We start from the raw sequence: 55,372 nt of genomic DNA on the forward strand, positions 1-55,372 counted from the left end.
GTGCTGGGGTGCTGGGGTGCAGGGGGGCAGAGGTGCAGGGGAGATGAGTAACACCTCAAAAATCTCCTTGTCTCCTTGTCCCCTTGTCTCCTTGTCCCCTTGTCCCCTTGTCCCCTTGTCCCCTTGTCCCCTTAAATGAATCTACTCAAACCGCTGTCGCTGAGGCGACCAACGCTTTAAACTGTAGAAACTTTTCCCATCCAAAACTAAAGCCGCAGAACCACCATCTCCCAAATCTGCGATCGCAGTTAAGGAAGTGCTAGCATCCTTAGAAAATTCACTGTAAAGCAAAACCCCCCGCTCGGAGAAAATAAGAGTGCGGGGTTTGTACTGCTTAGAGTCCTGTTCTGGTCGTTTGATATCGAGTTTCCTTTCGCCTCCAGCAAGATTTTCATAGAGAGTCAACACGGCTTCCGGTTGGCTGTTACCCGTCAAATCGATGGGTTGAACTAACCAATGCCCCATCTCTTGCAGCATCACAGGCATACTGGGAAAGGTTTGAGACGATTGCTTGCCGCTTTTGACTAACTCGCTCCAGAGGACTGGCATAATCGCTGTCACCCACTGCGGTTGTAGCTGATTCAGGTCGGATAAGCTAATCGAACCGGGTTCTAACCAGCGCAGGGCGGTTTCCGTGTAAGCCAAAGGGCGGCTTTGTTTTTCCGCAGGTAAGGCATCTCCGGCGGCTAAAAGCTGGATGATACCACCTCGGTAGGAAACAGCTTTGACCATTGCTATGATCGACTCTTGGCGTCCGTCGGCAGTGGAGACGGCTATTTGAATGCGGGGGTCGGTGTCTAAGCCTAGATATTTCCACAACTGCCTGCCTGGGTCAACCGTGGACAGTTGCAAATTGCTAAACGGTGCCTGCCGCCAGCGTTGACCGTCGTTAAATGCAGCAACTTGCACCTGATACCAGATATGCTGGGGTTCTTTCTGCAAAGTGGGTAGCGGATTTTTTAAGGCACTTAATGGGTTAGTGAGGGGTTTGGAGCTGGATTGTGGAGATAGTTCCCCCGCTCCCGGTTGCAACCAATCTTCAGGCTTGACATTTTTAAGAGATTGTGCAGTACCAACAATCTGACTCAAATGAGTGGTGATGGGTGAAGCCTGTACCAATGCTGCATCCAGATAGCCAACGAAGGCGTAAATGTCGGCATAATCGTCGGGTGTGGTAGTTTCAGGTTGGGTAGACGGGAGTTGTTTCAACCAGGCAGTTGCGCGATCGCGTCCTTCTTGAATAGTGAGAATTAATGCTCCCCAGGTTTTCGCACTGCGATCGTCAGAATTTGCCTTGAGTGCTGCTTCCACCCGTTGCCATAAGCCCCCAGAATCACTCTTCAGCAGCGCAGCGATTTTCTGTAGGGCTTCCGCATCACTGCCTGAGGCTTGAACCACTTGCAACGCAGCCACCCAGCGACCATCGATGAGATAGGCTAAAATTTGCTGGCTGGGAGTTGCCCAAATTTGATTGGCTTGAGACTCAGTAAACTGGGCATGGAGTCGAATGACATCCATTTGGGCTTGGGCTGCAACTAACTCATTAATTTTGCTTTCTGGCTGCAACCACCGGAGTGCTGTAGACCACAACCCATTACGAGCCAGCATCAGCGCTTTGCGATAGGTTGGAGTATCTAATGCTGGTTGTGCTAACGAAATTTCTTCGAGAGCAATCGGGTTGGGGACAAATTGGCGGGGTTGAATCTGGTAAACCTTAAACTGGGGTTCTAAATCAACGGTTTGATTGATCACCAGTTCCGGCGTTGATTCCCCCGTTACTTGCTGCCAATAGGGTTGGGACTCGTTAGGGCTAGTCCACTCGACCATGACGCTCAGGTGCGTGTAGTCAGGGTTGTAGTGAATGATCTGCCCGTAATTCATCGGGGAACCGTCTCTCCTTTGCTGCCCCCAGAGATTGAACCACAGCCCCGTAGCTGGGGCGCGGTCGTCCAAGCGATCGAGTTTTTTTAAGGGTAAGGTATGGGAGGCACCCACATTCGTGGCTTCAGTATCGGCGAGGGAAGATAGTACGAAATATTCTTCGGGTGGGGTAATGGTTAGTTGATGAACCAGTTGGTAAGTTGTTTCAGTGCGGCTAGGTAGAGTGGGTTGGTAGACCCGGAGTTCGACGATTTGGAGGCAATTGGTCTGGCAGTTTGGCTGGGATTTCAATAGGGGCAGCAGGATGGGTGATTCCGGAAACGGCTCTCCCGTGTTGAGGGAGATGGACTCTCCGGCAACTAGTCCTTTGTCGCGAACTTCATTTTGAATTGCTCTCAGAGTTTGTGGAGGTGAAGCATCGGCAATAGGGATGCGCGTCCATTCCGGCAAAAATTGATTCAACCAAGAAACAGAATTGGGATCGATTGTCAAGCGAATTGCTAGCCAGATACTCCCTGCGATCGCCGCACTCATTGTCATTAAAGCAGCGATCGCGCCCAGTTTTACCAGACAACCGCTGACGGAAGATTTTTTAGTGATCTGTTGTCTTTTGTACTTACTCGTAACCACTGATGTTGTTACCCCTCTTCCCCGCTTCAAAGGATATTTGCCTATATTACGGCAAACTCTACTTCTCCTTATTAACAGTCAATAATGGGTAAACCTATCCGTTGCTTCAATCAACGCACTGCGAATTCCCGGTTCCGTCATAGAATGTCCAGCATCAGGAACGACAATCAACTCGGCTTCAGACCAAGCACGATGCAACTCCCACGCCGATATCATGGGACAAACCACATCATAACGTCCCTGAACGATAACACCGGGAATATGGCGAATGCGATCGCAATTTTGCAACAACTGGTCTTCTGAGTCAAAAAAGCCCTGGTTAACGAAGTAATGACATTCAATTCGGGCAAAGGCATCGGCAAACTGACTCTGTCCAAACTTCTGCATCAGGTTTGAGTCTTGTAAAAGCTTACTAGTACTGGCTTCCCAGATTGACCAGGCACGCGCCGCTTCTAGGCGAGTTTGTAAGTCGGGACTGGTTAGGCGCTTGTAATAGGCTTGAAGTAGGTCCTGCCGTTCGTCTTCGGGAATGAGTTTCAGATAGTTCTCCCAAGCATCTGGGAAGATATAACTCGTTCCTTCCTGATAAAACCAACGGATTTCCTTTTGCCTCAGCATAAAGATGCCACGCAGGATGAGTCCCCGGCAGCGTTCTGGATGGGTTTGACTGTATGCCAGTGACAGAGTGCTACCCCAACTGCCGCCAAAGACAACCCACTGTTCGATTCCCAGTTTTACCCGCAGTTTTTCAATATCGCTTACCAAGTCCCACGTCGTATTCTGTTCTAGTTCCGCATGGGGAGTACTTTTACCACAACCCCGTTGGTCAAACATCACGATTCGCCATTGAGTGGGGTTAAAGTATTGGCGATAGAAGGGTTGGCTACCGCCTCCAGGTCCGCCATGTAACACTACCACGGGCTTGCCCTTTGGATTCCCGGATTCTTCATAATAGAGGGTGTGTAAGTTAGAAACGTTTAAGGTTCCTTGGTTATAGGGTTTGATGGGAGGATAGAGGTCTCGCATAGTTCTGCTTTAGGTTATAACTACAACGACTGGCGGTTAGCTGTCTCTAGGTGGTAGCATCCTGACATACAACGACTTATAAGGATAGGAGTAGTGAGCCTAGTTCACAGGTTTAACAATAGTGTCAGTATGACGAGGTAGGTAACGTGAACAAGACATTTATAAGAGTAAATGCAAAGGGGAATCATCCCAAAACGGCGAAGACAAACCGTCGAGGTATCCCCTTAAGTAACTTAATGGGAATTTTGGGGATTGTAGGAATAAGTTGCTTGGGCTGCAAAAGTTCCTCACCACCTCCACCCAGTGAAACTCCAGCGTCTCTATTACCTCTACCAGAAATTCCAACTGCCCAAACCACTCCGTTAGAAATTCCAGCAGCTTCACCCACTTTACTAGAAAGTCAAGAGTCTCTTTCCACTGTGCCAGACAGGGGGGCTTTCCAGCCCACTCCACCCCCTATTCCTATCGTGCCAACGATAGCAGAAATGCCCAATTTTGCCTCACCTTCTCCAGAGAGTAAAGCCTTTTCACCTGCTCCGTCTAAACCTGAACCGTTCTCGCCACAACCATCCAAGCCTCAAACGTCTGAGGATAGCGATCGCACCATTAAAAGCTTACCCGATGGGGATTATTTTTATGGTGAATCCACTCAGTTAGACAGTCCTGGTAGTCGTTATTTAGTCTTTAGAAAAACAGGAAATTCACTCATTGGACAAGAGTACGTTTTTCAAACGGATAACAGTCATTGCTTTAAAGGAACAGCGAATGCTAGCACAATCGACAATGTAAAAATTGCCTACTTCGAGCCATCTACAGAAGGAGAGGGGGCTAAATGGTCGTTTGATGAAAGGCAGTCGATTAAAACTAGCGAACTCAATCCCCTCAATTTTGAAAAAGTACCTGAATTTGCAACTAGCAATTTACAAGAATGCATCAAGATTTTTGGCAACCCGACCGGGTAAATGACGTGAAATGGGTTATACAGGCATCTTGTCCGCTGTTATAGTTGAGTTAAAAGCTGCTATAATTATTAGCCCATTGGCTAAAGACACGCCAACTTTTATCAGGCATAATTAAAAAAGGGATACAGTTGCCTTCTCCCGATAAAAGAGGATACCGAACCAGCAGGGTATTTTCGAGAATGGGAGTTATGAATGCTCAAGCTCTATTGAACACAGGCGCTCTTTAAAGCGATGGTTTCAGTTTCCCAGACTCCTTGGGGAGACAAACCCTTAGGCGGACGCTATCAAGTTAGAGAACGACTGGGAGAAGGAGGGTTCGGTCAAACCTTTCTAGCACTGGATTTGCACTTGCCAGGTAATCCTCCCTGCGCGATCAAACAACTCAAGCCTCAGGCAAATGACACCGAAAGCTTGCAAACTGCCAGACGCCTCTTTGATACAGAAGCGCAAGTTCTTTATCAATTGGGCGACCACGACCAAATTCCCCGCCTTTTAGCCCATTTTGAAGAAGATCAGGAGTTTTATTTAGCTCAGGAATTTATCGAAGGCAAGCTTCTGAGTGAAGAACTAGCTTCCCGTCAGTATTGGTCGGAGGTTCAAGTTGTTGCCCTGTTGCAAGATATGTTGCACGTCTTAACATTCGTGCATCAGCAGAATGTTATTCACCGTGATATCAAACCTTCTAACCTAATTCGTCGCAAACACGATGGTAAATTGGTGCTAATTGATTTTGGGGCAGTCAAGCAAGTCAGTACCCAACTTATAGAACCCGAAGCCGAACAATTAGATGTAACGATTTCCATCGGCACCAAAGGCTATATGCCCAATGAACAAGTTGCCGGGAAACCTCGCTTCAGTAGCGATGTTTATGCTGTCGGTATCATTTGTGTCCAAGCCTTGACGGGGATTCACCCCAAACGCATTCAGGAAGACCCCCATACAAGCGAACTCAACTGGCGCAAACACGTTAAGGTTCTCAGACCAGAACTAGGGGATATTATTGATTGCATGGTACGTTATGATTTTCGCGATCGCTACCCGACGGCAGCAGAAGCCCTCTTAGCACTTCAGAACCTACCGACAGAACTGTTGGAATCCGTAACCCTATCCCAACTCCTAGGGACAGACACCTTAGAAAATCCTAGCTCTAAATCGCAACCCTCAGCCAGTCACCCAGACACGGTTGAGTCGGAAACAGAACCATCGTCCACCCAGCCTTGGATACGCGACTCCCATTCAGAAACCTCTCAACCCACTCTTGACGGCACAGATACCACAGTATCCCTGAGTCAACAACAGCAGCCCTCGTCTTCAACCACAATCCCCACAATTGTCATACCCGAGGAATCTCAGAGGCGGTTGATCAAACCCTGGATAGTTATGGGTGTCGGAGTGGCTGTCGGAGCAGTTGCGGCTTTCATGATACTCTATCCCACTCGTCAAACGGATGATCGCAGCGAGGCACCCTCTCCATCCCCAAGTCCTACCGAATCGCCTAAGCCAACAGCCACATCTCTACTCAAAGAAGCCGAACGCCTGCGGGAAGCTGAAGACTATCAGGAAGCCCTCTTATTTTACGATCGCGCGATCGCTCTCAAGCCAGACCTAGCCGAAGCCTATCGGGGGCGCTGCTACAGCTTCAACAAACTGGAACAACCGGCTGAGGCAATTGTCGCCTGCAATGACGCCCTCGATCTCAATCCCGATGACCCACAAGCCCTATTGGGCAAAGCCGATAGTATCAAACAACAGAACCGCCAGATACAAGCACTTCAACTTTACGAGAAAGTCACCCGACTCGATCCCAATTTAGCAGCAGGTTGGATTCGTTTTGGTATAGCACTACAGGATGTAGGACGTTCATCTGAGGCAATTGACGCCTTGGACACAGGAATCAAACTCAACCGTAACTCCGCAGATGCCTGGAGTACTCGCGGTGAGGCACTCTTGAACTTAGGGCGTACTGATGAGGCAATCCCCGCTTTGGACAAAGCCTTGCAAATTCAGCCCAACCATTCTAAAGCGTTAAAGCTGCGTCAGAAGGTGGCGAATGGGGAGTAGGGAATGGGGAGTAGGGAGTAGGGAATTCTAAATTGGCATCAATTCAAGGTTAAAAACTTCTCCAACGCAGCAACCATCAGGGGGGGCCAGCGGCGGACATTTTCTACCCAATCTATGTCCTTATACCGTCTGTCTAAACCCACGGCTGCTGCCCAATGACTTTCGGCTTCTCCCCGTTTGTCATCAACCCATAGTGCTGCGGTTAGTGCTGCTCGCACATCGGGAAACTGGGGATATTTGCGAATGATATTGCGCATCTCGCGGATTGCCTTTTCTTTATCACCAACTTGATAAAGGGCGAGGGCGTAGTTAGCACGGGCAAAGGCAAAGTTAGGGGCTAATTCTGCTGCTTTTTGGTAATTTGCGATCGCTTCCTTCCATTTTCCCTGTCCGGCTTTGGCATTTCCCAGATTGTTATACCCCATGGCGTCGTTGGGGTTGATGTCGAGTACTTTCTGATAATCTGCGATCGCATCCTCCCAACGTCCTTGCCCTTCATAGGCTGTGCCACGATTCAAATAAGGGTCAGCCGCATCGGGTGCTAACTCAATGGATTGATTAAAATCTGCGATCGCTTCTTTTAACTTATTTTGACTGACCCTAGAATTTCCCCGGTTACTCCAACCCACGGGATTGTCGGGCAACAAATCAATAAGCTGAGTCCAGTAGCTTTCAGCAGCAGGAAAGTCACCCAGTTCGGTAGCGGTAAACGCTTGTTGCCTGAGTTCGTTCAGTTGCTCAATCTGAGCCTTCGTCAAGTCAGGTATGGGAACTTGCGCCATTACCGGACTAGCCGAGCAAAAAACTAGCAATACACAAAATAACGTTAGAATCCAGCGAATCATAGATAAAAAGCCAATCGTTTGGAGAGTTGAGTACCAACAGTCGTTACAATGTCAAACGCGATACTGTTTGGGAAAGATTAGACCTCTTGCTTCAATAAATCCTGAAACCCCTCCCCAACCCTCCCCTTAGTAAGGGGAGGTAGCCTCCTTTTTCTTACTTCCCCCCTTAGTAAGGGGGGACTGAGGGGGGTCTTGCTTTGACTTTTGCAAGAAGTTTATTAACGAGCAACACATTTATTTACTTAATTTAATTTATTTTGCGGTTCAGATCCCCAACATCTCTAAGAACTCGGGGATCTACCTTGAAGATGTCTCTAGACCAGGTGAGCAGAAATAAGTGACCAGCTAAAATCCTCCTTGTCTCTCTTGAGGTGGTCAAAAACTTTTGACCAAATGTACTAGTCATACCCCAAATGCTTCCGCGCTGCTACCGTAGCCACACGACCACGGGGCGTGCGGTGTACATAGCCAATCTGCAATAAATACGGCTCATAAACTTCCTCAATGGTTTGAGCATCTTCTCCCGTCGCTGCTGCGACTGCCTCCAACCCCACGGGTCCCCCATTAAACTGTTCAATCATTACCGTTAGCACCAGCCGATCTGTCCAATCTAAACCCATAGGGTCTACATTAAACACTTCCAGGGCTTCTGCTGCCGCATCCTGATTAATGGATTCAACCTTCTTCACCTGTGCGTAGTCCCGCACTCGCTTCAGCAGGCGGTTGGCAATTCGAGGAGTGCCACGGGAACGGCGGGCAATTTCTTCAGCGCCATCTTCAGTAACGGGTGTTTTGAGGAGTTCGGCGGTGCGTTTTACAATTAAAGTCAGTTCATCGGGTTCGTAGAAACGCAGACGCTGGATCAAACCAAAGCGATCGCGCAACGGTGATGTTAAAGACCCGACGCGAGTTGTGGCACCCACTAGCGTAAACTTAGGGAGCGGGATGCTGCGAGTCCGAGCCGTTTGCCCCTTACCAATGGTGATATCTAGGCGATAATCTTCCATTGCTGGATAAAGCAATTCCTCGGTCATCCGTGAGAGGCGGTGGATTTCATCGATAAAGAGGATATCTCCGGGTTTCAGATTCACTAAGATACCCACAATATCTCGCGGACGTTCTAACGCCGGTGCAGCAGTAATTTTGCAGTTGGCTTCCATCTCCGTCGCCAAAATTAGGGACATGGTGGTTTTGCCCAATCCCGGCGGACCATACAAGAGCAGGTGATCTAATGCCTCATTTCTCCCTTTTGCCGCTGCGATCGCAATTTCTAAGACGTTCTTTAACTCTTTCTGCCCAATATAATCTGCCAACCGATGGGGACGGATACCTTCTTCTTGGTTCCCTGCCTCCTCAGCCGTTGCTGTAGCTAGCAAAAGGTCAGTATCGGTTTGCGTTTCGCTGAATTTGCGGCTACCCTTTTTTTTCTTCTTGGACTGGGGTTGGGGGTCTGGCTCTTGGAATTGTTGCCTGAACGAAGTTATTGCCATGACTTAAGCGTATCTTTTCATTTTTAATGAAGACAGCAAGACCGAAAAGGTTTAGATTAAGGAGGGACTCTGTATTATGGCATCACACACCGTAAGACAACTGATATGCTAGCTAAACGAATCTTACCTTGCCTGGATGTTAAGGCTGGGCGCGTAGTTAAGGGCGTCAACTTTGTCAATCTCCAGGATGCGGGCGATCCAGTGGAACTAGCCCAAGCTTATAACGATGCGGGTGCTGATGAGTTGGTATTTCTGGATATAACCGCCACCCATGAAGACCGGGATATTATCGTTGATGTTGTCTATCGCACAGCAGAACAGGTTTTTATCCCCCTAACCGTTGGCGGTGGTATCCAATCCTTAGAGACAATTAAATTATTGTTAAGAGCCGGAGCGGATAAAATCAGCATTAATTCAGCCGCCGTCCGCAATCCCGACTTTATTAATCACGCGAGCGATCGCTTCGGGAAGCAGTGTATCGTTGTTGCTATCGATGCTAGACGCCGTGAGGATATGAGCAATCCTGGTTGGGATGTTTATGTACGCGGTGGGCGGGAAAATACAGGACTAGACGCGATCGCTTGGGCAAAAGAAGTAGAACAACGGGGAGCGGGAGAGCTGCTTGTTACTAGCATGGATGCCGATGGAACCCAGGCAGGTTATGACTTAGAGCTAACTCGCACCATTGCCGATCAAGTGGAAGTTCCCGTTATTGCCTCTGGCGGTGCGGGAAATTGTGAACACATTCATCAGGCACTTACGGAAGGGAAAGCGGAAGCTGCACTGCTAGCTTCTCTCTTACATTATGGGCAACTAACGGTATCCCAGATTAAGGGCTATTTGCAGCAAAACCAAGTTCCAGTGCGGATGATTTAATGCTGGATCTTGCATCCCTGACCAGTTCTTAACGTTTGTTATGTATATCACACAATTGCACTATTTGCAGGTGTTTAGGCGACTGCTAGAATGAATGGGATGTTAAATTTCGTAAATTATGTTGATTGCTATTTTAATATTTGATATCGCTCTGGTTGCTTGGTCGCTGCACCTAATGCAACAAGCCTTTGATACCCGTGAATTTTCCTTTATGCTGGCTGGTACGCTGGTTGCCATGTCAGCGGCTGCCATGTTAGTTGTTTACTTTCTAATGAACAGCTACTTGGGCTATGTGAGTCGCCTCGCTCAATCTCCTAACCTTTTTTATTAAATAGCGAGAATAGCTGCAATTGTAGTTATGAGAGGTAACTTGACGAAATTAACATATCGAGGCATTATGGAGAATGCTGCGGCGCGGGGCTATAGCTCAGTTGGTAGAGCACCTCAATGGCATTGAGGGGGTCAGCGGTTCGAGTCCGCTTAGCTCCATAAGAAAATAGTTCTTGAGAATTACCTATTCCTGTGACTTTACGCCTAACCTTCCATCCCCCAAACACGATCGCACCTTTTCATCAAACAGTTTCTATTCCTGGTGACATAGTGTATCTGGGGAAAGGGAAGACGCTATCGCACCTGGGAGACTGTCACCTTTAATTTTGGTGTAGGGGCGACCCGCACCGCATCAATTAACAACGGTGTCCGCTTAATTTGATCGGGTCGCCCTTTATTCAATTCCCTGTGTCAAACGGTAGTTTTTGAGTGGTTATATGCGTTCCTGGATAGGCTCCCATCGCACTTTGGTGGGGAATCGCTTTTATTCCTGGTGAGAAGGTTACTGTAGAAGAAATCACTCAAGATTTAATCAATTATCTTCAACGGGTTAAGGCTGGAGAAAGTTTTGTGATTTTTCAAGCAGACCAACCGATTGCGAAAATTATTTCGGCTAAATCTGAGGGGATTTCAGATGCTTTTGATGCTTTTCGCTCCAGAATCATTTCAGAAGGAATTGATTTAGATAGCGATGAAATTTTTGCCAATGTCCGGGACTACACCCCGACTCCTGAAAAACCTTGCTGGTGATGAATATAAAATTCCTCCTGGATACCAAAAATAACTTGTTGGATGGGAATTACCTAGGCGACTTGCTAAAATAAAATCTGATCCGGTTTTAGGCTTTACGAATGTCCACTGAAACAACCCACATTGCCCATCAAATTGCTAGCTTGGCGTGGCGCGATCGCCTGATATTACTCTGGCAAATTCTCCAGAGTTTTTTCCCATTCTCTAATCGACTGACCGGTTCACGCAGTGTAAGTCAGCAATCATCAAACACCCATCGAGCCAACTTAACCAAGGCTCTGTCTGAACTGCAACAAATTTGCACAGAAGAAAATTATACTCTAGACGTTCCAAGCCGCTTCAATCGAACCAATCCGTTCAGCGATGACTAAAGATGCAGATTCTCTGCGATACCAATATTATCAGCGAACTCGCTCGTCCCGCCCCCAATCCACAGGTTTTAGCCTGGAGTCAAGAGCTTTCATTAATAATCGTTAGTGTCATCACCCTTGAAGAAATTGCCTACGGACTTAGTGCTAAACCGAATCCCAGAGTCCAAGCTTGGTTAGAAGACTTTTTGGCAACCTACTGCTCCATCTTACCAATTACATCAGAAATTGCACAAATCGCTGGTCAGCTAAGGGGCTATCTCAAAACAAAAGGAAAGCCTCGCGTTCAAGCGGATATGCTAATTGCAGCGACAGCAAAACACTATCAATTACCTCTCGCAACCCGCAATATTCGAGATTTTGAAGATTGTGGAATTTCACTCATCAATCCCTTTCCGGATTAGTTGATAGGAAAGGATGGGGTGATCGCACGCTGAGAATAGAGGGGATGCGATCGCGTGGGAGTCCAGGTATTTGTAGGGGCGGGCGCGAGCCGCTTAATTTCGATGTTTGTGATAACGTTTTAACAAAACCCGCCCTGACTCAAAATGGAGGTGTGTTTTAGACGATCGCTCTTTTGATCAGGAATTAGTGCAAACCGGGAGGGAAAGGGCGATCGCCTCTAGGGAAGAAGGAGTGATCAACGCTGAAAGTCAGGCTCTCAAAAGAATGGTTTATCTCACGGTAGTTTGAGATATAGTTGGACTTTTACGGAATTTGAAGGACTGACGATTGAAAATTGGTTTGTTTAGCAGGCGATCGCTCTGTGCAAATCCGAACATCTCCAAGGCTCTGATTCCATGTCAAAATAGTATTGAAATCAAATGATTCAGGTTTCGCCGATGACTGTGGCTCAAGTGAGTAGCAACTATGAAATTGAGATTCCGGTGACGGTTCGAGAAGCATTAAAGCTGAAACCGGGGGATGCCTTAGAAATCAAAGTCGTGGATGGTGCTGTGGTGATGATGCCCGTTCCTAGTTATACATCGCGCCTGTTTGCCAAGCATCAAAATCTCTGGCGGGGGGTGGATGCTGTTGCCTATATTCGTGGGGAACGGGAGTCATGGCGCGATTAGATGACCTTGATGGGGTTGCGATCGCTCTCGACAGTGTGATTTTCATTTATGCTTTAGAAGGAAATCCAGAGTTTGGCGAACTAGCTCGGAAAGTTTTGGAGATGATTGAGCAAGGGAAATGTCAGGGGGTTGTCTCTGATTTGGTGCTGGCTGAATTAATGGTTAAACCCTTGCGAGATGGATATCCTGACATTGCCGAAGAATATGCTCAGGATTTACCCCGTTTTCCTAATCTGAGGTTTTGCCCGGTGACTCAGGCGGTGGTGATTGCAGCCGCCCGGTTACGAGGAAATAGCAATCTGGGCTTGATTGATGCTCTACATTTGGCGACGGCTGTGGAAGCTGGATGCAGGGTTTTTCTAACCAATGATGCTACACTTCGTTATCCCAACGTGGGTTTAGAGATTTGGATGCTTCGAGATATTGAAGATTGATAGATTGACATCATCAGAAATTAGTGCGGATTCAGGGGGAGGGCGATCGCACGCTGGGAATAGAGGGGATGCGATCGCGTGGGAGCCTAGATATTTGTAGGGGCGGGCGCGAGCCGCTTAATTTCGATGTTTGTGATAACGTTTTAACAAAACCCGCCCTAGCTGAAAATGGAGGTGTGTTTTAGGCGATCGCACCTCAGCGTTGAAGAACTCCCATTCCTTTTGACATAGTATATCTGGGGAAAGGGGAAAGTGCGATCGCAATCCTCTCCCATATCCCGAACGCGATCGCACATTCAATCGATCCCGATCACGCGAATCGCACGCTGGGAATAGAGGGGATGCGATCGCGTCCGCCCTGACTCAAAATGGAGGTGTGTTTTAGGCGATCGCTGTTTTGATCAGGGATTGGCGCTAACCGGGAGGGAGAGGGCGATCGCACTTTCCTGGATAGGCTTCCATCGCACTTTGGTGGGGAACGCTTTTATTCCTGGTGAGATGGTGTATCTGGGGAAAGGGGAGGCGCGATCGCAACTCCTCCATGCTCATTTTTCTAGCTGACTTGGGGTTCCAGGAAACCTTCCTGCCAAACTCCCACATTCGCCGGAAGTTCAACAGCTTGATGGTTGTGGAATTTTGCCACTAACTTTGATATCTTCAGGGCTACTATTGGGTTAAATTTGAATACGTTTAAGAACGAATCATCTCCCTGGGTAACTTGAATTGGGTAATCGGCAATTGGCGTTGTTTTTACAGTCATGGTAAATTGATGGAGGTCTGTGCCAATTTTTACTCTGATATTAAAGTTTCCCCAGTTTTGTGTAGGTTTAATTGATAGTAATTGTACATTCATTGTTGGCTTCTCGAAAAAACGGCTTCAGTTGTCCAGTATTTTAAAAAGTTATCTATTGTCATTCTATATCGGCTTCCTTGCCAAGGGTCACGAATTAAGGCATATCCAGCAGCATCAATACCATCAACTACGACTAAATGTCCTATTCCTGCACCCATTTCCCAAAGGACAGCCGCCCACGATCCGGTTGTGTTTAAAATCTCAAAGAGTTGGGAATGTGTAGCACCTGGTAGCTCCAATGAACCGCCTTCCCACTGGCGGGACGGATCGGGGTCGAGGGTGTTAAGCGCTATTGCCAGTACCTGACAACTTACTGGTATTCCAGTTATTGTCTCAATCGCGCTTTGACTACTATTAATTTTACGGTCTTTTAAGAGCATTGCGCCACAGGCGATTCCACAAGATAAATCCCCTTGCTGTTCTATGACAGATGGATCGAGAATTTCGTCAATGACGGGCCAATTACCTCCAGCACCTGCTTGTTCGGGATACATCCTGTCGTTTTCCTATACCCATTGTATTGCTGGTAAGAGTATAGGTGATGACTGAGATGGTGTGAAAATGATGGCAGACTAAGGAAGACGCGATCGCAATCCCCACCCATCCCCAAATGCGATCGCACTTCGACACCCTCAAGCTTCCATTCCTGGTGATCGGGTGTATCTGGGGAATGGGAAAACGCGATCGCAATTCTCACTCATCCCCAAATGCGATCGCACCTTTTCATCTTTTAGGCGATCGCACATTCAATCGATCCCGATCACGCGATCACACTTGGTCAACTTGCTTTGTTCGCAGCTATTTTTTTGGCTTCTAGGACTTCCATTCGCGCTAGGGTAGTTGCAGCTTCTGCTAGATACAGTGCAGTCATGGCTCGAATTGAGGGGTCATTCTCGCGACGCAGTTCTTGGGAGAGGGTAAAAACTCTCGTTCTATAGGCTTCGATAGATTCTGAATCGATCGCGTATTTCATCGGTTTAACTATCCAGGCTATGTGATGTGACTTGGATTCTCAGAAGTTGACGTTCGGCTTCTGAATAAATATATCGTACTTCTAAAAGTTCTCTAGCTAAGAGTTCCATTTCCTGTTCGGCTTCAGGTGGATTTAGTGCTGGATGTTTGGCAACAGCTATATAGTTGCCTAATGGCAAGTTATAGAAATGAGCATCACCAAACCGAAGATTGACAGACTGTTCGTCGTAAATCAGTCCGTCTTTTTTGACAAGTGCGATAACTGCTACACCGTCAATTGAGGTCATGGCGACTCCTGCCTCATTGCGAATCACAATTAATATATCTGACATATCCCCATTTTACGGGCAGGTAGCGCTCTCAATCCATTTCCCAGGTGATTGCACTTTTACTGAATCTCTATCATGCGATCGCACCTTTTCATCAAACAGCTTTCATTCCTGGTGACATGACGTATCTGGGGAAAGGAAAGACGCGATCGCTCTGTGTAAATCCAAACATCCCCAAGGCTCTGATTCCATGTCAAAATAGTATTGATTTTCTCATTTTTCGGGCAGTTTAATCGATGAACATATCTTTGACACCTGAACTCGAGCAATTTATTGACTCAACCGTCAAAAGGGGTAGGTATTCATCTCCTAGTGAAGTTATTCAGGTGGCTTTACGATTGCTAGAGGAACGCGAGATGGAACGTTTACTACGATTAGAGGAACTCAGAAAGGAAATTGCTATTGGCATTGAACATTCGGATCAAGGAGATATATTTGATGGAGAAGAAGTGATTAGAGAACTCAGACAAGAAATTCGACAGTCAGAACAGGGTGCATAATGGGCAACTATAGTTTTAGTGCGCCGGCTCGGCAAGATTTAAGGCAAATTAAAAACTATATGGCACAGTTTAGTTTAAGTGCGGCTAGTCGTTTTCTTGACGCTTTTGAGGAAAAATGCCGTTTGTTAGCGGATTTTCCGGAAATGGGACGTTCTCGTGAGGAACTCGCTCCTAGTTTACGTAGTTTACCTGTGGATAAATATGTCATTTTTTACCGCCAGATTGAAAATGGCATCCAAGTGGAACGGGTGTTGAGTGGTTACAGAGATTTAGACGAAGTTTTTTCTGAGGATGAGGAGAATTAAAGCGATTGCAAAGGTTGTTTTATGGGCTATCTAGGGAAAAGACGCGATCGCACGCTGGGAATAGAGAAAGTGCGATCGCGTGGAAGCCCAGGTATTTGTAGGGGCGGGTTTAGGTGCTTGATTTTAATGTTTGTGATAACGTTTCAACAAAACCCGCCCTGACTCAAAATGGAGGTGTGTTTTAGGCGATCGCGCTTTTGATCAGGGATTGGCGCTAACCAGGAGAGAGAGGGCGATCGCACGCTGGGAATAGAGAAAGTGCGATCGCTTTGATATCATCCTGGAATTCTATTTAAAGTGGGCCAGGGATTTTCCTGCTTACCATTAGCTACTACAGCAAAGTGAGTATGGCGTCCACGTGGGCCCGAAGGTCTAGTGTAACCGCTATAACCTTCCACGCCAATGAAATCCCCTGCATTGACAGTTTGTCCTTTTTTAAAATTAGGATTAAAACTTTCAAAATGGAGATATCGGAAGGTTTTCTGCAATTGGGCATTCCAGATGTCAATGTACTTGCCACCATACTGATCTGTACCCATGAAGTTAATAACTCCATTGGCTAAAGCATAAACTTTGTAGGGATATGAGCCTTGGTTTACAGAGTCAATTGCTTGGTGAGTTGAATTAGGATACTGGGTGATTTCGCCTTTGCCATGACCATACAGGCGTTGGAGGAATTGTGTGTCACTGGTGATTGGTCCACCGCCATTATTCCCGCCGCCACCATTACTACTCCCTTCACTGACATAATAAGCAGCAACGTAACCAACAGTATCGCCAACTTTAACCTTATACCAATCTGTCCGATTATCCGGCTGGTAAGCACCCCCAGAAACTTTTTCCAGAATGGTTAAATTAGTTCCATTTGGCAACTTACTAATCCTCGCTCCACTCAAAGAAGGACTACGACGGAAATTCAGACCGATACTGGAATTAACATATCCTGGTTTACTTGTCGTTCCACCACCCGGATTTCCCCCAGGTTGAATTGGCGGTTTAGATTTGGGATAGCCAAAAATGTAAGCACTGGGAACCCAATAAGCCTTCCCATTACGCCAGTAACGATACCACAGAGCATCAGATTTACCTGTCCAGATGTCAGTTACAGACTCTCCATACTTCCATCCGTCAAAGTGGAGTGTCTTTTTGTAAGGTTCCGCTAAACCACTCCGATCTGAATGCTTCGGACTATTGCGAAGCGCGACACCAATAGAAGGACCAACCCAGCCAGAGAAAGATTCTGCATGGAACCCTGAAGGTTGACTCGGTGACGAATTGTCAGAAGTTACATCAACATAGTAAGCCGCAACATATCCTTTTTTTCCATTAGCTTCTACCTGATACCAATCATTCCGAGAACTCCCCGTCGGTGTCGTGTAGCTTCCTCCCGTAACCGATTTCAAAATCTTCAGAGATGTTCCCTTGGAGAGTGACCCAATAATCGTTGCACCCACATAAGAATCAGCACGGAAATTCAAGGATATAGAGCCTACCTTAGAATTCACAACACCCGATTTTGTGGGAGATGGATTCGGTTTTGGTGTAGGTGCAGGCTTACTCGGTGGAGGTGTAGAACCTGTGGCATTACCTGTCAAGAATTTCTCAATTCCACGCGCCACAGCATGAGCCGCTTTTTCCACATTGGCACGGCTCATTCCGGCTGCATCGATAAATAAAGATTCAACCAAAACGGCGGGAACATTCGTTGGCGCATTACGCAGAACGGATAAATTCGCTGTCTTCACACCCCGATTAGGAATGATGGTGTCTGGGAAAATTGCATCTAACTCACTATTAATCGCTTTGGCGAGTTCAGCATCTTTAGCTGGCGCATTGGGATGGGAAAATACTTCATGCCCTTGAGCATTATTGTTAAATGCATTTTGGTGTAACGAGACAAAAATATCATGTCCCGCCGCCCGTTGACCAATTTGTGCCAGAGATAAGCGTTCATCTAACACTTTTACTTCGGCACCAAGTTGTCGTAAATGGTCAGCAACAATCTTAGCCTGATGTAAGTTTTCGACAGCTTCTGTTGTTCCATTCCCACTCGCACCAGGATCAAATCCATTGTTGTCGATTCCATGTCCGGGATCTAAGATAATTTTCTTCCCAGCTAGTGTCCTGACATTTTGAGTCGGCGTAGGTTGAGGTTTAGGTATTGAGGAAGTCCCTGTTCCTGATTGCGGTGCTTGAGAATTTAGTGTTTCATCAGGATTCTTATAGAACTTCTCAAATATCTGCTTAAGGAAGTTTTGCCAAGACGTACTCCCTGATGTGCCAAATACCTTCAAGAAATTAGTTAAGGCGGCTTGTTTTACTTGCTCTGGATTGGGTTCAGGTTCAGGTTCGGGTTCAGGTTCGGGTTGCGGTTGAGGTTGAGGTTCGGGTTCAGGTTCGGGTTGCGGATTGGGGTCATTCCCCGGTATATAAACCACTTGACCTACAGGTAATTGTGTTGCTTCCTCACTGGTAAAAGGTACATTTCCGGCTGCATCTTTGGTGATTTCTGTCCAACGATTTCCATTTTCTAACTCCCGTTGAGCAATTCCCCAAAGCGTGTCGTCGGCTTTCATTTCATAACGATAACGAACCGCCCGTTCCATCGGCGTGACTTTTCCTTCACCACTCCAAGTAATCGGAACAACTTGTAAATCGGGATTGTATTCTTCTGGTTTTGTCGCCTTAGCCAGATGAATTGCTGCCACCATATTTAGTAAGCCTGACCCGGTTTCTAAATCGGGATTTGCGGTTTTGAGATCAGTCGCCGTTGATTTGAGAATGTCAATCACTTGACGGTAACTTAACTCAGGGTTCGCCGCCCAAACTTGAGAGACTGATCCTGTAACTTGAGCCGTTGCCACCGAGGTTCCATCCATTGCGCCCAGATGATTTCCTACAGTGGACAAAACTGGATCTTCTAATGTACCGCTATCAGCAACAATATCTAAACCGTTGCCATAACTGGAATAATTAGCACGGTCAAATCCTTTCCAAGCTGAGGTTTCACCATCAATTTGTTCGGCAGAACCAACCGTAATGATGTTATCGAATTGTTGGGAAGCTTGCCCTAAAGCTGACATAACTCCGCCGTCATTTCCAGCAGCAACTGCCACTAAAACATTATTTTGGCGGGCATATTCTAACGCTGCCATTTCTACAGGCGTAAACTCATAACGAGTGGTAATGTTTCCATCCGCATCAATTTGGGTTAAATCCATACTCAGATTCACCACAGCATTGGGTTGACCCGATTCTTGCGCCGCATCGACAAATTCCACTAATGATTCTGCCCACTTGCCGGAACCCACCGCACGCCCAACCCATAAAGGTGCATCGGGATTAATGCCATCAATGCCAATATCATTGTCTTGAGTTGCCCCAATAATACCTAATACATGAGTGCCATGTTCATTCCCCTCACCTGCTGTAAGCAGAGGGTTATCATCGCTATCAATCCGGTCTTGCCCTAAACTAATTCGGCTATAGTCAATATCAGGATTATTTTCACTGAAGCCTGTATCAATAATGCCGATTAACGGCTGATTTTCTTTAGGAAACTTATACCGGACAGATTCAGCAAGTTCAGAAACTGTTGTCGGTTCGGTGACAATTTCACTATTGTTAACGGGTTCATCGATAACAACATCAGTTAACTCATCAGTCGTGGGTTCGGTAATGATTTCACCCTCATCGACTAAAATCTCATCTGTTGGGGATTCTCCGACCAATTCATCCGTTAATAGTCCGCCATCATCAGGCGTATCCGGCGTGATATAAGGTTCGGCATAATCAATCAACGCTTGACCCAAATCAGTCTCCCGCCAATCTTGATTCGGATCAACCACATCATCCATCAACGCGGCTTCCCCAGTAGCCCCGCGCACTTGGAAAATAACATCGTTATAATCCCCATCCGACTGGGTATCCACCCGCAAATCTTCCATCACAAAGGTACTTCCATCCCCGGTGACATCGGCAATTTGCCCCACATGAAACCCATCATCTGGATTCGCTGTCGCCATAGAAAATAGGGGACGCGCCGCCCCTCCCACATCCGGATTATCAAACACCCGTTGCACCGTACTCTTGGGAACCAGCATGAAACCAAACTCATCCCCTGGACGCATTTGGACTGTCTTAACTCCCAGATACTCTCCAGAATTCTTGTCGCTTTCTCCTAATTCACCAAAGAACCGCGCCCCCTCCGTTTGGTCACTAATCACAATATGACCTAATTCTGAATCGCTCAACGCACGAGACGCCGCTTCCTGAATAAACGCCTCCGAACCCGGTTCAAACTCCTCCATCCCCTCTAAACTAAAGATAGCGAGTTCACCTTCATATCCCCCACCATCAAAGAGGAAATCAACACTAACGTCCCCAGTTTCACCTACCGTAAACACCCCGGATTCAAAGATAGGACTAGAAGTATCGAACCCAGTTAACAGCGCCTCCTCAGTCACTTCCCCATCCGTCACCTCATCAAGTGACGTAACAAAGGGAATATCTTCTAACTCCCCTACCTCATCAACCGGAGAAACTAAAGAAATATCCTCTAAATTATCATCCAGACTATCCCAAGCACTCTCCTCAATCTCCGGCATATCAATATCAGCCAAGGAGTCAGCAGATAGATCAATATCCACTAAATCTATCGGATTATCCGTGCCATCCAACAACCCACTCGGCGTTAAAATCGGTTCCAGGATAAAAGCTTGCAGTAAATCCTGACCCTTCGGCGCAAATCCTTTAGCGTCAGGACGCTTCTTTGAGGAAAAACTAAACCAAGACATAGATGAACCTCTTGATAAATAGTGCTGGAAAAATTAAGGAAACACTGGGATATTATTAGTCATTCCAGAAAACGGTCTTCCGGATTAGTCTGGCTTAGACAAGACCGTAAGGAAAAAAAATGACTCTATTGCCAAAAACAGAAAACAAGTATTCGGACAATGACTATTGCCAAATCCAGGAGTTAACGTTTATTAAGTTTTGAAGGGAAAATCACCTGAATAAAAATCTGGATTCCCTAATATCATACTCAAGGATAATAAAGTTTGTCTTCATTTTTTTATGAAGTTTTTATAAGCGGGGAACCTTTTCCTGCATCCTAATGACTTTTTTAATAATTTCCGCAGCATCACTTGACCTAAACTAATTCAAGGCTTCAGGCTTACTTCATACCTCTGATCAGTGTCCTCAGTAAAATTACTGATTTTTTCTGTAGTTGTCTCAGCTATTAATCCTAGACCTAAAAAGGCTGTTTTTTTAAAGATTTGATAAAGCCTTTCCATTCGTATTGATTAGCTATCCCGTTTCGGTCTAACCTGCAAATAGGCATCTACTGAAAAAAAATCATGCAGATTGGACAACAATCCGCTTCAGAGGATCAACACAACTGGATTTGTCCAGACATCAGTCCCTACTGGCAACTCAGCCAACTGGGTTCCACCAAACAATACATTCTGCGATCGCGCCACGACAATCGTCACATCCCTTTATCCCCAGCAGAGGTTTACGCCCTCAGCCACTTCACCGGAATTTTCACCGTTACTCAGATTCAACAGCTATGTCAGCAGAAGTTTGGTTCAGCAATTGCCCCCCATTTTGTGGTGGAATTACTGCAAAAATTAATCAATATTGGCATCCTCACATCCAACGAATCCATTACACCCAAACTCCCCATTTCCGATAGTCAACAGCGAAATCTTCAACACTCCAATTCCCCAAACCTTCAGCTAAAATCATGTATCCAGTGGATTCCCCACGCCGATGGTTATTGGATATTACGCAACCCAGAAGATGTCACCTTTCTGCAAGTCGATTCTCAAAGTAAAGCCGCTATCAACCAACTCGGAAAACATCCCCCCGCAGATATCGCCAAACAAAATAACCTCAGCCTCCACCAACTCCGCTACCTCCTGCAACTCCTCACCGCCACGGGGATGTTAGCAGGAACAAAACCCGCTAAACCTCCCAAGCGCAAGTTCACACCCCTACAACTCCTCTTCTTCAAAGTTCCCCTATTTAATCCCGACTCTTGGCTAACCCAACATATTCATAAACTGCACTGGATTTGGACACGTCCCTTTGCTCTCATCCTGTGCTTTTTTTTAGCCTTTTCCTTAGCAATTAGTCTATCCCAGCGTCCAGAAATTATTCTCACCGGACAACAACTCGTTGCCAATCAAGGGGCATCTTTGATGCTACCCTTTGCCCTACTTGCCATGCTAGTGGTAACTCTACACGAACTCGGACACGCCTTCACCCTGAAACATTACAACGGCATTGTCCCCGAAGTCGGGCTACTCTTCATGTTTTTAATGCCCGCCGCTTACACCAATACCACCGATTCCTATTGCCTATCCCGATTTAAACGCATTTTAGTCGTCGGCGCTGGCGTTCTTTGTCAACTGATTATTGCCGCAACTGCCTTCTGGTTATGGCAATTCTCCGCCCATTGGTTAGCCACCACCAACTACCTCCTCATGGTTGCGGCACTCTTCACCATCGCCCTCAACCTCAACCCCCTCGCCAAATTTGACGGCTATTACCTGGCAGTCGCCCTAACAGGCATTAACAACCTCCGCAGCCGTTCCTTCCAATTCTACGGCAACCTCCTACGCGGACGCCCCAACCCCGAAACCTCCCACAACTCCCTCATCCTAGCCACCTACGCCCCCTTCAGCTTCCTCTACATCCTACTCGTCTTCGGCAGCATCTTCACCCTAGTCACCAACTGGACACTCACCAATATCCCCTTCTGGACAGCCACCCTACTCACAATTTGGGCAATTTACTACTACTTTCCCCAAAAACAAGCAGGGGAGCACAGGAGCGGAGGTGCAGGGGAGCAGGGGAGCAGGGGAGCGGGAGAGCCAGGAAACAAATCCCTCCGCGCACCTCTGCGAAAACCTCTGCGTACCTCTGCGTTTAAAAAAAACCAAACGATAACTCCTCCCAACATCAACCCCCCTCAATCCCAACCTTTAAACTCAAAAATTAACATGAATGCCTCCCAACAAACCCCCTCTCTACAAGTCGTACCCCCATCGACCAAACCAACCCCATCAAACCCTCCAACTCATCGCCTACAACGCTTCGCCCTACTCGGAACCATCGCCACCAGCTTATGCCTAATCAGCTTAATCCCCACCTCCTTTGAAGTGGGGGGTGCCGTCGAACTCCAAACCCGCGAAGGTGCCAGAGAAGTCATCCGCGCCCCCATGCCCGGAGTCGTCACCGAAATTCACGTTCAACCCGGAGAAACCGTCCAACCGGGACAAATTCTGGCACAGTTATCCAGTTTAGACTTAGACCGAGAAATAGCCGCCACTGAACACCAACTCGTTCAGGCAGATCAAATCCTCGACACCACCCGGAAACAACGCATCCGTGCCGAAGCGCAACTCCTAGAAGTCCAAGCTGTAGCCGAGGCGATGCAAGAAAAAACTCGTCGGGAAAGCTTACGCGCTACTGCCATAACTCAAGGTCAACTTACACCCGAAATTCAGGTCTTAGACACCCAACGCCAGCGCCTCCAAGAGCGCATCCCAGAACTCGAAGAAAAATTACAACGCTATCAACAACTCTACGAGCAAGGAGCCATTTCCCGCAACCGCCGTGATGAGATAGAAAGCGAACTGCGAGATATTGAGAGTAGTTTAGCTGCCAAAACCCAAGAAATAAATGCCGCCCAACAAAACCAAACCGATACCGCCAGTGACTTGCAAACTGAAACGGTATCCCAACTCGCCGCCATTGACGCCTCCCAAATGATTGCCACGGCGGAATCAGAAATGATGACACAGCAAAAAGCGATCGCAACTCTAAAAAACCGCCTATCTCAGCTTAAAACCCTCAGAGAAAATCTGACCCTACGTTCTCCCATGGCAGGAGTAGTCCTCACCAGTGATTTAGACTTGCGAAAGAATCAAGAATTGAAACCTGGAGAAGATTTTTTACTCGAAATTGCTGAACTTAACGAACTGACTGCCACGGTAGACGTGAAAGAAGAAGACTTAGAATATGTAGAACTCAATAAACCCGTTACCTTTCGTCCCCGCCAAGCCAAGTTAAGACCCTACAGTGCCACTGTTAAGCGAATTCTACCGAAAATCCAAAACGAACCGTCTCAACCCCAACGTCTAGCACGAGTACAGATTTTTGTCAATAACAGCGACGGGAAACTGTATCCCGGAGCAACAGGTTATGCCAAAATCTGGTCAGAACGGATTCCCCTGTATCAACGTTTGGGTCGAGAATTAATGCGTTTAGTTCCCCTGGAGCGATTCCTGTGGACAGAAACGGAACAGTAGATGCAGATGGGGCAATATTGACTTGCGGAAAGCTTATGCTTCCCAATCTAACTCCCTCTTCTGTCTGTACAATACTGGCAGAAAAGCCAATGATATTTTATGACCAGCTACCAATTCCCGGAGGATTTCTGGTGGGGAACCGCAACGGCATCTTATCAAATTGAAGGGGCAGTAACCGAAGGGGGGCGCAAACCCAGCGTTTGGGATACCTTCAGCGCCACTCCCGGACGAACCGTTAACAGTGATACGGGTGCTATTGCTTGTGATCATTACCACCGCTACGAAAAAGACGTGGAATTAATGGCGCAACTGGGTATCAAACATTATCGCTTTAGTATTGCTTGGTCACGCATTATTCCGGAGGGGCGAGGGGAAGTCAACGAAGAAGGCGTGGATTTTTACAAGCGTCTAGTGGATTGTTTACTGGATCATGGCATTACTCCCCACGCCACATTATTTCACTGGGATTCACCTCAAGCACTGGACGATGCCTATGGATCTTGGCAGAGTCGGCAGATGGCAACGGATTATGCTGACTATGTTACAGCCGTTGTCAGTCGATTGGGCGATCGCATTACCCACTGGATGACAATCAACGAAATCTCCTGCTTTACCCACATCGGTTACGGGATGAACTCCATCCCGCCTCATGCACCAGGAACTCAGGTAAGTTCACCTAAACAGGTGTGGCAAACCTCTCACCATGCGCTGTTAGCACACGGTTTAGGGTGTCAGGCAATTCGCGCCGCTTCTCCTGTTTCTTGTTCGGTGAGTTTAGTGGATAATTTTGCTGTCACCGTGCCGATTAACGAGTCACCCACCCATATAAACGCAGCAAAAAAGGCTTTTCATACTTGCAGGCAGAATGGCGGTATTATCGTTCCTGCCCTCACAGGTGCTTATAGTCCGGTATTACTAGAACAGTTGGGAGACAATGCGCCGGATATTAAGAACGGAGATTTAGAAACCATTCACCAACCCTTAGATTTTATCGGCTTTAATATCTACTCCGGCACCTATGTCCGGGCGGTAGATAATCAATTAGGATATGAGTGTCTCGATTTCCCCCAAGGGTATCCTAAACTAGATATGCCTTGGCTTTACATTTTGCCAGATAGCCTTTATTGGGGCATTCGCCATATTAGTGAAACCCTTGGACGTTCGGATTTGCCTGTCGTTATTACTGAGAATGGCTGTGCTGCTAAGGATGAATTGAATGCTAAGGGTGAGGTTATCGATACCGATCGCATTCTTTACCTACGACAGCATTTACGGTCAGCCCATCGAGCAATTTCTGAAGGATATCCTCTAAAAGGATACTTCCTTTGGAGTTTGATGGATAACTTTGAATGGTCTTATGGGTATGACCGCCGCTTTGGAATTATTTATATAGATTATCCCACTCAAAAGCGCATCCCTAAAGCTAGCTTTGATTGGTATCGAGAATGCATCCGCAGCAATCGAGTTGTCTGAGAGATGATCTCGAATCCCGTTAATTAGCCACACTATAGAATAAACAAAGGCAATATCACAACCCAGTTGCAGTAAGCAGTTACGTTAAAATGAAATTTTCGAGCGAGGAGTGTTTTATGTCTTCTCCATTTCCAGGCATGAACCCTTATCTAGAAAATCCGGCATTTTGGTCAGAAGTACATAATCGGTTAATCGTGAATTTAGCCGACGCTTTAGCACCCCAAATTCCTCCTCAATATCGCGTGGCTATCGAGCAGCGCACTTATTTAAGGGATGAGTCAGATTCTGTGTTGGTGGGAATTCCTGATGTTGCTGTATTCTCTCAAAATCGGGGAGCCAAACTAACCTCATCAACAGCAACTTTTACTTCTACATCTGAAGCTGTAACAGTGAAAATGCACGTGCCAGAAAATGTCAAGGAAATTTATTTAGAAATCCGAGAAGTCACCACGAGTTATGTCGTGACAGTGATTGAAATTTTATCTCCTAAGAATAAACGTGCTGGTGAGGGAAGAAAAGCTTACGAACGGAAGCGAAAACAAGTATTAGCGACGACTACCCACTTAGTAGAAATTGATTTACTTCGAGGGGGAAAGCCGATGCTATTTTTAGGTGAAGTTCCGTCCTCAGATTATCGAATTGTGGTGAGTCGAGGTGATCGCCGTCCCCTAGCCCAATTGTATGGTTTTAGCGTGCGAGAAGCGATTCCCTCGTTTCCTTTACCGTTACAGTCAAAGGATGCCGAACCTTTCGTGGATTTGCAAACTTTGTTAAATGGCGTGTACGAACGTGCCAGATACAACTTAGCCATAGATTATAGTCAAGAGCCAGTCCCACCTCTGAAGGAAGAAGACGCAGTTTTGGCAGATACTCTCTTGCGAGAAAAAGGATTGCGAAATAATTAAAGTTCTATCTCGGCAGAGCGAGGTAGGTTATCTAAACAAGCAGTCAGAACCTTAACTTGTTACAAGAGAGAAAAGAAAATAGGGCAAAGGGCAAAAGGGTAAGAGAGTAAAGGGTAAGAGAGTAAAGGGTTACAGAGTCCTCGGCAACTTGCACACCACCCGAAAACCAATATTGATGAAGACGAGGTCGGGGAAAGAGCTGACGCGAGACGTGGAACGGCAACTTCTTGGAAGGAAGTCCCAAGAACCGCCGCGCAAAAGCCTGCTGCCATTATCATTCCGATTTATCCAAGCACTTCCATCCGTTGGCGCTCCGTTGTAATTTTCATGCCAGGTATCTTCGCACCATTCCCAAACATTGCCGTGCATATCGTATAGCCCAAAGGCGTTGGCTGGAAAACTGCCTACATCTGTTGTTTGCTGTCGATAGATTCCCTTAGAACCGTTACCATAAGACCCCAAGTGTAACGTTCCATTGATTGTCCTGTTCTCCCCGCAGTAATTGGCTAAACCAGTTGAAATTGTCTCGCCAAAGTGAAAGGGAGTTGTGGTTCCAGCACGACAAGCATACTCCCACTCCGCCTCGCTCGGTAGCCGATACTCTCGCCCCGTTGCTTTTGATAGTCGCGCACAAAACTCAAAGGCTTCATACCAAGACACTTGCTCTACTGGGCGATTTGCACCTTTAAAATTGGATGGATCGGGTTTGAGGTCGATGTTGACCTTGGGTAGACTGGCAACGACTTGCCATTGAGCTTGTGTAACCGGAAATTTACCCATGAAAAAGGGTTGAATAGTGACGGTGTGCTGTGGCTCTTCGCTCTTTGCCCGTCCTTGCTCACTCTCTGGAGAACCCATGAGGAATTTGCCACCTAGAATGGTGACCATTTCCAACGTTACTCCATTACCCAAGTCTTCTGTAAAGAACTCTGCCCGCCCACGACTGCGGTTGATTTCGCAAGTAACTTTCTCACCACTAAACCATCCTGATTTCTTCACGACGGAGAGAGTTGCAACCTCAAACTCAAATAGCTGAGTTTTAATCTTCGTGTGCGAGTTGGGAGCTGGGGAAGGGGTTGGCGTTAGTTGTCGTTTGAGTTGCTCCGCCTCCTGTTGTCGTTGCTCTGCTTGCTTGAGGTTACGCTCATACTCTGCCTTTTTAGGGGCGATGACTCGTGCTTCGATTTGAGCGATATCTTCATCTCTAAGATTTAGGATTGTCTGGAAGCGCTTTAATGCATTACGGTCTTTTTGGCGGAGTGGATATTGCAACTTAATTGCTTGAGACAAAGCTTGCTCATAGCGTTGCAATTTCTCTCGGCGCTTTCGATAAGGTTCCAGAACCTCTAACTCAATTTCTTCAGCTTCTGGTGTGGATAACTTCAGGTTATTTCGTAACTCCTCTAAGCAGAAACGGTTAATCGGAGAGATATCACCCTCATCTTCTAAAGCAATTTTGTCAAGTTCCTTGCGATACTTCAGCCTAGGGTCATCCTTGGGCGACTTTGCCAGCCGAATTCTATAGCCTTCCTCCACTGGGTAGAACTTGGGAGTCATTGCCGGAGCCGCTTCTGTTACTTTGACACTGGCATAGTTATGCAACTCATCCACCGAAATCCAACCATCCCCGTCTTTATCGGCTGCCCCTTTTTCAATTCCCTCCACCAGATAGCGAGTGTAGACAGAGAGTTCTGAACCTTCCTGCTCAAAGGAGTATTGAGTTGAGGTGGAAGCCGTAAGAATCGCCCGTCCTTTGCCACCTAAGTGTTCCTGAACATTAACACTGCCGTCATCTTTCACCGTCAACCCTTGAGCAATGGCACCACTAAAGCAACAGTCCAGAATCAACACTTGCCTCTGGGATTTGCTCTTATTGATTCTTTCGTGCAGTGTACTCGCTGCTACTGCCGATGGTTCAAACAATCTCCCTTTTTCTTTGTAAGTAGCACGGGTGGACAGGTAAAGCCTACCGCTTTCATCTTTAATCCCATGCCCAGAGAAGTAAAACAACAGCAAGTCATCCTTCTGGCGATTGGCAAACAACCTATAAATGGCTTCTTCCATCTCCTGCCGTTGGGGATTTTTCAGCACGGTGATATCCGCCTCAGCAAAGCCACCCATTTCCGGATGTACCAAGACACGCCGCATCGCCTCAATATCCTTCACTGCCGCAGGCAAAGGATTTAACCCAGGCTTATACTCACTCACCCCTATCAGCAGTGCTACCTTCGCCATGTTGCCTGCCTATTGTTTTAGAAATTCCTGTGCTTTCTGATAGGCATAGTCAAATTCGGCTTGAGAGCTCGCTTCAATGCTCAGTTTTCTACCATCAGGCGCTTCGATATCCAGTTTAATGGGTTTGCCACCGAAGCGATCGTTCAAAAATCGAAACACCGCTTTAATATTAGCCGGATTCACTTCAGCCGTAAGTACTCCCAACAAAAAGCCCCCCAAAGCTTTTGAATCTGGAGGGGCTTGCTCAACGGCAACTAAATTTGCCTCTTCAACCCCATCCACCTCTTTAATCTGGGGTAGCAAGTTTTCCACTTCTGCTTGCAAGTCTTCATCATCCAAATTGGGGTCGGATAGGGAAATCGTAACCTGAAGATTAGATGTACTTACCATGTCAACCGCCTGAGTACTATCAATTATCTTAATGGTGATTACATCCGTCTTGGGATAGATTTCCGGAAATCTTGGCAAGAAGATTTCTGTGACTAGAATGTTGCCGAACGAGATCTGTGAATTGAAGAAGATGTGGTTGCTCAAAAATACTGTGAAAGTCCCTATCCAACGGGTGCAAAATCTGCGATAAAATAACTATGCCAAATCATTCTCTCGATCCTATTGCATCTTTGCAGTCCGGTTTAATTGTATCCTGTCAGGCTCCTGCTGATTCCCCCCTGCATGATCCAATAGTCATCGCAGCCATGGCGCAAGCTTCTGTAAATCAAGGAGCGGTTGGCGTGCGAATTGATACCCCTGCTCATGTTAAGGCAGTGCGCTCCCAATGTCCCACGACACCAATTATCGGGTTATGGAAGCAGCAATTACCAGGGTCTGAGGTTTACATTACACCCCAATTTCATCATGCGGAAGCGATCGCCTCTGCGGGGGCTGATATTATTGCCATTGACGCTACCTTGCGGGAACGTCCTGGGGGAGAAACGGTTGCAACTTTAATTACCCGCATTCACGAGGAATTGGGCAAGCGGGTAATGGCAGATGTGGATACGATTGAAAGTGCGATCGCAGCCGTTAAAGCGGGAGCTGATATGGTAGGAACGACACTTTACGGCTACACGGCGCAAACTCAACATCTCAAGCCCCCTGGTTTTGACTTGCTATCTCAGATGGTAGAACAATTGGATATTCCAGTAATTTGCGAGGGGGGTATTGCTTCGCCCCAGATGGCACAACAAGCGCTGGAGTTGGGAGCTTATGCAGTGGTTGTCGGGACAGCAATTACGGGTATTGATTTGCAGGTGAAAGCCTATCAAGAGGTAATTAGGGACAGGAAAAAGGACAACGACGGATAAGCTGTTTCTTGTTAAGACTTGCTACAATACCGTTGAATTAGCAACCGCTATGCTACTAAGTAGAGTGGTAGAAACAAGCAAGCTAAATTATTAAGTTAGTAACCATTAGATAGATAATATGTTTACGCAAATACGTCGTTTTTTTAGGATTTTTTTTAGGAAGTCGAGGACAATCAAAAACGAACCCCTCAATAAAGTTAGTTTGATTGTCATTATTTTAATTGACATTTTTATATTAACTAATGTTTTTGCCGGACTGGATGATATTAGCCGATGGTATATCGACCCTTCACAGGCTTATCCCTGCTATACCGAGTGGGAAAATTATCAAACAAACACCACTCAAGATAAAGACTATGAAATTGTCAAATCTTCATTCAGCAATAACACAGGGGATCAACGGAGTTTTCAGCAAATCTATCAGCAAGCTGAACAAGGGCATCTAGGAAAAGTTTCTCCAATTTGTTTGAACTATGGCAACTACAAAGATAAGATTAACACTCCTGAAAATCAGCAAATTATAACAACTATTGCTCAGAAAGAAGAAAAAGTTAGTACACTTGAAGAATCCAATCGCACTATTCGCGCTCAATATGACTCCACTCTTTTGGAAAAAATTGCAGGTCAGTCCCGTGAACGCTCTATTAATGTCGTTGGTGCAGAAAAAGCCAAACAGGAGTTAGATCAAAATAATCGCAATATTTCTACATTTAAAAAAGAAATATCCGAGCTTAAAAAGCAACTACTTGTCAAGACAGAAAGTGTTGGTTTTATTACCTTTCTTAAGGATGATAGTAAATTTAGTGCGGTTGAACAAGCTTATCAACAGGCATCATTTTGGTATCCGAGCATCCAACTGACGTTTCAATTTCTATTTCTTGTACCATTAATTCTCATCGCCTTATCAGTTCATAACTTTGCTCAACGAAAAGGATATGGACTGATTTCACTGATTAGCTGGCATTTATCAGTCGTATTTTTTGTCCCCCTAATTATTAAAATCTTTGAATTCCTTCAATTTGGTACACTAGTTGAATTTATCTTTGATATCGCTAGCACTCTGTTTGGCGGGTTAATTTTCTTACTCAGTTATGTTTATATTTTACTAATTCCATTGCTTGGCTTTGGAATTATCAAATTTTTTCAAAAAATTGTATTTAATACTAAAGTCCAGGCAGCTAGCAGAGTTCAAGAATCACGCTGTATCCAGTGTGCAAAGAAAATAAAGCTTCATGATTATTACTGTCCACACTGTAGTTGCTATCAATACGTTGAATGTGAAAGCTGTCATGAGTTGACCTATAAATATTTGCAGTATTGTAAACAGTGTGGACATTCTCAAGAGCCAGTTTCTAATCAATAATGGAACAGCGTATCCTGGGGAACCCCATTACAGCAGAACGTTCAGATTTTGGCGGTCAAAGGTTTGAGCTTGTCCCTGTCTGGTAATTAATACAGGACTTACGCACAGACGCTACATCTGGTAGAGACACGATATATCGTGTCCCTACAATACGTTGGCGATCTGTCAGATAAGCTCGACTGCTAAAAAACTTGAATCGATATAGCGCTACGCGCTAGGGAACGGGGAACAGGAAACAGTAAGCTGTGACTGGGTTTCAGGATGTAGAAATGTCCTAACCTAAACTTGTAGTGCGATAAAACCCTTGTGGATCTCGCTCGTAAGGTACACGTTGATGTAGGATGCTATCCTGGGTTGGTGGACCCGTTAAGGGTCTGACTGCCATCACGTCAGAGTGTTGTTGTAATAGTTGAATGCCTTCTTCAATCCAACTGTAACCGGGCTGCTGGTGGAGTAACATATCACTATCAAAGTGAAGCACATAATCTCCGGGGACTTCTTCAATGGAGAAAATGGTGCCGAGGATGGGATAGCCTTTGTAATTGTGACTTTGGCGGATGCGATCGCCAAAATGTTTTTAATAGATGCCGTTGCGATAAGTCTCTGAGTTGCTCAAAACTAACGATACCGGAACGGTTTACTTTATCACCAGACGGTGGTGCGGTTACTTACAGCCAATAGGCGTTGAGAAAAGGGTAAATTAAATTACACATTCTCACTAAGGGGCTACATTTTTAATAAATCTAGTACAGAATTTTTAATTTCTGAAGCATCTTTTACAAATCTACAAAAGGGAATTTGGTAAGTCCATGTTTTATAAAATTCTTCATTTTTATGATAGGAATTTGGTAAAAATACATGGGGAATATTTGATAGAGTACAAAGGATATGTCCGTGCAAGCGATTTGTAATTACTAAACGATATTGCTTAAGCTGGTAAATTCCACTATGCACAAATCCCCACGCTCTACGATGCATATAAGGGTTATATAAAGTACTAATTTTTCTAGCATAGGGATGAAAATATTGTGACAGATAACAAGATATTATTTCAGTAGAGTTTGCAGCTTTTTGAGATCCATTTTTTTGAAATAATTCTTTCGTTAAATTCCAGCGATTACGGAGTGACCACTTTTTAGGAATTCCCTCGTATTTATAGGAAATCCAATCTTCTAAAAGCACCTTATCTTTAAAAGCTTTCCAATCATTGACAACGATATCAGGTATATCGACAAATTGAGATGCATAATCTTGATTTAACTCTTTGTCACTTCTACAAAGATATAAAATAGGGAAGCTTGGCTGAGGCGTGAAGGGTAAATTTGGCATATTTGCCATTTGGAAAGCTATATCAGGGCTTTTGAGAATGCGGCAATTTCCAAAGTAGCGATTAGCTAGAGCGTAACTATAATTATCTCTGGCAAATATAGTCAAATTTGGATGGGAATTGAAAAGATCTGCTACTTTTTTGGCATTTTCTAAACTTTGAAAATAAATAGTTTGTGGCAGTATAAAAATTGGACGGTCTAAGTAGTTAGAAATGATGTGTTCTCGGAATTTCTGATGATATGACCAAATATCACCTAAATTTCCACCACCATGGAGAAGGATAGGAGCTTTACCAATCCGTTTTTCCATCTCTGCTTCAGAAAAATCTGCAGGACTTGAAGCATAATTAATCTTGACCTTTAACACATCAGTCAAGTACAGTACAGTTCCCAGCCAGATAGCCTGATCGCCAGGATTGCGATTGTCAGGATAGTCTAGAAGAGCGCACTGCTCAAATTTTCCTAATTCTCCTAAATTTTTGTGAAGAATCTCTCTAATTTTATCCGGAGATGAGATATCCATTTTTTATTTTTTATAGATTTTCGTCCTAGCTTGAACTTTTAGAAACCTCTAGGTTGAGATAAAAGTGATCGCACCCTTGTGCGAAACCCAATCTGATTTCTCCACTTCTGCAAACTTTTACGAGTTCTTCTGGTTTGAATTGCCAGAGAGCGGCGCAGTATAAACGATTGCCGAGTCAAGCTTGATTCTTTACACCATTGCTCGTAGGCTGGCACTATTGTATCGATTATGAGCGTACTCCACCGTTTCGTCAACTTTTCAGGGCTAGTTTCCTGAGCGCGAATTCGACCGTTTTCAACTATTGATCGACGCAATTCTGGTTCATCGCGCAACCGTTTTAGTGCCAATACCACTTCCTGAATCGAAGTGACTTCTATATAGTCAAGTTCGCTTTTTCGCTCAGCTCGAAATGCCGACTCACAACCCAGAATGGCTGGTACATCTGCGTGCCATGCGTTGTATAACTTCGTAGCAGGTTTCCAGGTGTAATCCCGCTGGGTGAAACTGCGTACTGCTAGAACCGCATCAACATTGCTGTAATCGTGCCAATGCTCGAAATTGCTGACGATATGCCACTGCAAACCTAGGGTATTAACCTGTTCCCGCCAAGCTGCACCCTGTAACTCCGGTAATAAGTTCTCTTCAAGTCCAAAGAAGGCAATATTTTCAAAGTGATCGTTCCGTTCCCGACTGCGTGGAATCAACCCTGGCTGTGGCCAAAGTGGCATATAACGGATCAATCCGGGAAGTAAATACTTATCTCCCAGAACCATGAGTTGTGTTACCAATCCTTGAGGATTTTGCACAATATGAATTTGGGCATAGGGGTGTCTGGCTCGGTCTGCCTGAAAACAAACAATAAGTTGCTTTGAACTCGGCTGTAAATCTGTTGGTAGAGAATCCCAATGGGCTAAAACAATACCCTCGCTAGGTAGAGTACCAACTAACTCACAGGGAAAGCCATCCGCTTTTAGCCTTAAATAAGTTTGTATAGTCCAGCAGTAAATCCCGCGCCTGAACCCTGACCAATAGGTATCTGCCTTTTGTGGCATATTGTCTTGCCAGTCAGACTGAGGCAGATAAAAGTAAATGGGTGGCAGTTTTTCGAGCATAACAAGATCTGATAATAGAGGGGACTTTACTCAGCACAAAATCTAGATATCTAGATTTAGATAAAGATCAAAAAAACAGTCATTTTTTTACTTCTAACCAGTATTTTAGCTTGAGGTCATAGTACCCAGCCTGTTCGGGAGGATACCATCCCGCCTCAATTTTCTCGATGATTTTGGGTAAAGCTTCGATAAACTCTTTTCCCCGGTCTTTGGGATGCACCGTCCAAGCTTTCGGGGAATCTAGAACAGCTCGAACGTAGGGAGTTTCTTCTAAACGATTTGAGACCATGACCTCCCAAGAGTCTAGTGCTCCTTTTCCGGTCAGGTAATTCAGTTTAGTTTTGACGGGTGTAGGCAATCGATTTAAAATTTTGTTTTTGTAGGAGCGCCACAAAACTGATAAGGGTAGCAAGCTATCAAAACGTTGGCGAGCTGTCAGATAAACCCGACTGCTAAAAAACTTGAATCGATAAAACCCTTGTGGATCTCGCTCGTAAGGTACACGTTGATGTAGGATGCTATCCTGGGTTGGTGGACCCGTTAAGGGTCTGACCGCCATCACGTCAGAGTGTTGTTGTAATAGTTGAATGCCTTCTTCAATCCAACTGTAACCGGGCTGCTGGTGGAGTAACATATCACTATCAAAGTGAAGCACATAATCTCCGGGGACTTCTTCAATGGAGAAAATGGTGCCGAGGATAGGATAGCCTTTGTAATTGTGACTTTGGCGGATGCGATCGCCAAAATGCTTTTGATAAATGCGCTGGCGATAAGCTTCTGAATAATCAATATCAACAACCTTGTCTACTACCCCAGAGCTTAATAAGCGATCGCAATAGTCTCTGAGTTGGTCGAGGGTGCCGATACCAGGACGGCTTACTTTGTCACCGGACAGGGGTGCGGTATCTACAGCGAGTAGGCGTTGAGTAAAGGGAAAATTACACGTCCTCACTAGATGAGGAATCGTGTGCATCATGAATGGGATATCAGTTCGCGCCACCATAATTGATAGCGAACAATTGGGCGATACCATCAAAGTCTCCTTAGAAGCCGTGTCCGGATTTGGTTAGCTGTCAAGTGATTGATGATATAACGACTAGCATTATATCGGTAATTATCTACTTTACTGAGTCTATTCGGAGATGGGGAAGATAAGGAGAGTAGAGGAGATAAAGAGAATAAATGGATTTCTTCCCCAACTTCCCCACCATCAGCATTCGGGTTAGCAAGATGCCGTAAAAGTTAGACTCTCATCCAGCTACAGCCCCCTTGTTCTGCTTAGAGGATGAGGGGTTTCCTTTTTGTGGAAGTCTTACACGCAACGCTTCCTCAATCAAGATAGCCCCCATTTGACTTTGCGATCGCCTCTCTGCCGTCGCTAGTTTTTCCAAATTTTCTGCCAAATCGTCGGATAGCACCACCGAAACTCGTTTGCTCATTGGGTAAATCTCACTTTCCTAGTGAATTGAATCCTTGGTTTTTAAGGAGGTGATTTTGTTACACCTACTACAACCTTCGCTTATTTGTGTACTTCTTGACTAGAATGATGCATTTTGCGAGAGATGCAGCACGTACTTTGTTATAATAATTTTACTGAGAGCTATGGTTACACAATGCCACAAATCAAAGCCAGCCCGGTAGAAGCAAAGAGCGATCGCTCCGACAGCCCGCATCCCGATGGTGAGGACTATCGACAAGCCTTAGAAGATTTCGGAATTGCTCAACTGCTATCTCATCTGAGAAACTACGCCGACGAGGACTTCAATGCCGCTTGGATGCACTTACAGGAATACGAACTCGAAAGCCTAGCAGTTCTCCTAATACAGCGCTTAACCCAAAACCTGAACGGCAAAATGATTGCCAGTTACTTAAACACCATCCGCCATGGCAACTCTGACGTGCTTTGTGAACCAATCAGCTTGCCAATCCCACCCTCCTCAGTTGACTCCCCCACCGACTTCCCCACAGACTTTGCCCCCCGCTACCAAGAAGGCGAGCTCATTCGGTGGCGGACTCTCTCCCCAAACTCAGACTGGGGTATCGTAATGGGTCGATTTTATGCCTATGCCCGACATCAGTATCAGTGGGCAGTTGGCTATCTCATTCAACTCGACCCAGAGTCTCCTAGTGCAGCTTGGACAGCTACCGACACCGCCTGGGAAGATGATTTACAACCGCTCGAAACAAGTCCGCTCAAATCCCGCCTTCCAGACGCTTCTCCCTCTGTCCATAGCCCACCCGGACGCTACAATGCCCGACGTAGGCGCAATCCTTGTCCCCTCACTCAACGAGAGAAAAACCTGATCGACCTCTACAGCCACTGTCAACTGGCAATGACACCCAGGCAGTTTCATCGCAAGTGGGACGTGAATTACGAAACGATTGCCTATATCTGTTCTCGCTCGACTTCCACCGTGCAGTGTTGGTTCAGGAGAGGTCGAGACTACCGCCGCCCGCACCCTATTGATTTGCGTCACCTGGCTTTAATGGACTTCTTGCTAGAGCATTTTGAAGAGATTCCGGAAACCCTCACAAGTGTGTTGTGTACTCCAGAATAGTCAAACATCCAGCCCTGAGTTTTGATGTTCTCTGCCCAACGTAAGAATAATCATTTTTCCTGATGGTATTACAGGTATCTCGTATCAAGAAATGGTAGATGCACCCTGGTGATTCACCCCCAGCCTTAAACTGGGGGTTTTTTGTGCCCATTAATTCCGATCGCTCGTCATCTGTTGTACATTTGACAAAGCCACTGGCAAGTCCCCACTTGTAAAATTTAGTTATGACCCGCGTAATTGGTTTAATAAGCGGCACCTCAGTCGATGGGATTGATGCGGCTTTAGTTGAGGTAGCCGGTTCAGAAGCGGATTTAACAATTGAGTTAGTAGCGGGTGAAACCTATCCCTACCCCCCCGAACTCAGAGCGAAAATTCTAGACGTCTGCGCGGGTGCTGCTCTCTCCATGGCAGAATTAGCAGCATTAGATGATGCGATTGTTGTGCAATTTGCCCAAGCCGCTCTAGCCATCCAGAAAAACCACACTTCAGCTACCCTGATTGGCTCCCACGGTCAAACCGTCTACCATCAACCTCCTAAGATGCAGGGAAAAAAGGAAACGGGGGGGAATTCTTTTGCCTCAACAACTTTATCCTCCCATCTCCCTATCTCCTCTTTGGGATACAGTCTCCAATTGGGACGGGGAGAAGCCATCGCCGAGCTAACGGCTATCAAAACCGTCAGTAATTTTCGGGCGGCTGACATTGCGGCTGGAGGGCAAGGAGCACCGATGGTGTCGAAGGTAGATGGTTACTTGCTCTCGTCGCCTACTCAGCATCGATGTATCCAAAATATTGGTGGTATCGGGAATGTGACTTATCTCCCTCCCCGTCAGGGCAATAGCTTAGAAGGCATCTTTGGTTGGGATACCGGTCCTGGGAACAGCTTGTTAGATTTAGCCGTACAATATTTTACAAATGGCAGTAAAACCTACGACGGAGAGGGGAGCTGGGCGCGGCAGGGTAAGATTTGCGATTCTTTGCTACAGCAGTGGTTAGAGCAAGATTTTTTTCAGACACCACCGCCAAAATCCACAGGACGGGAGTTGTTTGGTCAGGACTACTTACAACAGTGTTTGGCTCAAAGTCAAGGTTATCATCTGAGTCCGGCTGATATGCTGGCAACCCTGACCGAACTCACTGTCGCCTCTATCGAACAAAGCTACCGCCGCTTTTTGCCCCAGCTTCCTGAGGAAGTTCTTTTGTGTGGGGGGGGGAGCCGCAACCTCTATTTAAAGGAACGCCTGCAAGCCAGGTTAGAATCGGTGCAGGTGCTAACTACTGATGAAGCTGGGATGAGTGGGGATTTCAAAGAAGCGATCGCCTTTGCTGTTTTGGCTTACTGGCGGATTTTGGGAATTGCTGGCAATTTACCTCAGGTTACTGGAGCTAGGGTCGCAGCAGTATTGGGAAACATCCACCCCCCCTACGGCTAAACTCTCAGCCCAGGTTCTATCTCCTGTAAAACTCCGGTTATACTGAAACATACTTGACACTATTCATCCTCATTTATGGCATTTTGCCAATTAGTGGAGTTTAAGCTAATTACTAATCTTTAATGAGGGGAATTTTAAAGACATGATGTTGGATAATAGGCAAAGGGTAACGCCGTGGCTCACACCTTTTTAATGGAGGCGGGACGCTGGACACTCCAGGGAAATTGGCTGGAGCGTAATGGGCTGCTATTCGCCGTCAAAGGTAAGACAATTATTGCCTGGGGTCGGGAGAACTGGTTCACAATGGTCACCAAACTAGTTTTTCCCGATAGTGAGCGTGAGGATATTTCGTTTCAATATCGGGGGCGTCTTGATGCTGGGGAACGACAGTATACCTTCGTCTTACAGCACAGTGTCTTAGGTCGGGTTGAGGGTGAGGGTTGGGTTACTCCAGAATCCATTGTGCAGCGCTATTGGGTCTTGGGCGATCGCCAAAGGCGCAGTGGCTTTGAAACCAGACATCGCCTTAATAACAACACTTACCATCTATCAAGTAGCATTATGGCGGGACACTATCTAACTAGCACTATGGAAGCAACGATGGAACGTCAGCCAGAATAGTAATAGTCCGACATCTAGATATCAGTAGCGTTTGGTAGATAGCCGTCTCCACGGTTAGAAGCCATGGGCTAGTGGCAGTTTCGCTGAATTTAATCAGAAATGCCAGGGGAGCCATTCCCAATCAATCGCCCAACCAAAGCAGGTAAGTGCCATTTCTAGTTTAAGTGAGCGGCTGCAACCTTAACTGACCTGATGAATGCAAGGTTGTTAGGAAAAAGATCAAAGGGGATAATTTTGCCCGGTTCTCCTTTCCTTCCTATCACTGAATGGTCAATTTTAGATTACAACCGTGAAAGAAGGAGGTAGTGCCTCACTAAATGTCCGTTCAGGCGTCATCACTTTTTGGTTGTAGGTCAAATGGGAACGCGCCATCTTCAAGCTATCACTCAGCCAATTATGACCAAAGACCCTAACGACAGTCGCATACTCGCCAATCGCTATCAACTTGTCGAGCTGATAGGCAAAGGCGCTATGGGTCAAGTTTATAAAGCTAAAGATATGTTACTTGGCGGTGTTATTGTTGCTGTCAAGTTTATTTCCCAAGCATTGCTAAATCAGAAAATGCGCCTTCGTTTTGAGCGAGAGGCAACCATCTGTGCACTACTTGGTGAAAAAAGCAATCATATCGTGCGTGTCAGAGACTATGGCGTCGATGAAAACGAGATTTCGTTCTACGTCATGGAATACCTCGAAGGCAAAAACTTGAGCGAAATTATCCGCTCACAACCTTTGCCCTTACCTCGGTTTCTCAATATTGCCCGCCAAATTGGTTTAGGACTGCAATGCGCCCACAAGGGGATTGTGATTGAAGGTGAACTCAGCCCCATTATTCACCGGGATATTAAACCCAGTAATATCCTCGTTATTCAAGACACCTCTTTTGGCGAACTTGTCAAAATTCTCGACTTTGGTATTGCTAAACTCCTGCAATCCACTAGCGATCAAACTCACTCGTTTATGGGTACTCTGGCTTACTGTTCACCAGAGCAAATGGAGGGCAAGGAACTTGACAAACGCTCCGACATTTACAGTCTGGGAGTGATGATGTTTGAGATGCTCACTGGCGAAATGCCCGTTGTCGGAGAAACTCATTCTTTCGGTGGCTGGTACAAAGCCCATCGCTTCGATTCTCCCAGAACCTTTGAGTCGGCGAATCCTAACCTAAAATTGCCGAAAATTCTGGAAAATCTAGTCATGAGCTGTCTGGCAAAAGAGCCTGCCGATCGCCCCCAAAGTATTGAACAACTTCTTCAGGCATTGGAACCGTTAGAACAGCGTTTCGGTAAAGGAAGGCAACTCGGGCAACGGATTGGTGAAGTGCTCTCTAAATTTCCGGTTGTCCAAGATGCGTCAACCCAGCACCTTCCCACCACCGATGAACTTTGCCTGCGGACTTCTTGGCCCAAAGATAAACCGAAAGCCGCTATTGTTTTTCCTCATATTATTCGCACTAACCGCGAAGTATTAGCGACCCTTTGGGTGATGCTTACCAAGGAAGATATTCAAAAACGCCAAGTTAGTACTCGCTATAACCAATTTTTGTTCTTAACCTCACCCCATCCCATGCTGTTGTGGATTACAGCACTTCACAACCGAGAACATGGCGCTCGTTGGCTGACGTGTTACCTCGATCTCAAAACATCCCTCGGTCAAAAAGTGGTGAGAATCTTAGGAGAAAATGGCTCATACCGAATCTTGTTCTTTGCTCTATCTGAACCTGAACGCTGTGCCACCGTCATGAGTTCTACCATTGCTCCGATGCAACGAAAATTGCTAATCCAATGGGCAAATGCTGGTCAGGCAGCACCGTCAGTCTCTCAGCCCCAACTCAGTAAACGCCTTCTCAAGCAGGAGTTTGAGAAACTTAAGCCCAAAATTTTAATGAAGTTAGAAGCCATTCATACCGATTATCCGACCGATATTTCTGGTTAGTTATGAATTATGAATGAAAGAAAACAATTTATTTCTCAATTCATAATTCATAACTCATAAATCAAGCTAGTTGTTTCACTTCCGAAACAAGGTTTGCCACGACATCCTTGGCACTGCCAAACAGCATCATGGTCTTGTCTTTGTAGAACAGATCGTTATCAACACCAGCAAAACCAGTACTCATGCTTCGCTTAATCACGATCGCGTGCTTGGCTTTGTCCACTTCCAAAATAGGCATTCCGTAAATCGGGCTACTGCTGTTGCTTTTGGCGGCTGGATTAACCACATCATTGGCACCAATCACCAGGGCGACATCGGTTTCATCAAATTGAGAATTGATGTCATCCATGTCGTAGAGCTGAGAATAAGGAACATTGGCTTCTGCCAACAACACGTTCATATGTCCCGGCATCCGACCGGCAACGGGGTGAATCGCATATTTTACCTCAACACCCAGTTTTTCAAGCTGATCTGCCAACTCTCGTACTGTGTGCTGTGCCTGCGCCACTGCCATACCGTAGCCGGGAACAACCACCACGTTACGGGCATAACCCAACATCATTGCACCTTCTTCAGCACCGATGCTGTGGACAACCTTATCGCCGCCATCACCCACAGCACCAGCACCACCAACCCCGCCGCCATCGCCACCAAAGGCGCTAAACAGCACATTGGGGAGCGAACGGTTCATCGCTTTACACATGATGTTGGTCAAAATCAAACCAGAAGCCCCCACCAACGCGCCAGCAACAATTAGCATATCGTTCATTACCACAAAACCGGCTGCGCTGGCAGCTAAACCGGAAAACGAGTTCAGCAGTGAGATCACAACCGGCATATCGCCGCCGCCAATGGGGAGGACGAACAATATCCCCAATACCGAGGAAACCCCAACCATTGTTAGGAAGACCGTTAGATTTTCGGGTGTGACGAGCAGATAACCACTGCAAACCAAAAAGCTAATTAATAACAAGGCATTAAAGGGCTGCTGCAAGGGAAATTTGACTGGTTTTCCGGCAATCAAACCTTGCAACTTACCAAAAGCAACCAAACTACCCGTTAAAGTGACACCACCAATTAAGACACCGAGAATCACGGTAATAGTGGAACCGATAGGTACGCCTACACCCGCGTCAATTAAGCGCCAAAATTCACCAATCGCAACCAGTGCGGAAGCCGCACCGCCCAAGCCATTCAGCAAACCTACCATCTGGGGCATGGCGGTCATTTCTACTTTATAAGCCGCGATCGCACCGATAATTGACCCAAGGGCAATCCCCACTAGAACCATTTGATAGTTCAAAACCTGTTGGTTCAATAAAGTCGCCACTACTGCCAGTAGCATACCCACCGATGCCAACACATTGCCATTACGAGCGGTGGCTGGCGAACCCAACTTTTTCAAACCCAAGATAAATAATGAGGTCGCCACTAAATACGTTAGTTCGATCCCAGTCGCCAGAAAGTTGGTCATGCCTTCACCTCTTTTTTCTTGAACATTTGCAACATCCGATCAGTCACCAAGAAACCACCCACTACATTAATAGTTGCCAGCACCACAGCAATTAAGCCCAAAATCACCGTGACATTCCATTCCTTCGGACCGGCAATAAGCAACGCGCCGATGACGGCAATACCAGAAATAGCGTTAGCACCAGACATTAAAGGGGTGTGGAGGGTTGGCGGCACTTTGTTGATTACTTCAAAACCCACAAACGATGCCAGCACAAAGACGAACAAACTCGCAATCAATGCGGTTGTCATAGGTTGAAAAACTCCTTATTTGTTGATTGTTGATTGGCAAAGGCGATGAACCCTGAACATAACCTATACCGCTGCACTCATTTGAGCTAAGACATCCTTGACTCGTTGGTTGAGAATTTCACCCCCATGGGTGATGCAAGTGCTGGCAATGATGTCATCGTCAAAATTTAACTGCAACTGACCCTCTTTAATCAGGTATTGCAGCAGAGTAGAGATGTTCTTGGCGTACATCTGACTGGCATTAACTGGCATTGAAGATGGCAAGTTAATCGGACCAATAATCGTCACCCCGTGGCGCACGACATCTTTACCCGCTTCAGTACCAGCACAGTTACCTCCTTGTTCGGCAGCGAGATCGACAATCACCGATCCCGGCTTCATCTGTTGCACCATTTCTTCACTCACCAGTAGGGGAGCCTTTTTCCCTGGCACCTGAGCGGTGGTAATCACGATATCCGCTTGTTGGACGTGTTCAGCAATGAGTTCCTGAGTGCGCTGCTTAGATGCCTCAGAGACTTCTTTGGCGTAACCCCCTTCAGCTACGGTATCTTCATCAAGGGTGACTTCCACAAACCTAGCACCAAGGCTTTGTACTTCTTCCTTAACCGCCGGTCGAATATCAAAGGCTTCGACGACAGCACCCAAGCGTCGGGCAGTTGCGATCGCTTGCAGTCCCGCCACACCCGCACCGATCACAAACACTTTAGCAGGCTTAATCGTGCCAGCAGCGGTCGTCAGCATGGGGAAAAACTTCGGCAACGCTGCTGCTGCAATCAGTACCGCTTTGTAACCTGCCACGCCAGCTTGAGATGAGAGCGCATCCATACTCTGGGCGCGGCTGGTGCGGGGGATCAACTCCATGCCAAACGCCGTTACTTTGCAATTTGCCAGTTGCTGCACAAGTTCGGGTTTGCCCAAAGGGTTGAGGAAGCTGATTAATGTGGTTCCTTCCCGCATTTGGTTAATTTCCTGCTCTTTGGGCAGGCTAACTTTTAGCACGACATCGCTATCACCCCACAGCATTGCTGTATCAGAGCTTAACTGAGCACCCGCCTCTTCGTAGGCGCGATCGCTAAAGAACGCTCCCTCTCCAGCACCCGTTTCCACCCAAATTTCCAAGCCCTGTTTGACTAAACGGGCAACTGTGTCAGGAATCAAGGCAACTCGATTTTCTCCGACTTCAATTTCTTTGACAAGGGCTATTTTCATAAGCACTCCTTAGTAACGGTAGTAACGGTCAAAAAAAATTCGTGACTCCCAAGTGGTTTCAAGTTTTGAAGAGAGCACTGAAAATCATGACAGCCGTTGCAGTCCACTGTTGTTCCTTTGAATACCCCTGATTGATTTTATTTGGGGGAGTCGTATCTCGCGTAGCCGTGAGCCTTTCGGACATTTGCCTTGCCTTTTAGAGTATGCAGGTTTAAAGGGGAAGGAGAAAATATAATTTCTTTTGACCGTTCAACCCTGTTCCCTGACTTGGGAAAAGATGTGTTTCCTCTGGCAAAATGTGCGATCGCTCACTCAGTCTTCGTATTTAGGCTTACTCCGCATACCACAGTTCAAACCTAGCTTGCCCTTAACGAAATATCTATAGCAAATGTCCTCTTGTTTCTGCAACCAACAACTTGTGTCGCTTTATCTTTACTTCCCCCTGAAGACTCCTATTATCTTGTCTTGGATTTCACACCAGAAGCTGACCCAGTTCGCAACGGGGCTGATAAGCCCATAACTCCTTGCATACTAATGTTGATCGGGCAATCCGAACGCCTATTTTTAACTTCTCTTAGGAATTCCGAGTTTGCATCTCATGGCTGCTCGTGTGATTGTTACTACTCAGCAGGATTCAGCAGTTTTTTTCAGTGGGTGTGTATAGTTAGCTACAAAAAGCTCTGGGAAATTGGAAACAGGTCATTGCCAAGCCTTAACACTACGTCAGTGAAAATGTAGTGTAGCACTGAATTCTCTAGTGCAGCGTGGCGGAAATAAGTGACCCCCTTGTCCTCTTTATCCCCCTTGTCTCTCTTGAAGTAGTCAAAAACTGCTGCCGAGATGCACTAGTTTTTTGGGTTTCCTTGCCTCTTCTCCCAACTCCCGGCACTTTCGGAGTGCCTCGAACGTCTCCCCTAGTGACTCAAGTCTGCTAAAGTCAAAAACAGTAAAATTTAGTAACAAAAGTTCAGATTCTGATTCCGACAGAAGTAGTAAATCTATGATTTCCAAAAAATTTTCTATGGGACGCTTGTTCTCAGCATTGGCGATTAGCGGTTGTTTGCTGACTGGCATCGCTGCCACTAGTTTCGCTCAGAGCAATTCCGGACTCACCATCTTTAGCGGTGTTGAACGGGAAAATCTCCTGAGATATTACTTAGATTTTGGGGGTCGTGCGAACCAGTGGGATCGTTACCGACTGAGGATTCCTGCCAAAAAAATGGAATTGGGGGTTTCTCAGTTTGTCATTTCCTATCCCGATTATTATACGGGCAAGTTTGACCCCGACCGCATTGAGGTGCGTGTCAAAGGCGAATCCGTTCCCCTTTCTGAGGTGAACTGGGATCAAGAGAATTACCGAATCCAAATTTATTTGGATGAACCTATTCAAGCCGGGAATAAGGTTGAAATTGTCCTCTCTAACGTCAAAAATCCACGCTTTGGCGGGACATTCTACTTTAACTGTTTGATCTTAACTCCAGGTGATATTCCTCTACCTCGTTCTGTCGGCACCTGGATTTTGACGATTAGTTGACGTTTTCATCCCAAAGCAGGAATCGATTAAGCTCCCTTTCTGTTTAAATGCTATAATTATAGATTGTGACTCTTTGTGACGTCAGGGGAAAGCGGCAAAACCCGCCCCGCTTTCTTGCGAATTTTCCTGTAAGGGATGGGATGTCTAGCGGAATTAGGTTTAACTCATGACTAAGCGTACATTAGGCGGCACTAACCGCAAACAAAAAAGAAAATTGGGTTTTCGAGCTCGAATGCGCACCAAAAACGGTCGAGCTGTGATTAAAGCCCGTCGCAGCAGGGGACGTTTTCGTCTCTGCGTATAGATGGCAAGATTTGCTGTCGATTTGTAGCGACCGACACTAATCGTCGGTCGATTTTGCTATTAGGAGTCTCTCGGAAGTGTTGCCTCAACTCAATCGACTGAAACACTGGCGAGATTTTCAAGCGGTTTATCAGAAAGGAATTCGGCGTTCGGGGCGTCATTTAACCTTACGGGGGCTGCGTCAGCCCGTCAGTACTGGACATGGATCAAATCGAAGCAAGTGGAACGAAGAAGAGCAGCCGCCCACCCGCATTGGCATTTCCATCAGCCAAAAAGTTAGCAAAAAAGCAGTGGTGCGCAATCGCATTAAGCGCCAAATTCGGGCGGCTTTGCGCCAGTTGTTGCCAGGACTATCACCGGGATGGCGACTGGTGGTGGTAGTGCGCCCGACAGCTCTAGAGTGCGATTATGCACAAATTTTGAGAGAATTAGAGCAGTTGATGGTAGAAATTGAGGTAGTCAATGGGCATTAAAGAAGAAACGTTCTTCGAGGGCGGACCTCATGTGGGCGATCTGATTATTAACCTTTTGGTAGGATTGACGATCATTGGCTTGCCCTTAACCGTAGGTGCAATCGTGCGTGCCTTGTGGCTACGCTATCGAATTACAAATCGCCGCATCACGGTGACGGGAGGATGGCAGGGACGCGATCGCACCGATATTATCTATGCTGAAGTCGCGAAAGTTAAAAAAATTCCCCGTGGTATTGGTGCTTGGGGAGATATTGTGGTCATCCTCAAGGATAATAGCCGCTTAGAATTGAGAGCCATCCCTCGGTTTCGTGAAATCTATGACTATATTGCCGAACGAGCTGCCGACAAAAATAGCAAACCTCTTGATTCAGTAAAGGCTTAGGGTATCGATATCGGCGGGAAAGCTCTACTGTGGGTAGTTGAGCTTCAACATTCAAAGAGGATTTTTTTGAACGTTGAAGGGACGCGGCACGGGTATTTGTCCCTATTTTTCCAAAAGAACCCGTACTCCCGAAGAACCCGTACTCCCGCCGCAACCTGTAGATAGCCGGAATTCAATAAATGTTCTTGTGAGAAGGCGATCGTATTCAGAAGCTGCCTGTAGACCGATGCTGACAATGAATTCTCTCATTTGGACAAATATTAGATAGATTAGATTCAGAAAACTTTACAACGCCTAGGTTGACTTTATACGAATGGATTTTGGTATCGGGTTTCTCTCTAACAACGTCATGTTGCCAATCCTGGATTTCTTTTACGGGATTGTGCCAAGCTATGGTCTTGCTATCGTGGCACTGACCTTGGTTATTCGCTTTGCCCTCTATCCCCTCAATGCAGGTTCCATTCGCAACATGAGGCGTATGCGAATCACCCAACCGCTCATGAAAAAGCGGCAAGAGGAAATTCAGAACAAGTATGCCGACGACAAGGTTAAACAGCAGGAGGAAATGAGCAAGCTTTTTAAAGAGTTTGGCAACCCCCTAGCTGGGTGTTTCCCCGTCCTGTTACAAATGCCAGTGCTGTTCGCTTTGTTTGCGACTTTGCGGGGTTCACCCTTTTCAGATGTTAAGTACGCTGTTAACCTTCAAATCTTTCCCCAAGAAAAAATAGAGTTCATTCAACCCCAAGCCTTTGCGACCAAACCGCAAAATATTTACTTTACTGATGGGGCTCATGCCCCCGTCGCTGCCGTGTTACCAGGAGGCAACCGATTAGTAGAGGGTGAAAAAACGAAACTAGAATTTCAGACCGTTGAAGGCAAACCCCTAAAAGCCTTGTTAGCAGAGTATCCAGACACAAAAATCATTCCGAACTGGCACATTACCAAAGGGGAAGAACTCCTTCGTCTGAATGAAGACGGTACCCTCGAAGCCCTACAGCCAGGAGAAGTCACCTTAGAAGGTAAGCTTCCAGGACTAGCCGCCGATAAAGGCTTCTTGTTCATTGATGCCCTAGGGCGCGTGGGTGCCTTTGAAGACGATGGAACCATCCACTGGGATATCGTGGGCATGATCCTCTTCTTTGGCATCAGCTTGTACGTCAACCAGATTCTCACGGGTCAGAATGCCAGCGATGCTGCCCCTCAGCAAAATACAGTCAATAAGATTACTCCGGTCTTGTTTTCTGGAATGTTTTTCTTCTTCCCGTTGCCTGCTGGGGTACTGATGTATATGGTGATTGCCAATATTTTTCAGACAGCCCAGAGCTTCATTTTGATGCGAGAACCGTTGCCAGAAAATATCCAAAAGATGATGGAAGAACAAGAGAAACAGGACAAGAAAAAAGAGAGGTCTGAAAAGGCAAAATCTGGGGAGGGTCGAGAAGCGCTGCCATTTGAACCCAAACGCTCTAAGAAGAAAGCGTCAAGTTAGTTATGAACAATCAACTCATGCAGCGAGGTCAACAGTGGCTGGAAGAACTTTTACGCTTGTCGAGTTTACCGACATCGGTTCAGGTAACAGATGGTGATGACTCACAAGCCGATAAACCCAGTTATTGGTTGACTATTGATGAAACTCCGTTGACTGAAGCACAGATTCAAAGCTTGATTGGACCGGATGGAGTCGTGATTGATGCGCTTCAGTACTTAGCGAATTCAAGTCTCAATTTGGGTGCGGCGGATTATGGGCAAGCGGCTTACACCGTTGAACTCAACGGCTACCGCCTCCGGCGTCAAGAGGAACTTCGGCTATTAGCCGAGCGTGCTGCCCAGCAAGTTCGGCAGACGGGTCAAGAGTTAGAATTGAAATCTCTGTCTGCTGCTGAACGGCGTCAAGTTCATACCTTTTTGAAAGAGTGCGAAGATTTGGAAACTCATAGTCGGGGGCAAGAACCAGACCGCCGTTTAGTGGTCTGTTTGCGGTCTTAGTTAGCATTGCAGCCCGAACAACTAGTCATTAGCGACTGACTAACGGCGCTATGAATCGTTTGGAGGAGGGTATCAGCATCATGGAGGCAATTTATATTCCCGGACTGCTCAAATTACCCGAGCAAACCGATGTAATTCAGGTGAATGAATGCCTTGCTGGTTTGGAAACACTAATGCCAGTGCGAGGGCGTTTACAAGTAACCCATCAGGGGACTTACATAGAGGTTTCAGCTAAAGCCGAAACAATCGTCACCTTATCCTGCCATCGCTGTTTACAAGAGTACAATCACCGTTTAAGTATTGACGTATCAGAACTCATTTGGTTAGACGAGTCAGCCAATCAGCCCGATAGCGAACCAGTGGAGCAAGAAATTCCCTTGGAAGATTTGGTAGAAACACTGCACCCACAGGGATATTTTTATCCAGACACTTGGTTGTACGAACAACTGTGTTTAGAACTTCCTCCACGACAGCTATGTGACCCCCAGTGTTTGGGAATCAACGTGAGTGAAAACGATCATACAAAACCAATCGATCGGCGTTGGCAAGCCCTGGAAGCCCTTAAAGGGCGGCTCCCTGGATAAATTCCCTTATCCGGATGGGTAATCATCCCAAGGGAAATTAGCAAGGAAATGGTAGTGTCGTTTGAATTTTTAACGCTCAATTTCTAGTGCTATGAGTTTTAATGATGAGTTTGAGCTGCTCCTGCGTGCCCGCTATCCGTTGATTTATATTCCTACCCTGGAAGAAGAACGAGTAGAAGTTGCGATCGCTCAAACAGCAAAACGCTCGGGCGATCGCGCCGTCTACATCTGGGATTTTGTGGACGGCTACCAGGGCAACCCGAATGATGAGGGGTTCGGACGCCGCAATCCGCTACAAGCGTTAGAATTTTTAGATAAAATAGCGGAAAATGCGGCTTCGATCTTTATATTAAGAGATTTTCACCGATTTCTAGAGGATATCTCCGTTTCTCGTAAGCTTAAAAATCTGTCGCGTCTTTTAAAATCCCAACCCAAGAATATTGTCATCGTGACGCCCCAAGTTGCCGTCCCCTCAGATTTGACAGAAGTGCTGACGGTACTGGAATTTCCTCTACCTGATGTATCGGAAATCAACACCGAAGTAAAGCGCTTGCTCACGGCTACAGGTCAATCCCCGAATGATAAAGTCCTTGATGATCTGGTGCGTTCCTGTCAGGGGCTGTCCCTCGAGCGGATTCGTCGGGTACTTGCTAGGGCGATCGCTGCCCATGGGCAAATTTTGCCAGAAGATGTGGAAATGGTTCTGGAAGAAAAACGCCAATCGATTCGCCAAACCCAGATTTTAGAGTTTTACCCAGCAACCGAGCAAATTTCTGATATCGGCGGCTTGGATAACCTGAAAGACTGGCTGCTGCGTCGAGGGGGAGCTTTTACCGAACGTGCCAGACAATATGGGTTGCCCCATCCCCGTGGTTTGTTGCTAGTGGGCGTTCAAGGTACGGGAAAATCTTTAACCGCTAAAGCGATCGCTCATCACTGGCACCTCCCTCTGCTACGGTTGGATGTGGGGCGTCTATTTGGGGGTTTAGTTGGGGAATCAGAATCCCGTACCCGACAGATGATTCAGCTTGCAGAAGCCTTGGCTCCCTGCATTCTCTGGATTGACGAAATTGACAAAGCTTTTTCGGGATTTGATTCTAAAGGAGATTCCGGCACAACCAGCCGCGTCTTCGGCACCTTTATTAGTTGGCTCGCTGAAAAGCGATCGCCCGTTTTTGTTGTCGCCACTGCCAATAATATCCAAGCATTACCCCCAGAAATGCTCCGGAAAGGTCGGTTTGATGAAATCTTCTTCGTCGGTTTACCCAGCCAAGAGGAACGCCATGCTATTTTTGAACTCCATCTAGCTCGACTACGACCTCACAATCTCAAAAGTTATGATATCGAGCGCTTGGCTTACGAAACTCCTGACTTTTCAGGAGCGGAAATTGAACAAACCCTGATTGAAGCCATGCATATTGGCTTTAGCCAGAACCGAGACTTTACCACCGATGATATTCTGGAATCTGCCAGCCAGATTGTACCCCTAGCTCGCACAGCGCAAGAACAAATCCAGTTCCTTAAAGACTGGGCTGCTGCTGGCAAAGCTCGTATGGCTTCTAGAGACAGCCGTTTGAGCAGTCGCATTCAGCGCCAATTCCAGTAGATTGTTGTTGCTATTAACCACAATGTAGGGTTCATTGTTGATTTCGATGAACCATGAACCATGAACTATGAACTCTAACAACTCACCACTTCCTATGAGTTTGTCAGGTATTACTAAGTTTTTCCTCGGTTTTACTCTCGGTATCTCCCTCTTACTGGGTACTAGTGTTGCCGCTGCCTATTACTTCTACACAAAGCTTTCGGTTAACCCTCCCAGACCCATTTTTGCCGAAGAGCAACAGCCAGAAAAACCGATTGCTCAACCCGTAAAGGCTCCGAAAGCATCTTCGCAGAACAACCCCTCTAAACCCAGCCCAGCTCCTAGTAAGTCGCCAGCAACGGCAGCATTACCGCCAGGAGCCTATACAGCGAAAGTTAGCTGGCCCGAAGGGTTAAGTCTCCGAGATTCTCCTGGTTTAGAAGCCAGCCGTATTGGTGGGGTAGCTTACAACCAAGAAATTATTGTCTTGCAAGAAAGCGACGATAAAAAATGGCAGAAAGTGCGATTGGCAGAAGGCGAACAAGAAGGTTGGGTAAAAGCGGGTAATATTGAACGAGTTGATAACTAAAGAATTACCAACAAAATCATTGCCATTGACAGGCAAAATGTGTCCTACGGGTAATTTATTTTTTGGAGTCAGACGTCAGATACAAGCTCTGAGATTAATGTCTCCTGTAGAAGGAAACCCGTTAGACATCCACCCAGCAGCCGGAGCTACAATCCTAACCCACTCGCGTCCTTCGCTATCGAGTCTGAATTGTGGGGGATTAGCGAGTGTTACACTATCTCCAAAGAACACGCCGCTGATTCTAGGGGCATTTTGATCCGGTCTTTCACGAATAGCCACACCCTCCGATCCATCATAAACAACTCTACGGCAACGACCAGGGGAAGGACGAGAAACTTCTTCACTATTGCCTCCTGCATTAGAGCAGGGTTTAAGGTCTTTTGCTTGGACAAATCCGCTGATCGGAGAGCTAATGGCTATCCAACCCGCCCTGCCGCTTTCTTCTGCCAGCTTCACTTGTTCATTTGGCTGCAAGGCTCGAATGGGATTAACTGTTGAACGTTCTGAGTAGACAAATATAGAATTCCCTGCGGCGCGGCACTGCCCCATCAACCCCTGTGCTAAGTCAAAGTCGCTCTTTTCACGGGACGAGATTGATTCTGTTGCAACGCTAGAGGGAGCTGAAGTTGTGGGAGTCATGACGGCACCAGTAGCCTCTAAACCCCCTACAGGGCTTACTAAAAAAACCAAGAGAGCAACAGGCTTGCCCCAGTAGTTCATCCTTTTCATGCGATTTATCCCCCTCATCTGATTTAATTGAGTGTTTTAAGTCAAAACGCAAACTAAAACAATCATAAGACTCAACTGCAAATCGGCTTACCGATCGCCCGTGCGGATGTCGAGGAAAGCAAGGGGGATCAGGAACATAACAGAGCCGCAGGAAAAACGTTCCTTTGGATCTCGTGAAATATCAGCGAGTCCATTATGTTAAGAAAGTTGACTAAATCTAAACCTTGATTGCAATAGTTTAGATACCCCTTAAGTAAATGAAAACTGAATGGTAGCTTGAGAAAGCCTCTCTGGATTCATTTACTACAATTTCAACAAAAATGTACAACAAAAATACAAACAAGGATCTATTAACTGCCCTTGTTACTGCTGGACTGGGTGCAGGAGTTGTTACCTCTTTTGCAGTTAGCCAAGGTCAAAATCCCCTTTTGGCTCTGGCAATTACAGGTATAGCAGCTCTATTTGCTGTTCTCTTTGATAAAGCGGGATTACTTTAAACTCAAAATTTGTTACAAAAAATAATGATTTTCCGAAATTAAAGGTTCGATAGACACAATTGTAGGCGTTTGACCCCATCAAAAAACTTGGTCAGACCCAGGGAGAACCAAAGTCAATTTTGAGAGGGCTTTGGTTTTTTTAGTTCAAAAAAGATATAATATGACGTTCCAAAAAATTAAAGATATCTCCCCTAACGGAATTTTGCTTGATAAACTAGCGTTAAAAATTGTCTCGTAGAATTATGGAAACCCTTGCCTATCTCGATCTTGCCCTAGCCTACGAAGCACCAGCGAATACCACTCCAGAGAGCTTGCAGTTGGATGAGTGGCTAACATTACCCAAGTTTTCGACATCCGTTCGCCTTTACCTGCTGACACTAGTCGTTATTTTCGGTATTTTCGGAATTGCAGGCGAAGCCTTAGCACAGACGATCAGACAAGGTAGTAGAGGTTCAGACGTGACTGAGGTTCAGCAGCGTTTGCGGGAACTGGGGTATTTCAAGGAACAACCCACCGGCTATTTTGGTGAAATCACGGAGGATGCGGTGATTGGCTTCCAGTTAGAGAAAGGGCTGACTCCAGATGGTATTGTTGGGCAGCGCACTCGAACACAGTTATTCGGTGGTACAGTTGGGTCTAGCTTTAATACGGCGGTTTCCCTAGGAACTCTGCCACCTCCCACTAATCTGATGGGAACTCTGCCACCGCCCCCCAATTCTTCAGGGACGTTTCCACTTCCCCCCAGCATTCCAGGAGGTATTCCTATCCAAGATGTTACCCAAGAGCCTTTTGTCAGAGAACTGAGTCCTGGCGATCGCGGACAAGAGGTTATTGAACTTCAACTCAAGTTGAGACAAGAAGGGTTTGATCCAGGTGCTGTTGATGGCGTTTATGGTATTCAAACCGAGAGAGCTGTTAGACAGTTTCAGATAACCAATGGTTTGTTATCTAACGGTGTTGCTAGTCAGGAAACACTGGCTGCACTGGGTATCGTTGCTGAAATTGCTGGCTGCGCTCGGGCTGGCTATGTAGTAGTTGTACCTGTTAGTAATGGCGATACACTGACATCTGTACAGCGATACATTTCGAGTGCTTGTCCAGATGATTCACGACGAGGCAAGTTTGTCAATGCTGGAGCATTCCGCAGTCGTGCCAGTGCTGAAAGCCGCTCTTATTTTTTGCGATCGCAGGGACTGGATGCACGGGTAGCACGTTTCTGATTTTCAAGCAAAAAGAACCGACTGAAAAGTCGGTTCTCTAAATTTTCGGTCTCTTCGAGGGAGGAAATTCTAGCCCCTACCTAGCTCAACGCTTCCAAATAATCCCGCACGCGATTACGACGTTTGGGTTGCCGCAATTTTTGCAGGGCTTTTGCCTCAATTTGGCGCACTCGTTCACGAGAGAGTTCCAATGCGCGACCAATTTCGGCTAATGAGTAAGGATGACCATCTCCCAACCCAAATCGCATGCAAATCACATCCCGTTCGCGGCTAGTGAGATCCGCTAGCAGTTGCTGCAAATCTCGCTGTAGCGCTTCTCGCATTAAGACTTCTTCTGGAGAGGTTTCCTCAGTTTCGAGCAAATCCCCCAGTTCGGTGTCTTTTTCTTTGCCCACTTTAATTTCTAATGAAACTGAGCGAGGTACTCGCAGCAAGACTTCTCGTACCTGAGGCGCATCCATTTCTAACTCTTTGGCAATATCCTCAATAGTTGCCGTGCGACCTTGTTCTTGAGAAATCTTACGCTGGGCTTTTTTTATTTTGTTGAGTTTTTCGGTGATATGAACTGGCAAGCGAATGGTACGACTTTGAGTGGCAATCGCGCGGGTGATACCCTGACGAATCCACCAATAGGCGTAGGTGCTAAAACGATACCCTTTGGTGGGATCGAATTTCTCAACCGCTCGCTCCAGTCCCAGAGTACCTTCCTGAATTAAATCGAGAAGTTCTAAACCGCGATTTTGATACTTTTTGGCTACGGACACCACTAAACGTAAGTTAGCTTTGATCATGTGTTCCTTAGCCCGGATACCCTGAGCTTGGATTTGATCTAGCTCCTGGACGGTTAGTCCAGCTAATTCTGCCCAACGCCGCTTTCCGACTGACAACATCGGTTTCAGGTTTGAAACTTCGACACCAGCGACAGCAGCCCACCGTTCCAAAGAGGGGCGGTGTCCCAATTGAGACGCTAGACGATCATGAGTCTCTATTAGATGAACAAAATGGGTGATCGTTTCATCTTCTGGCATAGCCGACTGGGTTCGCAATTCCAACAGTCGCATATGGCGCTGAACTTTTTGGGCTTCGGAGACTTCCTCATCTCGCCTCAGTAACCGAACTCGACCGATTTCTTGAAGGTATAACCGAACCAAATCGGTGGTGCGGCGGTTGGCACTTTGGGTAAAGCTAGCAGCCTCCGCGTCTTCAATCTCCGTTTCAACCAAATCATCCACTGGTCTTTCCAGATCTTCGCTGTAGACAGGCAGCTCGTGGTCGATTTCCGTGTCGGCATAGAAAGGAGTGGCTGGCATAATAATCTCTTAATTACGACCGATGACAACACTTGATAACGAGTGTGTCACACTTACTACTAGAATTCCCACCCTTGATGACCGGATAACAGCGCTTATCTTTTTTTTCACCAGCAAAGGTTACCCGTTTACTTTGGGAACCCCACTTGGTGTGTACTGCTATGCGTGTGGCTTTAGCCTCAATCACTACCCGACTTTTGGCATTAAGCCTAAAAATCTGTCATTAGTAGGATGACTGTGCTTCTCCTCATAGCTGATAGTATAAGCGATGTACCACATGGGCAGTAGTGACTTTCGTCAAAGGTTGTATTAATCTACATCACCAATCCGGTCGATTCCTGAAAATTTCCCAGATCTAAGAAAAAATTTTTAAAATAAAGTTCCTCTCCCTTGTGAGAGCGGGGGAGCTGG

The 55,372-nt window shown here is 46.3% G+C and carries 56 protein-coding genes and 1 tRNA gene; 33 read left to right on the forward strand and 24 right to left on the reverse strand.

Annotation, left to right across the window (positions count from 1 at the left end; translation table 11 throughout):
• Window positions 1–141 precede the first annotated feature (141 nt).
• Together IQ257_RS09080 and pip are read right to left on the reverse strand one after the other, a co-directional pair.
• Window positions 142–2,511, reverse strand: coding sequence for a hypothetical protein (locus IQ257_RS09080; protein ID WP_193874864.1), 2,370 nt, complete (start codon window positions 2,509–2,511; stop codon window positions 142–144).
• 78 nt (window positions 2,512–2,589) lie between these two features.
• Window positions 2,590–3,537 (reverse strand): prolyl aminopeptidase, encoded by a 948-nt coding sequence (gene pip / locus IQ257_RS09085; protein ID WP_193874862.1) that lies wholly within the window; start codon window positions 3,535–3,537, stop codon window positions 2,590–2,592.
• 146 nt (window positions 3,538–3,683) lie between these two features.
• Between pip and IQ257_RS09090 the strand changes: the two genes are divergently transcribed.
• Both IQ257_RS09090 and IQ257_RS09095 read left to right on the forward strand, forming a co-directional pair.
• Window positions 3,684–4,499 carry a hypothetical protein gene (locus IQ257_RS09090; protein ID WP_193874860.1) on the forward strand — a complete coding sequence of 272 codons (816 nt, stop codon included), beginning with the start codon at window positions 3,684–3,686 and terminating at the stop codon, window positions 4,497–4,499.
• Between the two features lie 231 nt (window positions 4,500–4,730).
• Complete coding sequence (locus IQ257_RS09095) at window positions 4,731–6,560, forward strand: protein kinase domain-containing protein (protein WP_193874858.1); 1,830 nt, start codon at window positions 4,731–4,733, stop codon at window positions 6,558–6,560.
• Window positions 6,561–6,598: 38 nt separating this feature from the next.
• Here the strand turns inward: IQ257_RS09095 and IQ257_RS09100 are convergent, their stop codons facing one another.
• Together IQ257_RS09100 and ruvB are read right to left on the reverse strand one after the other, a co-directional pair.
• Window positions 6,599–7,405: a tetratricopeptide repeat protein gene (locus tag IQ257_RS09100; RefSeq protein WP_193874856.1), complete on the reverse strand. Its 807-nt coding sequence runs from the start codon at window positions 7,403–7,405 to the stop codon at window positions 6,599–6,601.
• 398 nt (window positions 7,406–7,803) lie between these two features.
• Complete coding sequence (gene ruvB, locus IQ257_RS09105; protein ID WP_193874854.1) at window positions 7,804–8,895, reverse strand: Holliday junction branch migration DNA helicase RuvB; 1,092 nt, start codon at window positions 8,893–8,895, stop codon at window positions 7,804–7,806.
• A gap of 105 nt (window positions 8,896–9,000) precedes the next feature.
• Here ruvB and hisF point away from each other — a divergent pair, with 105 nt between their 5' ends.
• The 8 genes from hisF (at window position 9,001) to IQ257_RS09145 (ending at window position 12,729) form a co-directional block, all read left to right on the forward strand.
• Window positions 9,001–9,771 carry an imidazole glycerol phosphate synthase subunit HisF gene (hisF, locus tag IQ257_RS09110; protein WP_193874852.1) on the forward strand — a complete coding sequence of 257 codons (771 nt, stop codon included), beginning with the start codon at window positions 9,001–9,003 and terminating at the stop codon, window positions 9,769–9,771.
• A 118-nt stretch (window positions 9,772–9,889) separates the two neighbouring features.
• Window positions 9,890–10,102, forward strand: coding sequence for a hypothetical protein (locus tag IQ257_RS09115; RefSeq protein WP_193874850.1), 213 nt, complete (start codon window positions 9,890–9,892; stop codon window positions 10,100–10,102).
• An 85-nt stretch (window positions 10,103–10,187) separates the two neighbouring features.
• Window positions 10,188–10,260, forward strand: a tRNA-Ala gene (locus IQ257_RS09120).
• A gap of 411 nt (window positions 10,261–10,671) precedes the next feature.
• Window positions 10,672–10,851, forward strand: a complete 180-nt coding sequence (locus IQ257_RS09125; protein WP_228060556.1) for a hypothetical protein — start codon at window positions 10,672–10,674, stop codon at window positions 10,849–10,851.
• A gap of 101 nt (window positions 10,852–10,952) precedes the next feature.
• Window positions 10,953–11,222 carry a hypothetical protein gene (locus IQ257_RS09130; RefSeq protein WP_193874848.1) on the forward strand — a complete coding sequence of 90 codons (270 nt, stop codon included), beginning with the start codon at window positions 10,953–10,955 and terminating at the stop codon, window positions 11,220–11,222.
• 2 nt (window positions 11,223–11,224) lie between these two features.
• Complete coding sequence (locus tag IQ257_RS09135; protein WP_193874845.1) at window positions 11,225–11,623, forward strand: type II toxin-antitoxin system VapC family toxin; 399 nt, start codon at window positions 11,225–11,227, stop codon at window positions 11,621–11,623.
• Between the two features lie 420 nt (window positions 11,624–12,043).
• On the forward strand, window positions 12,044–12,295 hold the full coding sequence (locus IQ257_RS09140; RefSeq protein ID WP_193874843.1) for an AbrB/MazE/SpoVT family DNA-binding domain-containing protein: 252 nt from the start codon (window positions 12,044–12,046) through the stop codon (window positions 12,293–12,295).
• Window positions 12,283–12,729: a type II toxin-antitoxin system VapC family toxin gene (locus tag IQ257_RS09145; RefSeq protein WP_193874841.1), complete on the forward strand. Its 447-nt coding sequence runs from the start codon at window positions 12,283–12,285 to the stop codon at window positions 12,727–12,729. The genes IQ257_RS09140 and IQ257_RS09145 overlap by 13 nt, the downstream gene beginning before the upstream one ends.
• Window positions 12,730–13,143: 414 nt before the next feature.
• On the opposite strand, the gene IQ257_RS30705 is transcribed toward IQ257_RS09145, so the two are convergent.
• From IQ257_RS30705 to IQ257_RS29955, 6 genes are all read right to left on the reverse strand, one after another.
• Window positions 13,144–13,278: a hypothetical protein gene (locus IQ257_RS30705; protein WP_265584492.1), complete on the reverse strand. Its 135-nt coding sequence runs from the start codon at window positions 13,276–13,278 to the stop codon at window positions 13,144–13,146.
• Between the two features lie 4 nt (window positions 13,279–13,282).
• Window positions 13,283–13,582, reverse strand: coding sequence for a hypothetical protein (locus IQ257_RS09150; protein WP_193874839.1), 300 nt, complete (start codon window positions 13,580–13,582; stop codon window positions 13,283–13,285).
• Entirely contained in the window at window positions 13,579–14,076 is a 498-nt protein-coding gene (locus IQ257_RS09155) for a papain-like cysteine protease family protein (protein WP_193874837.1), read from the reverse strand. The genes IQ257_RS09150 and IQ257_RS09155 overlap by 4 nt, the downstream gene beginning before the upstream one ends.
• A 284-nt stretch (window positions 14,077–14,360) precedes the next feature.
• The gene (locus IQ257_RS09160) at window positions 14,361–14,555 is read right to left on the reverse strand and encodes a hypothetical protein (RefSeq protein WP_193874835.1); all 195 of its coding nucleotides are present in this window, start codon (window positions 14,553–14,555) and stop codon (window positions 14,361–14,363) included.
• A 4-nt stretch (window positions 14,556–14,559) separates the two neighbouring features.
• Entirely contained in the window at window positions 14,560–14,886 is a 327-nt protein-coding gene (locus IQ257_RS09165; protein ID WP_193874833.1) for a hypothetical protein, read from the reverse strand.
• 56 nt (window positions 14,887–14,942) lie between these two features.
• Window positions 14,943–15,080 (reverse strand): hypothetical protein, encoded by a 138-nt coding sequence (locus IQ257_RS29955; protein ID WP_228060557.1) that lies wholly within the window; start codon window positions 15,078–15,080, stop codon window positions 14,943–14,945.
• Between the two features lie 39 nt (window positions 15,081–15,119).
• Here IQ257_RS29955 and IQ257_RS09175 point away from each other — a divergent pair, with 39 nt between their 5' ends.
• Window positions 15,120–15,383, forward strand: a complete 264-nt coding sequence (locus IQ257_RS09175) for a type II toxin-antitoxin system ParD family antitoxin (RefSeq protein ID WP_193874829.1) — start codon at window positions 15,120–15,122, stop codon at window positions 15,381–15,383.
• A complete protein-coding gene (locus IQ257_RS09180) occupies window positions 15,383–15,688 on the forward strand; it encodes a type II toxin-antitoxin system RelE/ParE family toxin (protein ID WP_193874827.1) in 306 nt (101 codons plus the stop codon). The genes IQ257_RS09175 and IQ257_RS09180 overlap by 1 nt, the downstream gene beginning before the upstream one ends.
• Window positions 15,689–15,963: 275 nt before the next feature.
• Here IQ257_RS09180 and IQ257_RS09185 read toward each other — a convergent pair whose 3' ends face one another.
• Window positions 15,964–20,484 carry a S8 family serine peptidase gene (locus IQ257_RS09185; protein ID WP_193874825.1) on the reverse strand — a complete coding sequence of 1,507 codons (4,521 nt, stop codon included), beginning with the start codon at window positions 20,482–20,484 and terminating at the stop codon, window positions 15,964–15,966.
• Between the two features lie 564 nt (window positions 20,485–21,048).
• Between IQ257_RS09185 and IQ257_RS09190 the strand changes: the two genes are divergently transcribed.
• The 3 genes from IQ257_RS09190 to IQ257_RS09200 all read left to right on the forward strand — a co-directional run bounded on the left by IQ257_RS09190 (window position 21,049) and on the right by IQ257_RS09200 (window position 26,387).
• Complete coding sequence (locus tag IQ257_RS09190; protein WP_193874823.1) at window positions 21,049–24,009, forward strand: efflux RND transporter periplasmic adaptor subunit; 2,961 nt, start codon at window positions 21,049–21,051, stop codon at window positions 24,007–24,009.
• 99 nt (window positions 24,010–24,108) lie between these two features.
• Window positions 24,109–25,482, forward strand: a complete 1,374-nt coding sequence (locus IQ257_RS09195) for a GH1 family beta-glucosidase (RefSeq protein WP_193874821.1) — start codon at window positions 24,109–24,111, stop codon at window positions 25,480–25,482.
• A 116-nt stretch (window positions 25,483–25,598) separates the two neighbouring features.
• Complete coding sequence (locus IQ257_RS09200; RefSeq protein ID WP_193874819.1) at window positions 25,599–26,387, forward strand: DUF4058 family protein; 789 nt, start codon at window positions 25,599–25,601, stop codon at window positions 26,385–26,387.
• A 129-nt stretch (window positions 26,388–26,516) separates the two neighbouring features.
• Here the strand turns inward: IQ257_RS09200 and IQ257_RS09205 are convergent, their stop codons facing one another.
• Window positions 26,517–28,622 carry a caspase, EACC1-associated type gene (locus tag IQ257_RS09205; RefSeq protein WP_193874817.1) on the reverse strand — a complete coding sequence of 702 codons (2,106 nt, stop codon included), beginning with the start codon at window positions 28,620–28,622 and terminating at the stop codon, window positions 26,517–26,519.
• A gap of 9 nt (window positions 28,623–28,631) precedes the next feature.
• A complete protein-coding gene (locus IQ257_RS09210) occupies window positions 28,632–29,090 on the reverse strand; it encodes a sugar ABC transporter permease (protein ID WP_228060558.1) in 459 nt (152 codons plus the stop codon).
• Between the two features lie 119 nt (window positions 29,091–29,209).
• Between IQ257_RS09210 and IQ257_RS09215 the strand changes: the two genes are divergently transcribed.
• Both IQ257_RS09215 and IQ257_RS09220 read left to right on the forward strand, forming a co-directional pair.
• Entirely contained in the window at window positions 29,210–29,926 is a 717-nt protein-coding gene (locus IQ257_RS09215; protein ID WP_193874815.1) for an N-acetylmannosamine-6-phosphate 2-epimerase, read from the forward strand.
• A 118-nt stretch (window positions 29,927–30,044) separates the two neighbouring features.
• Window positions 30,045–31,289: a zinc ribbon domain-containing protein gene (locus IQ257_RS09220; protein WP_193874813.1), complete on the forward strand. Its 1,245-nt coding sequence runs from the start codon at window positions 30,045–30,047 to the stop codon at window positions 31,287–31,289.
• Between the two features lie 274 nt (window positions 31,290–31,563).
• Here IQ257_RS09220 and IQ257_RS09225 read toward each other — a convergent pair whose 3' ends face one another.
• Window positions 31,564–31,770, reverse strand: a complete 207-nt coding sequence (locus tag IQ257_RS09225) for a hypothetical protein (protein ID WP_193874811.1) — start codon at window positions 31,768–31,770, stop codon at window positions 31,564–31,566.
• Between IQ257_RS09225 and IQ257_RS30710 the strand changes: the two genes are divergently transcribed.
• Complete coding sequence (locus tag IQ257_RS30710) at window positions 31,762–31,896, forward strand: hypothetical protein (RefSeq protein ID WP_265584491.1); 135 nt, start codon at window positions 31,762–31,764, stop codon at window positions 31,894–31,896. The genes IQ257_RS09225 and IQ257_RS30710 overlap by 9 nt on opposite strands.
• 119 nt (window positions 31,897–32,015) lie before the next feature.
• Here IQ257_RS30710 and IQ257_RS09230 read toward each other — a convergent pair whose 3' ends face one another.
• The 4 genes from IQ257_RS09230 to IQ257_RS09245 all read right to left on the reverse strand — a co-directional run bounded on the left by IQ257_RS09230 (window position 32,016) and on the right by IQ257_RS09245 (window position 35,691).
• Entirely contained in the window at window positions 32,016–33,140 is a 1,125-nt protein-coding gene (locus IQ257_RS09230) for a polysaccharide pyruvyl transferase family protein (RefSeq protein WP_193874809.1), read from the reverse strand.
• Window positions 33,141–33,178: 38 nt separating this feature from the next.
• Window positions 33,179–34,252 (reverse strand): glycosyltransferase, encoded by a 1,074-nt coding sequence (locus IQ257_RS09235; protein WP_193874806.1) that lies wholly within the window; start codon window positions 34,250–34,252, stop codon window positions 33,179–33,181.
• Window positions 34,253–34,331: 79 nt separating this feature from the next.
• On the reverse strand, window positions 34,332–35,285 hold the full coding sequence (locus tag IQ257_RS09240; RefSeq protein WP_193933000.1) for a hypothetical protein: 954 nt from the start codon (window positions 35,283–35,285) through the stop codon (window positions 34,332–34,334).
• A gap of 217 nt (window positions 35,286–35,502) precedes the next feature.
• Window positions 35,503–35,691, reverse strand: coding sequence for a ribbon-helix-helix domain-containing protein (locus IQ257_RS09245; RefSeq protein ID WP_193933002.1), 189 nt, complete (start codon window positions 35,689–35,691; stop codon window positions 35,503–35,505).
• Window positions 35,692–35,865: 174 nt separating this feature from the next.
• Between IQ257_RS09245 and IQ257_RS29960 the strand changes: the two genes are divergently transcribed.
• From IQ257_RS29960 to IQ257_RS09265, 4 genes are all read left to right on the forward strand, one after another.
• On the forward strand, window positions 35,866–36,810 hold the full coding sequence (locus tag IQ257_RS29960) for a hypothetical protein (RefSeq protein WP_228060560.1): 945 nt from the start codon (window positions 35,866–35,868) through the stop codon (window positions 36,808–36,810).
• A gap of 224 nt (window positions 36,811–37,034) precedes the next feature.
• The gene (locus tag IQ257_RS09255; RefSeq protein ID WP_193878033.1) at window positions 37,035–38,243 is read left to right on the forward strand and encodes an anhydro-N-acetylmuramic acid kinase; all 1,209 of its coding nucleotides are present in this window, start codon (window positions 37,035–37,037) and stop codon (window positions 38,241–38,243) included.
• A gap of 174 nt (window positions 38,244–38,417) precedes the next feature.
• The gene (locus IQ257_RS09260) at window positions 38,418–38,864 is read left to right on the forward strand and encodes a hypothetical protein (protein ID WP_193878031.1); all 447 of its coding nucleotides are present in this window, start codon (window positions 38,418–38,420) and stop codon (window positions 38,862–38,864) included.
• Between the two features lie 396 nt (window positions 38,865–39,260).
• Window positions 39,261–40,796: a serine/threonine protein kinase gene (locus IQ257_RS09265; RefSeq protein ID WP_193878039.1), complete on the forward strand. Its 1,536-nt coding sequence runs from the start codon at window positions 39,261–39,263 to the stop codon at window positions 40,794–40,796.
• Window positions 40,797–40,857: 61 nt separating this feature from the next.
• Here IQ257_RS09265 and IQ257_RS09270 read toward each other — a convergent pair whose 3' ends face one another.
• The 3 genes from IQ257_RS09270 to IQ257_RS09280 all read right to left on the reverse strand — a co-directional run bounded on the left by IQ257_RS09270 (window position 40,858) and on the right by IQ257_RS09280 (window position 43,769).
• Window positions 40,858–42,270, reverse strand: coding sequence for an NAD(P)(+) transhydrogenase (Re/Si-specific) subunit beta (locus IQ257_RS09270; protein ID WP_193878029.1), 1,413 nt, complete (start codon window positions 42,268–42,270; stop codon window positions 40,858–40,860).
• Window positions 42,267–42,560 carry an NAD(P) transhydrogenase subunit alpha gene (locus tag IQ257_RS09275; protein WP_193878027.1) on the reverse strand — a complete coding sequence of 98 codons (294 nt, stop codon included), beginning with the start codon at window positions 42,558–42,560 and terminating at the stop codon, window positions 42,267–42,269. The genes IQ257_RS09270 and IQ257_RS09275 overlap by 4 nt, the downstream gene beginning before the upstream one ends.
• A 63-nt stretch (window positions 42,561–42,623) precedes the next feature.
• A complete protein-coding gene (locus IQ257_RS09280; protein ID WP_193878025.1) occupies window positions 42,624–43,769 on the reverse strand; it encodes a Re/Si-specific NAD(P)(+) transhydrogenase subunit alpha in 1,146 nt (381 codons plus the stop codon).
• A 1,000-nt stretch (window positions 43,770–44,769) separates the two neighbouring features.
• Between IQ257_RS09280 and IQ257_RS09285 the strand changes: the two genes are divergently transcribed.
• The 4 genes from IQ257_RS09285 (at window position 44,770) to IQ257_RS09300 (ending at window position 46,461) form a co-directional block, all read left to right on the forward strand.
• A complete protein-coding gene (locus IQ257_RS09285) occupies window positions 44,770–45,303 on the forward strand; it encodes a DUF2808 domain-containing protein (RefSeq protein WP_193878023.1) in 534 nt (177 codons plus the stop codon).
• A gap of 166 nt (window positions 45,304–45,469) precedes the next feature.
• The gene (gene rpmH, locus IQ257_RS09290; protein ID WP_193878021.1) at window positions 45,470–45,607 is read left to right on the forward strand and encodes a 50S ribosomal protein L34; all 138 of its coding nucleotides are present in this window, start codon (window positions 45,470–45,472) and stop codon (window positions 45,605–45,607) included.
• 76 nt (window positions 45,608–45,683) lie between these two features.
• The gene (gene rnpA / locus IQ257_RS09295) at window positions 45,684–46,079 is read left to right on the forward strand and encodes a ribonuclease P protein component (protein ID WP_193878019.1); all 396 of its coding nucleotides are present in this window, start codon (window positions 45,684–45,686) and stop codon (window positions 46,077–46,079) included.
• On the forward strand, window positions 46,069–46,461 hold the full coding sequence (locus tag IQ257_RS09300; RefSeq protein WP_193878017.1) for a PH domain-containing protein: 393 nt from the start codon (window positions 46,069–46,071) through the stop codon (window positions 46,459–46,461). Before rnpA ends, IQ257_RS09300 begins: the two co-directional genes overlap by 11 nt.
• A 102-nt stretch (window positions 46,462–46,563) precedes the next feature.
• Here the strand turns inward: IQ257_RS09300 and IQ257_RS09305 are convergent, their stop codons facing one another.
• The gene (locus tag IQ257_RS09305; protein ID WP_193878015.1) at window positions 46,564–46,710 is read right to left on the reverse strand and encodes a hypothetical protein; all 147 of its coding nucleotides are present in this window, start codon (window positions 46,708–46,710) and stop codon (window positions 46,564–46,566) included.
• Between the two features lie 64 nt (window positions 46,711–46,774).
• On the opposite strand from IQ257_RS09305, the gene yidC reads away from it, so the two are divergent.
• The 5 genes from yidC to IQ257_RS09330 all read left to right on the forward strand — a co-directional run bounded on the left by yidC (window position 46,775) and on the right by IQ257_RS09330 (window position 51,205).
• Entirely contained in the window at window positions 46,775–47,950 is a 1,176-nt protein-coding gene (gene yidC / locus IQ257_RS09310; protein WP_193878013.1) for a membrane protein insertase YidC, read from the forward strand.
• A gap of 2 nt (window positions 47,951–47,952) precedes the next feature.
• Complete coding sequence (locus tag IQ257_RS09315; RefSeq protein WP_193878011.1) at window positions 47,953–48,447, forward strand: protein jag; 495 nt, start codon at window positions 47,953–47,955, stop codon at window positions 48,445–48,447.
• Window positions 48,448–48,527: 80 nt separating this feature from the next.
• Window positions 48,528–49,031 (forward strand): YceD family protein, encoded by a 504-nt coding sequence (locus IQ257_RS09320; protein WP_193878037.1) that lies wholly within the window; start codon window positions 48,528–48,530, stop codon window positions 49,029–49,031.
• A 91-nt stretch (window positions 49,032–49,122) separates the two neighbouring features.
• The gene (locus tag IQ257_RS09325; protein WP_193878009.1) at window positions 49,123–50,637 is read left to right on the forward strand and encodes an AAA family ATPase; all 1,515 of its coding nucleotides are present in this window, start codon (window positions 49,123–49,125) and stop codon (window positions 50,635–50,637) included.
• A 67-nt stretch (window positions 50,638–50,704) separates the two neighbouring features.
• Window positions 50,705–51,205 carry an SH3 domain-containing protein gene (locus tag IQ257_RS09330; RefSeq protein WP_228060561.1) on the forward strand — a complete coding sequence of 167 codons (501 nt, stop codon included), beginning with the start codon at window positions 50,705–50,707 and terminating at the stop codon, window positions 51,203–51,205.
• A 75-nt stretch (window positions 51,206–51,280) separates the two neighbouring features.
• Here the strand turns inward: IQ257_RS09330 and IQ257_RS09335 are convergent, their stop codons facing one another.
• A complete protein-coding gene (locus IQ257_RS09335) occupies window positions 51,281–51,934 on the reverse strand; it encodes an SH3 domain-containing protein (protein ID WP_193878007.1) in 654 nt (217 codons plus the stop codon).
• Window positions 51,935–52,254: 320 nt separating this feature from the next.
• Here IQ257_RS09335 and IQ257_RS09340 point away from each other — a divergent pair, with 320 nt between their 5' ends.
• Both IQ257_RS09340 and IQ257_RS09345 read left to right on the forward strand, forming a co-directional pair.
• Window positions 52,255–52,431 carry a hypothetical protein gene (locus IQ257_RS09340; protein ID WP_193878005.1) on the forward strand — a complete coding sequence of 59 codons (177 nt, stop codon included), beginning with the start codon at window positions 52,255–52,257 and terminating at the stop codon, window positions 52,429–52,431.
• Between the two features lie 227 nt (window positions 52,432–52,658).
• A complete protein-coding gene (locus tag IQ257_RS09345; protein ID WP_193878003.1) occupies window positions 52,659–53,651 on the forward strand; it encodes a peptidoglycan-binding domain-containing protein in 993 nt (330 codons plus the stop codon).
• 80 nt (window positions 53,652–53,731) lie between these two features.
• On the opposite strand, the gene sigC is transcribed toward IQ257_RS09345, so the two are convergent.
• Window positions 53,732–54,961 (reverse strand): RNA polymerase sigma factor SigC, encoded by a 1,230-nt coding sequence (sigC, locus tag IQ257_RS09350; protein WP_193877994.1) that lies wholly within the window; start codon window positions 54,959–54,961, stop codon window positions 53,732–53,734.
• Window positions 54,962–55,372 lie beyond the last annotated feature (411 nt).

The sequence above is a fragment of the Coleofasciculus sp. LEGE 07092 genome (genome assembly GCF_015207375.1).
Taxonomy (GTDB): Bacteria; Cyanobacteriota; Cyanobacteriia; order Cyanobacteriales; family Coleofasciculaceae; genus LEGE-07092.

What these genes read in the sequence shown, in the direction of transcription:
- pip (WP_193874862.1), bottom strand. Translation starts at nt 3,537, where the DNA reads ATGCGAGACCTCTATCCTCCCATCAAACCCTATAACCAAGGAACCTTA.
- IQ257_RS09095 (WP_193874858.1), top strand. Translation starts at nt 4,731, where the DNA reads ATGGTTTCAGTTTCCCAGACTCCTTGGGGAGACAAACCCTTAGGCGGA.
- IQ257_RS09100 (WP_193874856.1), bottom strand. Translation starts at nt 7,405, where the DNA reads ATGATTCGCTGGATTCTAACGTTATTTTGTGTATTGCTAGTTTTTTGC.
- ruvB (WP_193874854.1), bottom strand. Translation starts at nt 8,895, where the DNA reads ATGGCAATAACTTCGTTCAGGCAACAATTCCAAGAGCCAGACCCCCAA.
- hisF (WP_193874852.1), top strand. Translation starts at nt 9,001, where the DNA reads ATGCTAGCTAAACGAATCTTACCTTGCCTGGATGTTAAGGCTGGGCGC.
- IQ257_RS09115 (WP_193874850.1), top strand. Translation starts at nt 9,890, where the DNA reads ATGTTGATTGCTATTTTAATATTTGATATCGCTCTGGTTGCTTGGTCG.
- IQ257_RS09130 (WP_193874848.1), top strand. Translation starts at nt 10,953, where the DNA reads ATGTCCACTGAAACAACCCACATTGCCCATCAAATTGCTAGCTTGGCG.
- IQ257_RS09135 (WP_193874845.1), top strand. Translation starts at nt 11,225, where the DNA reads ATGCAGATTCTCTGCGATACCAATATTATCAGCGAACTCGCTCGTCCC.
- IQ257_RS09140 (WP_193874843.1), top strand. Translation starts at nt 12,044, where the DNA reads ATGATTCAGGTTTCGCCGATGACTGTGGCTCAAGTGAGTAGCAACTAT.
- IQ257_RS09145 (WP_193874841.1), top strand. Translation starts at nt 12,283, where the DNA reads ATGGCGCGATTAGATGACCTTGATGGGGTTGCGATCGCTCTCGACAGT.
- IQ257_RS30705 (WP_265584492.1), bottom strand. Translation starts at nt 13,278, where the DNA reads ATGAGCATGGAGGAGTTGCGATCGCGCCTCCCCTTTCCCCAGATACAC.
- IQ257_RS09150 (WP_193874839.1), bottom strand. Translation starts at nt 13,582, where the DNA reads ATGAATGTACAATTACTATCAATTAAACCTACACAAAACTGGGGAAAC.
- IQ257_RS09155 (WP_193874837.1), bottom strand. Translation starts at nt 14,076, where the DNA reads ATGTATCCCGAACAAGCAGGTGCTGGAGGTAATTGGCCCGTCATTGAC.
- IQ257_RS09160 (WP_193874835.1), bottom strand. Translation starts at nt 14,555, where the DNA reads ATGAAATACGCGATCGATTCAGAATCTATCGAAGCCTATAGAACGAGA.
- IQ257_RS09165 (WP_193874833.1), bottom strand. Translation starts at nt 14,886, where the DNA reads ATGTCAGATATATTAATTGTGATTCGCAATGAGGCAGGAGTCGCCATG.
- IQ257_RS09175 (WP_193874829.1), top strand. Translation starts at nt 15,120, where the DNA reads ATGAACATATCTTTGACACCTGAACTCGAGCAATTTATTGACTCAACC.
- IQ257_RS09180 (WP_193874827.1), top strand. Translation starts at nt 15,383, where the DNA reads ATGGGCAACTATAGTTTTAGTGCGCCGGCTCGGCAAGATTTAAGGCAA.
- IQ257_RS09185 (WP_193874825.1), bottom strand. Translation starts at nt 20,484, where the DNA reads ATGTCTTGGTTTAGTTTTTCCTCAAAGAAGCGTCCTGACGCTAAAGGA.
- IQ257_RS09190 (WP_193874823.1), top strand. Translation starts at nt 21,049, where the DNA reads ATGCAGATTGGACAACAATCCGCTTCAGAGGATCAACACAACTGGATT.
- IQ257_RS09195 (WP_193874821.1), top strand. Translation starts at nt 24,109, where the DNA reads ATGACCAGCTACCAATTCCCGGAGGATTTCTGGTGGGGAACCGCAACG.
- IQ257_RS09200 (WP_193874819.1), top strand. Translation starts at nt 25,599, where the DNA reads ATGTCTTCTCCATTTCCAGGCATGAACCCTTATCTAGAAAATCCGGCA.
- IQ257_RS09205 (WP_193874817.1), bottom strand. Translation starts at nt 28,622, where the DNA reads ATGGCGAAGGTAGCACTGCTGATAGGGGTGAGTGAGTATAAGCCTGGG.
- IQ257_RS09215 (WP_193874815.1), top strand. Translation starts at nt 29,210, where the DNA reads ATGCCAAATCATTCTCTCGATCCTATTGCATCTTTGCAGTCCGGTTTA.
- IQ257_RS09220 (WP_193874813.1), top strand. Translation starts at nt 30,045, where the DNA reads ATGTTTACGCAAATACGTCGTTTTTTTAGGATTTTTTTTAGGAAGTCG.
- IQ257_RS09230 (WP_193874809.1), bottom strand. Translation starts at nt 33,140, where the DNA reads ATGGATATCTCATCTCCGGATAAAATTAGAGAGATTCTTCACAAAAAT.
- IQ257_RS09235 (WP_193874806.1), bottom strand. Translation starts at nt 34,252, where the DNA reads ATGCTCGAAAAACTGCCACCCATTTACTTTTATCTGCCTCAGTCTGAC.
- IQ257_RS09240 (WP_193933000.1), bottom strand. Translation starts at nt 35,285, where the DNA reads ATGGTATCGCCCAATTGTTCGCTATCAATTATGGTGGCGCGAACTGAT.
- IQ257_RS09245 (WP_193933002.1), bottom strand. Translation starts at nt 35,691, where the DNA reads ATGAGCAAACGAGTTTCGGTGGTGCTATCCGACGATTTGGCAGAAAAT.
- IQ257_RS29960 (WP_228060560.1), top strand. Translation starts at nt 35,866, where the DNA reads ATGCCACAAATCAAAGCCAGCCCGGTAGAAGCAAAGAGCGATCGCTCC.
- IQ257_RS09255 (WP_193878033.1), top strand. Translation starts at nt 37,035, where the DNA reads ATGACCCGCGTAATTGGTTTAATAAGCGGCACCTCAGTCGATGGGATT.
- IQ257_RS09265 (WP_193878039.1), top strand. Translation starts at nt 39,261, where the DNA reads ATGACCAAAGACCCTAACGACAGTCGCATACTCGCCAATCGCTATCAA.
- IQ257_RS09270 (WP_193878029.1), bottom strand. Translation starts at nt 42,270, where the DNA reads ATGACCAACTTTCTGGCGACTGGGATCGAACTAACGTATTTAGTGGCG.
- IQ257_RS09275 (WP_193878027.1), bottom strand. Translation starts at nt 42,560, where the DNA reads ATGACAACCGCATTGATTGCGAGTTTGTTCGTCTTTGTGCTGGCATCG.
- IQ257_RS09280 (WP_193878025.1), bottom strand. Translation starts at nt 43,769, where the DNA reads ATGAAAATAGCCCTTGTCAAAGAAATTGAAGTCGGAGAAAATCGAGTT.
- IQ257_RS09285 (WP_193878023.1), top strand. Translation starts at nt 44,770, where the DNA reads ATGATTTCCAAAAAATTTTCTATGGGACGCTTGTTCTCAGCATTGGCG.
- rpmH (WP_193878021.1), top strand. Translation starts at nt 45,470, where the DNA reads ATGACTAAGCGTACATTAGGCGGCACTAACCGCAAACAAAAAAGAAAA.
- IQ257_RS09300 (WP_193878017.1), top strand. Translation starts at nt 46,069, where the DNA reads ATGGGCATTAAAGAAGAAACGTTCTTCGAGGGCGGACCTCATGTGGGC.
- IQ257_RS09305 (WP_193878015.1), bottom strand. Translation starts at nt 46,710, where the DNA reads ATGAGAGAATTCATTGTCAGCATCGGTCTACAGGCAGCTTCTGAATAC.
- yidC (WP_193878013.1), top strand. Translation starts at nt 46,775, where the DNA reads ATGGATTTTGGTATCGGGTTTCTCTCTAACAACGTCATGTTGCCAATC.
- IQ257_RS09315 (WP_193878011.1), top strand. Translation starts at nt 47,953, where the DNA reads ATGAACAATCAACTCATGCAGCGAGGTCAACAGTGGCTGGAAGAACTT.
- IQ257_RS09320 (WP_193878037.1), top strand. Translation starts at nt 48,528, where the DNA reads ATGGAGGCAATTTATATTCCCGGACTGCTCAAATTACCCGAGCAAACC.
- IQ257_RS09325 (WP_193878009.1), top strand. Translation starts at nt 49,123, where the DNA reads ATGAGTTTTAATGATGAGTTTGAGCTGCTCCTGCGTGCCCGCTATCCG.
- IQ257_RS09330 (WP_228060561.1), top strand. Translation starts at nt 50,705, where the DNA reads ATGAACTCTAACAACTCACCACTTCCTATGAGTTTGTCAGGTATTACT.
- IQ257_RS09335 (WP_193878007.1), bottom strand. Translation starts at nt 51,934, where the DNA reads ATGAAAAGGATGAACTACTGGGGCAAGCCTGTTGCTCTCTTGGTTTTT.
- IQ257_RS09340 (WP_193878005.1), top strand. Translation starts at nt 52,255, where the DNA reads ATGTACAACAAAAATACAAACAAGGATCTATTAACTGCCCTTGTTACT.
- sigC (WP_193877994.1), bottom strand. Translation starts at nt 54,961, where the DNA reads ATGCCAGCCACTCCTTTCTATGCCGACACGGAAATCGACCACGAGCTG.